Origin of the sequence: Leifsonia sp. NPDC102414, from assembly GCF_044765685.1 — a bacterium.
Taxonomy (GTDB): domain Bacteria; phylum Actinomycetota; class Actinomycetes; order Actinomycetales; family Microbacteriaceae; genus Leifsonia.
Genome location: NZ_JBIWKN010000001.1, coordinates 349792 through 405841 on the forward strand (window position 1 = coordinate 349792; position 56050 = coordinate 405841).

Sequence of the window (56050 nt, forward strand, 5' to 3'; positions counted from 1 at the left end):
AGAATCTGGCTGCGGCGCGTGGTTCCAGGTTGAGCGATGCTCCCGAGATGCGTGCGGGATCAGGACTGCCTTGACCAGCTTCGTACGCCCAGTTGATGAGGAGATCGTCAAGGAAAAGCTCTCGTGTCTCCATGCTCGAGTTGCCACCCGACACCGCGGCGTGGAATGTCGTTCCCGAGAATGAGTGTCCCTTCAACGACCTGGGGAGGAGCGGCCGCTGAAGGTCAGGCGGAAGCTGGATCGTCGGTCCTGATGGGTGCAGGCGAAGCAACGCCGCCTCGTCGATGTCGTGAACCACGACATTCAGACCTCGCTCGATCTCTGGTCGCATTCGACCGAGTGTACTGACGATTCACGCTGTCGGGCTCACCAGCCTCCGCCGCCTCCCCCGCCGCCTCCGCCTCCGGAGAACCCTCCGCCGCTCGCGCCGCCGGCGAAGCTGCTGCCGTCCGATCCCGAGTACGACGAGACGGGCGGGGAGGTCGCGAACGGCGCACCCTGGTAGAACGTGCTGAACGCGGCGATCTGGAGCGGGAGCAGTGCGGGGTTCGTCGCCCCCGGCATCCACTCCGGCTGCGTCGCCGTGACCTCGTAGGAGTGGGCGAGTTCGCGCATCCACTCCTTCTCGACGCCCCACACGATCGCGTACGGCAGCAGCTTCTCGTTGAGTTTGACCACCGCTGACCCGTCGCGCGCATCCACGCGTTCGGCGCCTTCCGGACTCTGCAGAACGCGGAAGCGGTCGGCTTCGGCCAGAGCGAGATAGTCGCGGAGGCCGAGCAGGTAGTCCCGTGCCTCGACGCCCTTCTCCGTGAGCAGGTCGGGCACTCTGGCGAGGATGAAGACGGCGACGGTGGCGACGATGACGCCGGCGAAACCCCAGCCGAGGACGGCGGTGGTGGCGTTCTCGTTGCTGGCCCAGGCGAAGAGCGCGATCCATCCGGCGAGGATCAGCAGCATGAGCGTGCGGGCGACGAACGGCAGCCTGCTCGCCGGGCGGGCGCGCAGCCCGCGCTCGTGGACCACGCGGTCGAGTGCGCCGCCGAGCCCGGCCAGCCGGTCGCCGAGCACCTGGTTCGCCGGGTCGAGCACTTCCTCGTCGCCTGGCTCTGCTGCTCCGACGACGCGCGTGAGAACGTCGCGTTCCGCATCGTCTCCCACTGTTGACGGGTCGACGAGCAGGCGCAGGCCGAACGGCTTGTGCTGCGTCGCATCCGAATGGTCGACGATCGCGGCGACCTTGGCGACGGCGAACCCGACGAGCTGCGCGGGTAGCGCGCGATCTTCGCGCTTCAGGAAGGCGGCGGCCAGGGCGGGGAACATCCCGGGCGGAGGGGTGTACTGGGGCACGATGATGCCGCGTCCGCGCGGTGTGCGCCAGAGGACGACCCGAGCGACCACGATGCCCGCGAGGATCAGCGCGGAGAGCGCCAGGAGGATCCACGGGAGCACGGCGAAGGGGAAGGCGTCCCTGGCGTCCGGAGGGGTGGCGAAGGTTCCAGACGCGAAGCCGACGGCCATCGTGACGTTCTGGTGCGGCGCGAGGGAGCTCTGGCTCGCCGAGATGACCGACCCGTCCGCCGCAGGGGTGGATGAGATGTCGCACGGAGTGGTGCTGCCCTCTTCGCCGGCGTAGCAGGAGGCATCGCCGGTGAGTGCGCTGGTCAGCTCGCTGTCGAGGTGGAGGCGTGCCGAGACGCGGCCGAACGGCTGAGCCCACGCCGTTCCGTTCACGTCCCAGTAGAACTCGTCGTCGTGCGTGTCGGCGAACGGCCGTACGACGTAGCGCTGCGTGTATGTGATCACGTAGGTCTGGCGGCCGTGCACGTAGCTGTCGGCCGAGCCGATCTTGAGTTGCGCGAAGCCGCCTTCGTCGTCGCGCTCGAACGGGATGCTCCCGCCGTCGGCGTTCGTCACCGACACGACGGAGAGCCGCAGGTCGGTGTGCTGGTAGGTCAGCGGGATGGCGCGGACGATGCCGTGGTTCTGGTCGAAGGACGGGAAGTCCGCGACGAGCGTCTCGACCGTGCGGAGCGCTGAGTCCTTGTTCGCGTCGCGCGTGAGGGTGTAATCGGCGTCGAACGACTCGAACGCGAAGTCGCTCGTGTCGGTGCGCACCGACCCGGCGGCTGCGGGTGGCGCGGCGGGTGCGGCTGGTGCGGCTGCGGCGCCGCTGAGACCGGCCGCGAGGACGACGGCGACAACGGATGCTCGAACTCGACGCCAGGACACGAGTCCGAGGCTACCGGAGTGTGCGACGGCCCACCCGTGCGGAGTCGCCAGGGTGTCTGGCAGTATCGGGGGGACGTGGATGCGAGGGGGATCGTGATGCGGGCGACGAAGACGACGCGCGGGGCGGGGACGGCGAAGGCGGACACGGGAGAGTTGTCGCAACTCCCTGCCGGGCCGATTCTGCTGCGCCTGCGCCGGTTGCTGATCACGACCGGCCTTTCCGCCGTCGTCTACGCCGTGCTCGCGACGGGGAGCAAGGGGCGGTGTTCCGGCGCGGGCGGGCCGGGAGCGGCGCAGGGCACCCAGACCTGTGTGAATCTCACCATGCACCCGAGTTGGGTGATCTTCGCGGCCTTCGCGGTGATCGTGTTCGTCGCCATCGGACGGGTCGCCCGCCGAGCGTCGACTCTGGATGAGGCCGGCCGCATCTTCGACACGGCAGCGATCGTCGTCATGGTGGTCGCAGCGGTCGCCGTCGTGGTGGGACTGCTGTGGATCACTTTCCTGCCGTACGACTCGCTGACCGAAAACGCGACCGTCATCTACCCGTTCCCGTTCAATTCTCCGCAGCTCAGCGTCACCACCACCCCGTGAGTGCGGTCGTGGACCACAATGGCGCCATGACATCTCAGCGCGCATCCCTGAGCTCACCCCTCCGCGAAACGCTCAGGGCCGTCCCATCGGTGGTCGGCGTCGCGCCGCCGTGGGAGCCGTCGTCCGCGCCGGACGACCCGCGTGACCTGTTCGTGACCTGGCTGACCGACGCCATCGACGCCGCTCTGCCCGAGCCGCACGCTGCGACCCTGTCGACGGTCGACGAGGATGGACTGCCGGACGCCAGGGTGCTCGTGCTGAAAGATGTCACGGACGACGGCGGATTCTCGATCGCCACGGCCGCCGAATCGGCGAAAGGCGCCCAGCTCACCCAGAATCCGGGTTGTGCCCTGAGCTTCTACTGGGGTCCGCTCGCGCGCGCGGTGCGCATTCGTGGCGTCGCCCGGCTTGCGCCCGCCTCCGTGTCGGCCGCGGACTTCCTCGCCAGACATCCCGCCGCTCGCGCGCAGGTGCTGGCCGGACGCCAGAGCAGTGTCCTGACCGACCGCGCCGAACGCGACAGGCTCCTCGCAGACGCGCGGGCCGCCGTCGACGCCGATCCGGGTCTCGTCGCCCCTCAGTGGACGGCCTGGACGATCGAACCGTCGTCGATCGAATTCTGGCAGGGCTCGCCCGACCGTGACCACCAGCGACTCCAGTACCTGCGCACCGCATCCACGTGGGATCGGCGCTCCCTCTGGCCGTAGCACCCGCCTCTGCTGGGGCTACGTAGGCGGGGAAAGATCGCCGGGGGAAAGAACTCCGAGGCAAAGAACAAGGCCCGGATTTCCGTGGAAATCCGGGCCTATCTGGTTGCGGGGGCAGGATTTGAACCTACGACCTCTGGGTTATGAGCCCAGCGAGCTACCGAGCTGCTCCACCCCGCGTCACAAGAATTTACTTTAGCACCGGCTGCTGTTCAGCAAAAATCGAGGCCGAATCCCGGGCGTGCCGCGCGCGCATCCCGTGTTTGGTAGAACGATCTGTCGATGCCCCGTGTTTCGGGGCGGGCCTGTTCCGGTGGCCGCCGGTAGAGTCGGTGGCAGGGAGGGCGTCCATGCCGAGTTCGCTTCAGAAGTACCGGGTCTGCGTGATCGAGGACGATCCCGACGTCGCCTTCTACATGAAGACCGTGCTGGAGAAGCGGGCGGATGCGGTGGTCGTCGCGATCACGGACCCGTCCAAAGCGCTCGCCGCCATCGCCGACTTCGAGCCGGACCTCGTGCTCACCGACATCGAGATGCCGGGGATCTCCGGGCTCGACCTGTTGAAGGTGCTGCGCAGCCAGTACCCGGGGATGCCGGTCGTCGTCATGACAGCGCACGTCTCCGTCGACTACGCCGTCTCCGCCCTGCGCGCGCAGGCGGACGAGTTCCTGACCAAGCCCGTCTCCTCCGTCGACCTGGTCTCGATCGTGACCAGGCTCGCGGAGCAGGGACGGACCAAGAAGGCGGCGCAGCGTCCGCAGGTGGTCCTCGCCATCGGCGCGCATCCAGACGATGTCGAGATCGGCGTCGGCGGCATCCTGTCTGCCCATCGGGAGGCGGGCAACACCGTCGTCATCCTCACCATGTCGCGGGGCGCCAGGGGAGGGGATGCGGACGACAGGCAGCACGAGTCGCTGTCGTCGGCGGAGCTGCTGGGCGCCAGGCTCTTCATGGAAGACCTGGAGGACACCCAGATCTCCGCGGCGGACCCGACCGTCGGCATCATCGAGCGCGTCGTCGCCGAGGTGCAGCCGGACATCGTTTACACGCACTCCGCCCACGACCGCCACCAGGACCACCGCGCCGTGCACTCAGCGACGCTCGTCGCGACGCGGTCGGTGCGCACGGTGTGCTGCTACCAGAGCCCGTCGGCGACGATCGACTACCGGCCGACCAGGTTCGTGCCGATAGATGGTTTCACAGACGCGAAACTGCGCCTGATCGACTGCTTCCGGTCGCAGACCGAGCTCCGCTCATACCTCGAACCCGACTTCGTGCTCGCCACGGCGCGCTACTGGTCGCGGTTCGGAGGCGGCCAGAGCTGTGAGCCGCTCGAAGTGATCAAAGACACCGCAGACATCTCGGTGCCCGCATCGTCCCTGACGGCGGACGCCCGAACCAGAGGAACAGAGAAGTGACCCGAGTTCTCGTGACAGGCGCCGGCGGCCCTGCCGGCGTCGCCGTCATCCGCTCCCTGCTGGCCCGCGACGACGTGCAGGTGCTCGCCGCCGACATGGACGGCTGGGCGAGCGGCCTGTACCTCGTGGCCGCCGCCGACCGGCGCATCGTCCCTGCCGGTAAGTCCGCCGGGTTCGTCGACGAGCTGATCCGGATGTGCGAGGCAGACGGCGTGGATGTTCTGTTCTCCACGGTCGACGTCGAGCTGCCCGGCCTCGCTGCACGGCGCGACGACCTGCTCGCGGTCGGGACGGCGCTCGCCGCCCCGAGCATCGAGACGCTGACGGTCTGCCTCGACAAGTACCTCCTCGCGGAGCGCTGCGCCGGGCGGCTCGCGGTCCCGGAGACCCGGCTGCTGAACGCGGACGGCGTCGCGCACGACTGGACGTTCCCTGTCATCATCAAGCCGCGCAGCGGGGCGGGGTCCCGCGGCGTGCGCCTGATCCAGGACCGCGACACGCTGGAGGCGCTCGGCACGGACGAGAGCATCCTGATCCAGGAGAACCTGCCGGGGGACGAGTTCTCCGTCGATGTGCTCGCGGCGCCCGACGGCAGCGTGATCGCCGCCGTTCCCCGCTCGCGCGAACGGGTGGACTCTGGCGTCTCGATCGCCGGCCGAACGGTCAAGCGCGACGAGCTCTCGCAGACCGCCGCCGACGTCGCTCGCGCCATCGGGCTCACTGGCGTCGCCAACGTCCAGCTCCGCTACAGCACCGCGGGCGTCCCCGCGCTGCTGGAGGTGAACCCGCGTTTCCCCGGCGCGATGCCGCTGACGATCGCGGCGGGCGTCGACATGCCGTCGCTCCTGCTCGACCTGGTGACCGGCGTCGATGTGCCGAGGACCGTGGACTTCGTGGAGCTGGCGAACGTCCGGTTCCTCGAAGACGTCTTCCTCGACCCGGCCGACGTGCTCGTCTCCGAGAACGCAGCCCACACCGAAGGCCCGGGCGAGGAGTGACCGCTTCCGGCCGCGAGCTGCTGCTGGGCGACTACCACGTCCATTCGACGTTCTCCGACGACGCGGTCAGCACGCTCGCGGAGAACCTGGCGGTGGCCGGCGCTGCAGGGCTGCGCGAACTGCGCCTGATCGACCATGTGCGCGCGTCGACCACCTGGGTGCCCGAGTTCGTCCGCGCCGTCGCGGCAGAACGCATCCCTGACGGCCTGGCGGTGTTCACCGGGGTGGAGACGAAACTGCTGGATGCGTCCGGCGCCATCGACACGCCGCCGGACCTCATCGTCGGCACAGGCGGGGTGGGAGCGATCGTGATCGGGGACCACCAGTTCCCCGGCACGGACGGGCCGTGGTCTCCGCGCGAGACGACGGAGCGTCTGGCAGCGGGGCTCTCCGCGGACGACGCGCTCGACCTGCTGATCACGGCGAGCATCCGCGCGATGAAGCGAACACCGAACGCGCAGCTCGCGCACTGGTTCTCGATCCTGCCGAAGGTGGGACTGTCCGAGGACCAGCTCGGGAGGGACAGGCTCGCCGCCTGGGCGGCCGCAGCGGCGAGCACGGGCACGATCGTCGAGGTCAATGAGAAGTGGGCGTGTCCTGGGCCGGACGCGGTCGCCGCCCTGATCGCGGCGGGCGCACGCATCGTCGCATCCACCGACAGCCACGTCGCGACGGACGTCGGCCGCTACGAGCGTGTGGCGCGCATACTGGAGGACGCCTATGGTCGTTCCCAAGCGAGCGCGGAACAATCGGCGCACACAGCGTCATCAACCAGCGCGGATTCGACCAACGCAGAGTCATTCAACGCAGGGGAGGAGGACCGATGAGCCCCATCGACATGAACAGCGAGCAGTACGACGAGATCCAGCGCGAGATCGACGCCAACAAGCGCTGGGAGTACCGCCTGCTCCCGTATGCGGGGATCGCCCTGGTCGTGCTGGCCGCGATCGTCGTCGTGCGCACGGTGTTCCTCTCATGAGCGAGGCAGGCGCGCCCCGCGTCGTCATCGCCGACGATGACGACGACATCCGCGGGCTCATGCTCATCGCCGCCACCCGTGCGGGCGTCGAGGTCGTTGCTGCCGTCGACAACGGTCCTGCAGCGCTCGAAGCTGTTCGTGCCGGCGGCATCGACCTCGTGGTCCTCGACATCTCGATGCCGGGTATGAACGGCGTCGAGGTCGCTGAGGCAGTCAGGGCCGACCCTGTCGCGAGCGCGACGCTCATCCTGATGGTGTCGGCATCCGTGCAGCTCCTCACCGACCACGGCGTCGTCGCCGAACGCTCGGACAGCTTCATCATCAAGCCGTTCAGCCCCAAAGTCCTGACCGCACGCATCAGGGACATGCTCGGGATGGAGGCGACGGTATGACCATCGACCGCTGGCTCGGCCGCATCTCGATCGACTCTCCCAGCCCGTTCGTCAAGCAGATTCCGACGATCGTCGGCTTCCTGATCGCCATCGGCGTCATGCTGCTGCCGCTCAGCCCCGGCCCGACGAACACCCTGTTCTTCTATCTCGGCGTCGCGCTCGCGGTAGTGGCGACGGTGGTCTCGTTCGCGTTCCCGTGGCGCAGGCTGCGCGCGGAGTGGTCGATCCTCATCCCCGTGCTGTCGCTGATCGCGGTCGGCCTGTTCCGGCTCGGCACGGGCGGTTCGAACTCGCCGTACGGCGCACTCCTGCTGCTCCCGTTCGTGTGGATCGCGACGGAGGAGGGCAGGATCAACGCCGTGATCGCGGCGCTCGGCACCTTCCTCGTGCTGCTCGGGCCTCTGGTGGCATCCACCGTGCCGACGACCGTCGGCGACCTGGTGCGCGCGATCTTCTCCCCGCTGATCTACATGATCGTCGCGGTCGTCATCAACGAGATCGCGCACAGGGTGCGTGTGCAACTCGCCGCCGCCAACGAGGCGGCGAAGCAGCGCAAGGAACTGCTCGAACAGGCCGTGCGCTCGCAGGACGAGCTGGTGCTGAACGAGTCCAGGCTCAAGACAGCGAACCGCCTGATCCAGAGCATCTGGAACGCCGTGACGGAGCAGTCGGTGATCGGCACCGACCTCGACGGGCTCATCGACGTCTGGAACCCCGGCGCAGAGAAGATGCTCGGCCTCACCGAGAAGCAGGCGCTCGAAGGCCACAGGCACATCATCGAGTTCCACCTCGCCTCCGAGCTGGAGGAACGGCTCCGCGACATGGATGCGCGTGTGCAGACCGTGTCGAGCGCCGAAGACTTCTCCGCCCTCGTGGATGCTGTCCGCTCCGGGTACGCCGACGTGCGCGACTGGACCTATGTGCGGGCGGACGGCAAGCTGGTGCCGGTCCAGGTGGCCGCGACGCCGCGCCTCGACGAGAACGGTCACAGGGTCGGCTTCATCTTCGTGGCGACGGACATGACGCAGGCGCGCGAGTTCGCCAGGCTGAAGGACGAGTTCGTCGGCCTCATCTCGCACGAGCTGCGCACGCCGCTGAGTTCCATCCTCGGCTACCTCGAACTGATGCGCGACGACGAGGACGACCCGCTGTCGCAGGAGCAGTTGCAGTACCTGGGCGTGGCGGAGCGCAACGCTCACCGTCTGCTGCGGCTCGTCGGCGACCTGCTGTTCACCGCGCAGGTGGAGTCCGGCCGCTTCCCGCTGGAGCAGAAGGACCTGGAGCTGGGACCGCTGGTCACCGCGTCCGTCGAGTCCGCCCGGCCGGTCGCCACGAACGCAGGGGTCGCGCTCACGGCCGAGCTGCCGGAGGAGTCCGTCACGATCTTCGGCGACCCGCTGCGCATCGGCCAGTCCATCGACAACCTGGTCTCCAACGCCATCAAGTTCACGCCGTCCGGCGGACGCGTCACCGTCGCCCTGTCCCGTGACGGCGGGGATGCGGTGATCGCCGTCACAGACACCGGTATCGGAATCCCAGCGGTCGAGCTCGGGCAGCTCTCCAACCGGTTCTTCCGCGCCTCCACGGCCACCCGCAACGCCGTGCCGGGCGTCGGGCTCGGGCTCACGATCACCAAGGCCATCGTCACCGCGCACGGCGGGAGCATCGACATCGCCAGCGAGGAGGGCGTCGGCACCACGATCAGCCTGCGCCTCCCTCTCGAAGTGGCTGCGACGGCGGCACTGGACGGTGGTCGCTGATGGACGAGGCCCAACGCGGCAGTGCAGAAGGCATCGCCGTCGCGGTCGTGCAGTTCGCGCCGACCGACGACACTGTGCACAACAGGGACTCCGTCGCGGCGTTCGTCGCCGTCGCCGCCGGGCGCGGGGCGAAGCTGGTCGTGTTCCCCGAGTATTCGTCGTACTTCGTGCATCCCCTCGGCGATGGGTTCGTGCGGAACGCGGAACCGATGGACGGCCCGTTCGTGGGCGCACTGGTCGCTGCCGCCCGCGAGCATGGCGTGTTCGCGGTCGCCGGGCTCGTCGAGAGAACCGACGACAAGCACCGGTTCTCGAACACCATCGTCGCGGTCGCTCCGACGGGCGATGTCGTCGCGACGTACCGCAAGCAGCACCTGTACGACGCATTCGGGGCCCAGGAGTCCGAGTGGGTGGTGCCGGGCGCCATCGACGCACCCCAGACCTTCGAGGCGCACGGCATCACGGTGGGGATGCAGACCTGCTACGACCTGCGATTCCCCGAGGTGACCAGGCTGCTGGCCGACGCGGGAGCAGAGCTCGTTCTCGTACCGGCCGAGTGGGTGCGCGGACCGCTCAAAGAGCAGCACTGGCGCACCCTGATCGCGGCGCGCGCCATCGAGAACACCCTCTACGTCGCCGCCGCGGACCACACGCCGCCGATCGGCGTCGGATCGAGCACGATCGTCGACCCGATGGGCGTCGCGCTGGCCACGATCGGCGAGACGACGGGGGTGGCCGTCGCCGAGGTCACCGCGGAGCGGGTGCGCGCCGTGCGCGAGGTCAATCCGGCGCTCGCGCTCCGGCGCTACCGGGTGGAGCCGATCGACTGACGGCGGGGGGCGACGGAAAGCCGGCCTCAGCGCCGCAGCTCCGCCAGCTGAGCGGTCGCCCGCTCCAGCACCTCGGTGCGCTTGCAGAACGCGAACCGCACCAGGGATGCGGTCCCCGCGGAGTACTCGTCCGTGCAGAACGCGGACAGCGGCACGGCGACTACGCCGGCGAGGTCGGGAAGCTCGCGGCAGAACGCCACAGCGTTCGGGAAGCCCAGGGGAGCGGCGTCGGCGACGACGAAGTACGTCCCGTCGGAGTCCGCGACCCCGAAGCCGGCAGCGCGCAGCCCGTCCGACAGCAGGTCCTTCTTCCGCCGGAGGTTCGACGCGATGCCGGTGAAGTAGTCGTCGCCCAGGCGGAGCCCCGCCGCGATGGCGGGCTGGAACGGCGCGCCGTTCACATAGGTGAGGAACTGCTTCACCGCGAGGATGGCGGTCACGAGCTCCGCAGGGGCGGTGAGCCAGCCGACCTTCCACCCCGTGGTGTTGAACGTCTTGCCGCCGGAGGAGATGCTCACGGTGCGCTCCCGCGCCCCCGGCAGTGTCGCGATCGGCACGTTCGGCACGCCGAAGGTCAGGTGCTCGTACACCTCGTCGGTGACGATGATGGCGTCGTGCTCGTGAGCCAGTTCGACGATCGTCTGCAGCACCTCTGTGCTCAGCACGGTGCCCGTCGGGTTGTGCGGGGAGTTCACGAGGATGATCCTGGTGCGGTCGGTGACCGCATCCCGCAGCTCGTCGAGGTCGGGCTGGAAGCCGGGAAGGCGGAGCGGGACCGTGCGGTGCCTGGCGTCCGCCAGGCCGATCAGCGCGCCGTACGCGTCGTAGAACGGCTCGAACGTCACGACCTCGTCCCCCGGCTGGAGCAGGGCCAGCAGGGTGGCGGCGATGGCCTCGGTGGCTCCCGCGGTGACCAGCACCTCCCTCTCCGGGTCCACGGTGAGTCCGTAGAAGCGCTGCTGGTGCTCCGCGATGGCGTGCCGGAGGTCGGGGATGCCGATGCCGGGCGGGTACTGGTTCTCTCCTGAGCGGATGGCGGCGACCGCGGCGTCGAGCACCTCGGCAGGACCGTCCTCGTCAGGGAAGCCCTGCCCGAGGTTGATCGCGCCCGTCCGCACGGCCAGCGCGCTCATCTCGGCGAAGATCGTCGCAGCGATCGCTCCGTCTGCGCCGAGCAGGCCTGCGCCGCTCGCCGCACGCTTCCACGCGCCTGATACCGTCATGGGCACATCCTCTCCGCGTCGTGCTGTTCCAACCTACGGGGTGTCGGTCGTCGCACGCATTCGGTACGTTGTGCAGAGTCATTGACAGGCAGTAGCTCGTCCACAGGGGCCGCAAATAGAACACCCAGGTTCGCATCCCAAGCTGTCAGTGCTTGGAAGGAGCAACACACCATGACTGACACCCCGATCACTCCGGAGCCCGCGAAGGCCCAGCACGACGCCGACACCGAGTCGGTCGCGGGTGCTGCAGCCGAGACCCCCACGAACGCCGAGGGGCAGACCGCGGCGGAGGCGACTCCGCCCGCCGAGGCCGCACCCGCCGCTGAGGCTGCTCCCGCAGCCGACGCTGCTCCGGCCGCACCGGCTGCACCGACCGCACCGGCCTGGGAAGCCCCGGCCGCCGCGCCGGCCGCTGCCCAGACGGATGCGCAGCCCACCCTCCCGCAGCCAGGAGCGCCCGTCGCACCGGCCGCCAGCCAGACCCAGCCGACGCAGCCGGTGCCGCCGCAGCCGTACGGCCAGCAGCCGACAGCGCAGCAGCCGACAGCGCAGCAGCCCAACTACGGGAACGGCTCGTTCGGGCAGCCCGCATTCCAGGGCGCACCGCAGCAGCCGTACGCCCCGCACGCCCAGCACGGCCCGTACGCCACCGCCCCTGGCGTCGCGACCGCCGCCAAGCCGGCCAAGAAGCGCAACACCGGCATGATCATCGCGACGCTCGCGATCGGCGCCCTCATCGGCGGCGTCGCCGGAGCGGGAGCGGGCGTCGGCATCTACGCGGCGACCAGCTCGAACAACGCGACCATCAAGACGGTCTCCGGTCCGCAGAACATCACGGTCAACGACGCCAACAACGCCACGACGGTCACCGCCGTCGCCGCGAAGGCGTCGCCGAGCGTCGTCACCATCTCGGTGACAGGCTCGAGCGAGGGAGGCACGGGCTCCGGCATCGTCCTCACCTCGGACGGCTACGTCCTCACCAACACGCACGTCGTCACCCTCGACGGCCAGGCGTCGAACGTGACCGTCAGCGTCCAGGACAACGACGGCAAGATCTATTCGGCGAAGATCGTCGGCACCGACCCGACCACCGACCTCGCCGTGATCAAGCTGGACGGCGCATCAGGGATGACCCCGATGAAGTTCGCCGACTCGAGCAAGCTGAACGTCGGCGACACCGCCGTGGCGATCGGCGCACCGCTCGGTCTCTCCGGCACGGTCACCGACGGCATCGTCAGCGCCCTCAACCGCAGCATCAGCATCGCGTCGTCCGCCGCCCCGAAGTCGGGAGACGACTCGTCCGGCGGCAGCGGGGGAGACACCAACGGCAACCCGTGGAACTTCGACTTCCCCGGTCAGGGCGGCTCCGGCTCCGGCTCGCAGCAGTCCACCACGACGGCGACGATCTCTCTCCCGGTCATCCAGACCGACGCCGCGATCAACCCCGGCAACTCCGGCGGGGCGCTGCTCAACAGCAAGGGTGAGCTGATCGGCGTCAACGTGGCCATCGCGAGCGCGAGCGGTTCGTCGTCGAGCGGCACCCAGTCGGGCAGCATCGGCGTCGGCTTCGCCATCCCGGCGAACCTCGCCGAGCGCGTTTCGCAGGAGATCATCAAGAACGGGTCCGCAACGCACGGCCTGCTCGGCGCCTCCGTCACCGACTCGTCCTCTGACGCCAAGGCGACCAACGTCGGCGCGATCATCAAGGACGTCACCTCCGGAGGGGCAGCGGCCGGCGCGGGCCTGAAGGCGGGCGACGAGGTCGTCAACTTCAACGGCCTGCCGATCACGAGCGCGACCGACCTGACCGCTCAGGTCCGCGCCCTCGCGGCCGGAGCCAAGGCGGACGTCACGTACATCCGCGACGGCCAGACCAAGACAACGACCGTCACGCTCGGTTCGCTCCCCGCGAGCTGATCGCCGACACCACCATCACGAGGCCGTCCCGCAGCAGCGGGGCGGCCTCGCGGCGTTCGGGGGCGGGCTCCCAGGCGCGCCTGGACGCGGCTGATAAGCTCGAACGACCCGAAAACGACGAATGGAACCGATGCCGGACAACACTGTGCACACCCTTCCCGGTGTCTCGTACGTGATGCCCGTTCTGAACGAAGTCACTCACGTGCGGGCTGCCGTCGACAGCCTGCTCGCCCAGGACTACGCAGGACCGTTCGAGGTGACCGTCGCGCTCGGCCCGAGCATGGACGGCACCACGGAGCTCGTCGAAGAGCTCGCGGCCGTCGACAACCGCATCCACATCGTCGAGAACGTCGTCGGATCGACGCCGGCCGGGCTCAACCTGGCCATCCGCCAGTCGCACTATCCGGTGGTCATCCGAGTGGATGCGCACTCCGTCCTGCCCACCGACTACGCCCGCATCGCGGTCGAGACGATCCTGGAGACCGGGGCGGACAACGTCGGCGGGCTGATGGATGCGCAAGGCACCACCGCATTCGAGCGCGCCGTGGCGCGCGCATACGGCAGCCGCATCGGTCTCGGCGGCACCAAGCTCCACGTCGGAGGCGAAGCAGGGCCGGCGGAGACGGTGTACCTCGGCGTCTTCCAGCGGGACAGGCTGATCGAGGTCGGCATGTTCGACGAGGACATCAAGCGAGGTCAGGACTGGGAGCTCAACCGCCGGCTGCGCTCGACCGGCGGCACCGTGTGGTTCACCCCGCGCCTCAAGGTCACGTACCGCCCTCGCCCCAACCTCTACCGCCTGGCCAGGCAGTTCGTGTCGACCGGCGTGTGGCGCGGAGAGCTGGCCCGTCGTTTTCCCGCCGCCAACGGCGTGCGCTACTTCGCGCCCCCGCTGATGGTGCTCGGCGTCGCGGTCGGCCTGATCCTGGGGATCGCCGGTATCGTCCAGGCCATCCTCGGCGCCGCCCCCTGGCTGCTCATCGGCTTCGCCATCCCCGCCTTCTACGTGCTGATCGTCGTCGCCTCGGCCATCGTGTGGGGGCGCAAGGACGGCTTTCGTTCGTTCCTCTGGTTTCTCGTAGTCTTGCCGTGCATCCATTTCTGCTGGGGGAGCGGCTTCATCCTCGGATACCTCTCGCTCACCCGCAACATCACGGCCCACACGGGAAGGTAGCCATGTCAGCCCCAGGCACCGGCGCGCACGGAGCGCGCCCGACCTCGATCGCCGAGCTGCGCGCGGTCGCGCAGCCGCCCGAGGTGCGCGGGCGTCGCAACGCCGAGCACTGGACGGCGTCGCTGTACCTGCGCAACCTGTCGCCGTACCTCACCTGGTTCCTGCTCAAGACCTCGATCTCGGCCAACGGCGTCACCGGCCTGATGATCCTCACGGGATGGGCGACGGCCGCGAGCCTCCTCATCCCCGGCATCGGAGGCGCCGCGCTCGCGCTCATCCTCGGCCAGCTGCAGATGCTGGTCGACTGCTGCGACGGCGAGGTGGCGCGCTGGCGCAGGACATCGTCGCCGGCGGGGATCTTCCTCGACAATGTCGGGCACTACTCCACCGAGACGCTGATCGCGATCGCGCTCGGCATCCGCGCAGCGGGCTACCCGTTCGAGGCGCCCGCCGACTACCTGTGGACGAACCTCGGCACGCTGCTGGCCCTCATCATCGTGCTCAACAAGGCGCTGAACGACATGGTGCGCGTCGCCAGGGCGAACGCGGGTCTCGGCAAGCTGGCCGACACCCAGGCGGCGTACGCGCCGACCCACGGCGTCATCGCCCGGCTGCGTCGCGCCGCACGTTTCGTGCCGTTCCACCGGCTCTACCACTCCGTCGAGCTGACGATCATGATCTTCGTCTTCTCGATCATCGGGCTCTTCATCGGAGATCAGCTCGCCAACCGCATCCTGCTCGCCGTTCTCGTGCCGCTGGCGCTGCTGGCGCTGATCGGGCACTTCGTGGCGATCATGTCGTCGAAGAGGGTTCGTGGCTGACCGGCAGGTCGCCGTCGTCGTGCTCACGCAGGGTACGCGACCGGCCGAACTGCGCCGCGGGATCGACTCCGTGCTCGCGCAGACCGGCGTCTCGACCGACGTGGTGGTCGTCGGCAACGGCTGGGACCCCGCCACGTCCGACCCTGCACTGCCTGACGGCGTCCGCACGCTGCACCTGCCGGAGAACGTGGGCATCCCCGCCGGACGGAACGCGGGCGTCCCTCTGGTCTCCGGCGACATCCTGCTGTTCCTGGACGACGACGCGTGCATCCCGTCGCAGACCTTCCTCACCGACGCCATCGGACAACTGGATGCCGACCCCGGCATCGGGATGATCCAGCCGCGCATCGTGGACCCCTCCGGAACGATGTCCCCTCGCCGCTGGATCCCGCGCATCCGGAAGGGCGACCCCGCACACCCGAGCAACGTGTTCTCGGTGTGCGAGGCGGTCATCGTGCTCCCACGGCGCGTCTTCGACGCCGCCGGCGGCTGGGCCGCCCCGTTCTTCTACGCCCACGAGGGAATCGACCTGGCCTGGAAGGTGTGGGATCAGGGGCTGCGCACCTGGTACGCGGGCGACCTGATCGCCAACCACCCTGCCGTCTCCCCGACGAGGCACTCGTACTACTACCGTCTCAACGCCCGTAACCGGGTGTGGCTGGCGCGGCGGAACCTGCCCGCTGTTCTCGTGCCGCTCTATGTCGGATCGTGGACGGGCATCCAGTTGCTCAGGTGGTTCAGGAAGCCGGCGGTGCTGAAGGCGTGGTTCGGCGGCTGGAGGGAGGGCTGGCGCACCCATCCGGGGGAGCGGAGGCCACTGCGCTGGCGCACGGTGTGGCGCATGACCCTCGCTGGACGCCCGCCGATCGTCTGAGACGCTGTCAGTCGTCCGCGCGTTCGTCGGCGTCCTGGTCCTGCTCAGCACGTTCCGGCTCGCCCGTGGTCAGTTCGCCCTGCCGTGCTGACCGCCGGCGAGGAACGGCCCCTTTGAGGACGGTGCCTGCTCGCATCGCCGCGGTCCCTGCGCTCGCTCCCATCCGCCGGACGCCGTCGCTCGTCGCTGCGATGGACCGTCCTGCGATGCCCGGCTTCTTCTCCCCGGCCGTGACGGCACGGACGACGGGGGCGGTGGCGGCGGGGAACACGGCGGGTGCACCGCCGAACGCCAGCCGTGAGTTCTGCACGACGCGCCGGCCCAGGATGTTGTTGCCCGCTCCGCCGATGACGGCGCCGATCCCGAACGGGATCGCCCTGCCGATCACGCTGGCGCCGCCGCGCACGGCGAACTGGCGGATGAACGCGCTCTTCAACCGGTCGACCAGCGGCCCGACCATCATCGACGGAAGGCTCGAGGTGACGAGCTCTCCCCAGTACGCTGTGCGCCCTGCGCCGCCTCCGGCGACCTGACCAGCCAGCTGGCGAACCAGGTCGGAGCCCTCCCTGCCCAGCATCATGGTGAGGACGAGAGCGCGAGCGCGCTCCGGGTCGTCGACGGCGATGCCGTGCAGCTCACTGAGCGACTGGGCGTACAGAGCAGTCGCTTCGAGGAATCCGGCCGTCTCCAGCCCGGAGAGCGCGATGGTGATGCCCGTGCCGATCGCGGGAATGACGGCGGTCACGCCGACAGCCGCGCCTCCGGTGGTCACGGCGGCGAGATAGCGGCGCTCTAGGATCGCGGCGATCTGTGCGGGGGACGCCGCCGGGTTCCTGCGACGGATGCCGCGCAGGTGGGCGAGGACGGCGGGCCGGTGGATCGCGAGCAGCCGATCGAGCGTGGTGTTGACCACGCGAGGCGTCTCGGCCCCCGTCTGCTGCCCGCCGGTGACCGATACGAGCGGTTTCTGCTGTTTAGCCATCGACCCCGAGTGTATGCGCACAATCTGCGAGGAACACAGGGATTGATTTTCCCCGTGTTCCTCGCAGTGCGTGTCTCGTGTCGGTGCTGGTGTGGAGAGCGGAGCTGCTCGGTCAGGGACCGAGCAGGCTGTTCCCGTGCCGCGACCGCAGGTACTCGGCGGCGGGCAGCACGCTGTATGCAGCGGGGAGGTGGTCCCCGTTCAGCCCTGCGGTGAGGGCTGCGACGTCCACACCGAAGACGCTCGCGATCCGCAGAATGGTCACGAGGCTCGGGTTGGCGACGCCGCGTTCGATCTTTCCGTAGTTGGTGACGTGCATCTGTGCGAGGTCGGCGACGTTCTCCTGGCTGAGGCCGAGCTCGACGCGGACGTTGCGCACGCGTGCACCGAAGATCACGGCGGCTGGGGACAAAGGCTCTGGTGACATAAACAATGAATACGACGATGCTGCGTCGGTCGCCAGAGCCGAGATGCCTCGGACACACTCACTGCGTGCATAAAGGATGTAAAATACATACCTCTCGCCCGGCTCAGAAGCTGACGTTCCAGAGGTATTCCGTGCCATCCGGCCGGAACCAGCGCACGACGAGGATGGTGTCTGCTGCGATGTCGGGGCCGATGACGGTCGCGTCGATGGCAGCGCCCGGCACGACGGCGGATGGAGCGCTCACGCTCAGGCGGGAGCGGCCGGCGATGCTGACGGTGACCCCGTGCAGGATCTCCTCGCTGGTGTTGACCAGGCGGTACAGGGGAGGCGCGCTGCGGTCGACCTCCCATGGCACGCGATGGGCGACGGCGGTTGTCTGGGTGGCGGACGATGGACTGCGTAATTCACGGCGACGGCGGATCATGGGAACAATCTAAAATTCGCGTCCGACGCTGGGGCTCTCAGATGGGGCGTCTAGGCCCTTTCTGTGGAGAACTCCTCGAATTCTTTTTTGTGGAGGGATTGGTGCACCCCAAAGAATTCGGTCTGATCAGGGTTTTCGATCAGCTTCCGTAATCGCGGTTGTAGAGGTCCAGCACCTCGTCGATGGAGCTGTCGAGCACCAGCGACCCCTTGTCGAGATACAGTCCCCTGTCGCAGAAGCGGCGGAGATCCTTCTCGTTGTGCGAGACGAAGAAGAGCGTCCTCCCGCCCTCGAGCAGTTCCTCGATGCGCCGGTAACATTTCTCGCGGAACCCGCGGTCGCCGACGGCGAGCACCTCGTCGACGAGGATGATCGGCTCCTCGAGCTGCGAGATGACGGAGAACGCGATGCGCACCTTCATCCCGCTCGACAGGTGCTTGTACGGGGTGTCGACGAAGTCGCGGATCTCTGCGAAGTCGATGATGCTGTCGAACCTCTCGTCGATCTGCGACCGTGACATGCCGTGCAGTCCGGCTGTCAGATAGACGTTGTCGCGTACCGTCAGGTCGTCGACGAAGCCGCCGGTGATCTCGATGAGCGGCGCGACGCCGTCGTCGACCTTCACGGCGCCCTCGTCGGGGAGCATGACGCCGGCGACGAGCTTCAGCAGGGTCGACTTGCCCTGACCGTTCCTGCCGACGACACCGATCGACTCGCCCTCGTTCACGGCGAAGGTGACGTTGCGGAGCGCCCAGAAATCGTCGGGACGCGTCCTTCGCTGACGGGAGCTGAACAGGTCCTTGAACGAGCGCCGGCCTCCTCGGTTGCGCCGGAACCTGACGCCAAGCCCGGAGACGTCGATGATGGGTGCCTGCATCAGATCTCCTTCAGGACGGCGCGCTCGCTGCGGCGGAAAACCAGGATGCCGATCGCGAGGAGGACGAGAGAGACCAGCGCGCTCGTCAACACCAGATACCAATCGAGCTCCTTGGCGAAGAAGGCAGCGCGATACAGGCTGAACAGCCCGGTGAGCGGATTGAACGCCGCCAGGTCTTTCAGGATGTGGATGTGCTCCAGGTCGCGCGCGCTGTAGATGATCGGGGACGCGTAGAAGAGGAAGCGCAGGAACAGCTTGATCGCACGCTCCAAGTCGCGGAAGAACACCACGAGCGGTGCGACGATCAGGCCGACGCCCATGGTCAGGATGACCTGGATCACGATCGCGAGTGGGAACAGCAGGATGTCGATGTTCACCCTCGCGCCGCCGACGATCGCGAAGAACGCAAGGACGGGGAGGGAGAGCAGGAACTCGATGCCCTTGGATGCGACGATCCTGTTGACCCAGATCGAGCGGGGGATCATCGTGGACCTGATGAGCTTCGACTCGCGCAGGAATGCTCGCGTGCTGTCCGAGACCGCGCCGTTGAACCACATCCACGGAAGCAGGGCGGCGAGCAGGAAGACGATGTACGGTTCCTCACCGACATCGCGGTGGAAGATCTGCGTGAAGACCAGCCAGTAGATGCCGCTCATCACCAGCGGGTCGAGGATCGACCACAGGTAGCCGAGCGCGCTCGTAGAGTACCGGACGCGCAGGTCTCGCTTCGTCAGCAACCAGAGGGAGTGCCGATAGCGGGCGAACTTCGTTCGCTGCGCAGGGCGCACTGCAGTGAATGTACTGGTCACGGAACCCATCGTATTGATCGAAGCTGCGTGCTCGTCACGCAGCGGATTCGACTATACGAAAAAACCCTGCACTAAACGAAAAGGTTCGCCCGCTCGAGGTCTTCCTGGAAGTCGACCTCGACCGCGTACAGGTCTGAAATGTCGACGGGCTCGACGAGCAGGGCGTCCTGCTCGATCGCGAGCTCGATGCCGCGCTCGAAGTAGTCCTGGTCGCCGACGCGCTGCAGCTGACGGAGCAGGGCGGCCTTGTCGGTGCTCGACACGTAGTTGATGCCGACGGCCTCGCCGAGACCGTTCTTGACGGTCTTGGAAAGCTCCTGGATGTATCCCTCGGCGCCGGTGGTGTACTTGACCTCCTCGTCGGCGACCGACGAGGTGTTGACGGTGACGAAGGTCTGGTCGCGGTTGACCGTCGCGGCGGCGCGAACGAGGACGGCGGGGTCGAAGACGACGTCTCCGTTCATCCAGAGCACTCCGCCGTTGCCCGACGCCTGCAGGGCGCGCATGAGGCTCTTGGAGGTGTTGGTCTGGTCGTACTGCTCGTTGTAGACGAAGGATGCGTCCGGGAACGCTTCGATGATGTGCTCGAGCTTGTAGCCGACGACGATGGTGACCTTGGCGTCCTTGCCGAAGGCAGCGTGGATGTTGTCGAACTGCTGCTGCATGATGGTGCGGCCGTCGCTGAGCTCGGTGAGCGGCTTCGGAAGGCTTCGTCCGAGGCGGCTGCCCATGCCGGCTGCCAGAATCACTACCTGGGTCGTCACAATTGTCTCCTTGGGTTCCGTGCGGACTGGAGATGATGACCTGCTGGACACCACTTAACCGAAGTCTGGTAGAGGGTTCGCCCAGGGTTCAGCCGCACTTACGCGTATCGACACCCCTTCATGCCTCGACCAGAATACCGGCGCACCCTTTCGAGGGGCAGGGGTTGACCGATGTCGTTGTTGGGTCGTTATGTTCCTCACAGGACTTTCCTAGGCTGCGGGACCCCGGCAGTTGGCGGGGTGGGGCTCACAACCCGCGGGCGGCTTGGTACGTTAGCTGGGTGAGTTCCGAGCAAGCGCGACCAGACAGCACCGAGCCGGTCACGGCGCGCACGCCGGCGGCTCCACGACGGAAGACGACAGACACGGCACCAAGCGCTGGGGAGCGGACGGGGGACGAGATGGCCGCGAATGCGACAGAGGGGGACGGCGTGACCTCGCCCCCGAAGAAAGCGGCCACGAAGCCGCAGGCGAAGCGCACGCCGGCCGTGAAGACGGCCGCTGCAGCGGCAGGATCGAGTACGCGCAGCGCATCGCCGCGCGCCCCGCGGACGACCAAGCCGCGCGCGACGAAGGCGGCTCTGCCCGTCGAGACCACCGCCACGATCGAGGTGGCTGCGCCCGCCGAGGTGGCCGCACCTGCCGTCGCCGATGCGCCGGCCCAGCCTGCGGCATCCACCGTCGCAGCGACGCGTTCGACCCCGTCCTCCTCCGCCAGCGTGCTCAGCGTCACCGGCCTGTACAAGCGGTTCGGCGAGACCGTCGCTGTAGACGGCGTGTCGCTGGACGTGAAAGAGGGCTCCTTCTACGGCATCGTCGGCCCGAACGGCGCGGGCAAGACCACGACGCTCTCGATGGTCACCGGCCTGTTGCGGCCGGACGCCGGGCAGGTGCTCGTGCACGGCATCGACGCCTGGTCCGACCCTGTGCGCGCAAAGCGCGCGATCGGCGTGCTCCCCGACAAGCTCCGCCTGTTCGACAGGCTGACCGGCGCCCAGCTGCTTCACTACTCGGGCACGCTCAGGGGCCTGAGCGCCAAGACCGTGCGCCTGCGCAGCGCCGACCTCGCGTCCGCGTTCGGCATCGAAGACGCCCTCGACCGCCTCGTCGCCGACTACTCCGCGGGAATGACCAAGAAGATCGCCCTCGCCGCTGCGATGATCCACTCGCCTCGACTCCTGGTGCTCGACGAGCCGTTCGAGTCCGTCGACCCCGTGTCGGCGGCCAACGTGATCGAGATCCTGCAACGGTATGCGGCCGCCGGCGGAACGGTCGTGCTGTCCAGCCACGGCATGGACCTCATCCAGCGGGTGTGCGACAGCGTCGCGATCATCGTGCAGGGCAAGGTCCTCGCGGCGGGCACCATCGACGAGGTGCGCGGAGAGCAGACCCTCGAAGAGCGCTTCGTCGACCTGGCAGGCGGACGCAAGGCAGCGGAGGGCATGGAGTGGTTGCACAGTTTCTCGGACTGAAGCTGCGCCTCATGGGCAACGCCTTCCGGCGGAGCCCGTGGCAGGTCGTCGGCCTGTCGGTCGGGCTGGTGTACGGCTTCCTCATCACGTTCGTCGTGGTGGGCAGCCTCATCGCCGCACGGTTCGTGCCGGACGTCGCCCAGGTGCATCACGTGCTGGTGGTCGTCGGCTCGATCGTCGTGGCCGGTTTCTTCCTGCTGCCGCTGGTCTTCGGCGTCGACGACACCCTGGACCCCCGGGCGTTCTCGCTGTTCGGCATCCCGAACCGCCAGCTCTCGACAGGACTGCTGCTCGCGGCGCTGATCGGCATCCCGTCCATCGTGCTGAGCATCTGCGCTGTCGCGACGGTCGTCACCTGGTCGCGGGATGTCGGCACGACGCTCATCGCGATCGTGTCGGCCGTACTGCTGGTGCTGACCTGCATCCTGGCCAGCCGCGTCTCGACCTCCGTTGCGTCGTTCCTGCTCGCCACGCGCAGGTCGCGGGAGTTCGGCGGCGTCATCGGAATCCTCATCATCGTGCTGATCGCGCCGGTCATCATCCTGCTGATCACGATCGACTGGGGCCGTGACGGTCTCGGCGTGCTGTCCGGATTCGCCGCCTTGCTCGGCTGGACGCCGCTCGGCGCGGTGTGGTCGGTGCCAGGCGAGGCGGCGGAAGGTGCGTGGGGCATCGCGGTGCTGAAACTGGTCGTCGCCGCCGCGACGGTCGGGCTGCTGTGGCTGGCCTGGACGTCGCTGGTCGCGAAGATGCTCGTCACGCCGCAGCGGGAGGCGCACGCCAAGGCGTACCACGGCCTCGGCTGGTTCGGCAGGCTCAAGGGCGGCCCGACCGCGGCGATCGCCGCCAGGTCGATGACGTACTGGGGCCGCGATCCGCGCTACTGGATCTCCCTGGTGATGATCCCCGTCGTTCCTGTCTTCGTCATTGTGGCGCTGACGCTGGCCGGGATCCCAGGGCACTATGTGTCGCTCGTGCCCCTGCCGCTGGTGTGCCTGTTCCTCGGCTGGACGATCCACAACGACGTCGCATACGACAGCACGGCCATCTGGCTGCACATCGTCTCCGGCACGCGCGGCATCGCGGACAGGGTCGGCAGGATGTTCCCTCCGGTGCTCATCGGCATCCCGGTCGTGGTGGTCGGTTCGATCATCACGGCCGCTGTCTACGGCGACTGGGCTGTGCTCCCCGCGGTCGGTGCGCTGAGCGGGGCGATCCTCCTGATCGGACTCGGTCTGTCGAGCCTGTTCTCTGCGCTGTTCCCGTATCCGGCGACCAAGCCAGGCGACAGTGCGTTCGCCCAGCCGCAGACCTCCGGCGCATCCGCAGCGCTGGTGCAGGCCTTGAGCTTCTTCGCGATCCTCCTTCTCGCGTCGCCGATCATCGTGTTCCTGGTGCTCGGCCTGACGCTCAGCCCGTTCTGGTTGGGGATCGCCCCCGTCGCCGCCATCGTGCTCGGCTTCGGCTCCCTCTTCGGCGGCCTCTACCTCGGCGCGAAGGCGTTCGACCACCGGGGGCCCGAGCTGATGGCCTTCGCCAACCGCAACGACTGAGCAGGCCACGAGCATCCGGGCAGCATCGAACGTAGACTGGATGCATGTACGAGGACAGCATTTCGGAACCTGGTGGCCTGCCGGACGGCGGAGGAACGGCGACGCTCGACCGCGAGCTCGAAGAGCTTCTGCAGAACGAGGCCATCGAGCCGGGTGACCACGAGCGCTTCTCGCACTACGTCAAGAAGGAGCAGATCCTCGAGTCGGCCATGACGGGCAAGCCGGTCAAGGCGCTCTGCGGCAAGATGTGGACGCCTGGCCGTGACCCGCAGAAGTTCCCGGTCTGCCCGAGCTGCAAAGAGATCTACGAGAAGCTCCGCGACGAGTAGTCGAGCCTCAGAGTCTCAGACGTAGAGCGTCGGAAGCACGGGGTCGCCCCTGCTCACCCGGAGCGCCTGGTCGGGCAGCTCTGCCAAAGCCATCGCGCGGTGTTCCCGCGCCGCGACGGTTCCCGCCTGTCCGAGGTGTTCGCGGTGCACGACCCCGTCCGTGATGAGCGGCACGAGCAGGTCGCGTCCGCGATCCTCCACGGATGCGCCGCGCTCGATCACGTGGATGGCCTCCGCAACAGCGGTGCCGTTCTCGTCCAGCCGCCGCACGGGATGCTTGCGGCCGCCGACCGTTGCCTTGCCGTCCGACTTCTTGGCCACGGAGATCCACTCGCCCGTGCCGTCCTCACTGCGGTGCGCGACCAGCTTGTAGACCATGCCGGACGCCGGATGGCCGGAGCCGGTGACCACAGAGGTGCCGACGCCGTACGAGTCGACGGGGGAGGCGGCGAGCCCGGCGATGGTGAACTCGTCGAGGTCGTTGGTGACGGTGATCTTGGTGTTCACGGCGCCGAGGGCGTCGAGCTGGGCGCGCACGCGACGCACGAGGTTCGGCAGGTCGCCTGAGTCGAGCCTGACCGCGCCGAGCTCCGGGCCGGCGACCCGCACGGCGGTGTCGATCGCCGTCTCGACGTCGAAGGTGTCGACCAGCAGCGTCGTGCCTGGACCGAGTGCATCCACCTGGGCGCGGAAGGCGTCCTCCTCGCTGTCGTGCAGGAGGGTGAAGGCGTGCGCGGCGGTCCCCATCGTCGGGACGCCCCAGTGCCGTCCCGCCTCCAGGTTGGAGGTGGCGCTGAAACCGGCGATGAACGCCGCCCGCGCCGCGGCGACCGCTGCCCGCTCGTTGGCGCGGCGCGACCCCATCTCGGCGACGGGGCGGCCACCGGCGGCCGTGACCATCCTGGCGGCGGCGCTCGCGACGGCGGAGTCGTAGTTGAACACGCTGAGGATGAGCGTCTCGAGGATGACCCCCTCCGCGAACGGCGCGTCGACGACGAGGAACGGGGAACCGGGGAAGAACACCTCGCCCTCGCGGTAGCCTGCGATGGTGCCGCTGAACCGGTAGTTCGCGAGCCAGTCGATGGTCGCATCCCTGACCACGCGGTTGTCGCGCAGGTATTCGAGCTCCGAGTCGCCGAAGCGGAACTGCTCGATGAGCTCGAGCAGGCGACCCGTCCCCGCCAGGATGCCGTAGCGGCGCCCGGCCGGCAGACGGCGGGTGAACGCCTCGAAGACGCACTCCCTGTCGTGCGTGCCCTTGAGCAGCGCGGCGTCGAGCATCGTGAGTTCGTAGCGGTCGGTCAGCAACGCGGAGGAGGCCATCACCCGCCCAGCCTAGCGAAGGCGGCGCTCTGCCCGTCGCTGATCCCGTCGTCGCCGGTCGGCGGCGGTGGTCTCCTGCCCATCGTTGTATGGTGGCTTCTTGTGACCGATGCACCGATTGGGATTTTCGACTCGGGTGTCGGCGGACTCACCGTCGCACGCGCGGTCCGCGATCAGCTCCCGAACGAGTCCATCCTCTATGTGGGCGACACTCTGCACTCGCCGTACGGCCCGAAGCCGATCGCCGAGGTGCGCCGGTTCTCGCTCGACGTGCTCGACTTCCTGGTGGACCAGGGCGTGAAGATGCTCGTCATCGCCTGCAACACCGCGTCCTCCGCAATGCTGCGGGATGCGCGTGAGCGCTACTCAGTGCCGGTCATCGAAGTCATCCAGCCCGCCGTGCGCCGCGCGGTCGCAGCGACCCGCAGCAACAGGGTCGGCGTGATCGGCACGGTCGGCACGATCAACTCGCGCGCATACGAAGACGCCTTCGCCGCCGCACCGTCGCTGGAACTGTTCACCAGGGCGTGCCCGCGCTTCGTGGAGTTTGTCGAGGCCGGGGTCACCAGCGGGGACGAGGTGCTGCAAGTGACGGCCGAGTATCTGCAGCCGCTGCGCGACGCCGACGTCGACACGCTCGTGCTCGGCTGTACGCACTACCCGTTCCTCAAGGGCGCCATCTCCTACGTGATGGGGGAGGGCGTCTCGCTCGTCTCCAGCGACACGGAGACGGCGAAGGACGTCTACCGCACCATCGTCGGCGGCGGACTGGAGCGCACCTCGCCGCTGCCCCCGACCATCCACTACGAGGCCACAGGCGCGGACACCGAGACGTTCCTGCGGCTCGCCCACCGCTTCATCGGCCCGCAGGTGGCATCGGTCGACCTCGTGCAGACGGGCACGATCGACCTGCCGCGCCCCTGACCATCATTCCCACCGCATCCAGCACCATCGAGGAGACACCGTGACCGACATCATCCGCGCAGACGGGCGCACCGCCGACCAGCTCAGGCCGGTCACGATCGAGCGTGGCTGGAGCAAGCAGGCCGAGGGCTCAGCGCTCATCTCGTTCGGCAACACCCGCGTGCTGTGCACCGCCTCGTTCACCAACGGCGTTCCCCGCTGGATGGCCGGCAAGGGCAAGGGCTGGGTGACGGCGGAGTACTCGATGCTGCCGCGTTCGACCAACAGCCGCATGGACCGCGAGTCGGTCAAGGGCAAGATCGGCGGACGCACCCACGAGATCAGCCGCCTGATCGGCCGCAGCCTGCGCGCCGTCGTCGACATGAAGGCGCTCGGCGAGAACACGATCGTGCTCGACTGCGACGTGCTCCAGGCGGACGGCGGCACCCGCACCGCGGCCATCACCGGGGCGTATGTTGCACTCGCGGACGCCCTCGAGTGGGGCCGCGAGCACCGCTTCATCGGCCAGAAGGCCACCCCGCTGATCGACTCCGTCTCCGCGGTCTCCGTCGGCATCATCGACGGTGAGCCGATGCTCGACCTCGCTTACGTGGAGGATGTGCGCGCCGAGACCGACATGAACGTCGTCGTCACCGGGCGCGGCCTGTTCGTCGAGGTGCAGGGCACGGCGGAGGGCGCACCGTTCGACCGCAGGGAGCTGGACGCGCTGCTCGACCTCGCCGTCGGAGGCGCAGAGACGCTGTCCGGCATCCAGGCCACGGCACTCGCTGCGGCGCTCGGTGGGGCGGAGGGCTGATGGTCCGCGTCGTCCTCGCCACCCACAACCAGCACAAGGCGGCCGAGTTCCAGCAGATCCTCGGGGATGCGGTCCCCGGCCTCGAGATCGTGGCGTACGACGGCCCGGAGCCGGTCGAGGACGGCGTCACCTTCGAGCAGAACGCGCTGATCAAAGCACGGGTCGCCACCCAGCACACCGGCCTGCCTGCGCTGGCGGACGACTCCGGCATCTGCGTGGATGCGATGGGCGGCGCCCCCGGGATCTTCTCCGCGCGCTGGGCTGGCTCGCACGGCGACGCGGAGGCGAACCTCCGGCTGCTGCTCGACCAGCTCTCCGACCTGCCGGTCGGCACGCGCGGCGCGCACTTCACCGCGACGCTCGCCCTCGTCACGCCGGAGGGGGAGGAGACGGTCGTGCAGGGCATCTGGCCAGGCCGCATCGCGCGGACGGCGCGCGGCAGCCACGGTCACGGCTACGACCCGATCTTCGTTCCGGAAGGGCACGAGAGCACGGCGGCAGAGCTCGGGCCGGCCGTGAAGAACGCCGAGAGCCACCGTGCGCGCGCGTTCGCGGCGATCGCCCCGGCGCTCAACACGCTGGTCGCGCGCTCCCGCTGATCGGTTCGCACCTCCGATCGGTTCACGCCGTTCCGTGCCCGCTGTTCCGGCCCAAGGACGCGCTGCGTGGTGAGAATGAGAACGGCACTCATTCCTATCTAGGCCGGGCATCTGGCGGGTCGCGCATCCACTGCATACCGTTGGTGGTGATGAGTCACAACCACGGGCATTCCGCCAACCGCAACCGACTGCTGATCGCGATCGGTATCGTCGCGACCGTGCTGGTCGTCGAGGTGGTCGGCGCCTGGCTGAGCGGTTCCCTCTCCCTGCTGGCGGACGCCGGGCACATGCTCAGCGACCTGACCGGGCTGATCGTGGCGCTGCTGGCGACCATCGTCGCAGCGCGGCCGGCGAGCGACAGGCAGACCTTCGGCTATCGCAGGGCGGAGGTGTTCGGCGCGCTCATCAACGGGCTGATCCTGCTGGTCGTCGCCGTCGTCGTGACCATCGGCGCCATCGGCCGGCTCGTCTCGGGCGAGTCGGAGGTGCAGAGCGTCCCGATGCTGATCGTCGCGGCGATCGGCCTGGTCGCCAATCTCGGGGCGCTGCTGCTCCTGCGACCGGCCGCAGGGCACTCGATCAACATGCGCGGGGCATACCTGGAGGTGTTCGGCGACCTGGTGGGGTCCGTGACGGTCATCGTCGCGGCCGTCATCATCCTCACGACGGGCTTCGTCCCTGCCGACGCGATCGCCTCGCTGCTGATCGCGGCGTTCATCGTGCCACGCGCCTACCTGCTGCTGCGGGATGTGATGCGGGTGCTCAGCGAAGCGGCGCCCGCGGACACGGACGTGGCGGAGATCAGGGACCACATCCGGAAGACATCGGGGGTGGTGGCCGTCCACGATGTTCACGTCTGGGCGATCACCTCGGGGGCGCCGGTGTTCACGGCGCACGTCGTGGTGGAGCCGTCCGTGTTCCAGTCGGGCAAGACAGGGGAGCTGCTCGACGAGCTGTCCGGCTGCCTGGCGAAGCACTTCGACGTCGAGCACTCGACGTTCCAGCTCGAACCAGCCGAGCACGCCGCGCACGAGGACGAGTTCCACGCCTGAGCGGCCGACGGCCGCCTGACCGCCAGCGATGGAGGTTCGGCCGTCAGACCGACGGTGTCACGACTCCGGCGTCGGGCGGGGTTCAGCCGCGGGTGCCGGTGCTTCCTGCGCTGCCGCAGCCTCAGCCGCCGCCGCCTTCTTCTTCGCCTTGTGCAGCGACTGGAAGTAGTGGATGAGGGTGGGCACCAGGGTGATCAGCACGGCGCCGATCAGGATGATGTCGATGTAGCTGGAGACGAAGTTGGCGACCGGCGGGATGTAGCCGATGAGGAAGCCGAAGTAGGTGAGACCCGCACCCCAGATGAGCGCGCCGATGGCGTTGTACAGCGAGTACTTCTTGTAGTTCATGTGGCCGACGCCCGCGGCGACGGGGGCGAAGGTGCGCACGATCGGCACGAATCGGGCGACGATGACGGCGAGGGCGCCGAAGCGGTCGAAGAAGGAGTTCGTGCGGCGCACGTTCTCCATGCTGAACAGACCGCTCTCCTTTCGCTCGAACACTTTCGGCCCGAGTTTGTGCCCGATCAGATAGCCGACTTCACCGCCGAGGAACGCGGCGAACGCGATCACCAGACAGACCCACCAGATGTCGATGCCGAAGACCAGCGCTGTGTGGGTGAGCAGCCCGGAGATCACCAGGAGGGTGTCGCCTGGAAGCAGGAATCCGACCAGCAGACCGGTCTCCGCGAACACGATCGCGCCGACGACGACGAGCGCCCACGGGCCGGCGGCGTCGATGATGGTGTGCGGGTCGAGCCACGGAATGAGTCCAGCGTGATGGATCAAGGTTCTCCCAGGAGAGGAAACGACGGGTGCTGCCGAGTTTACTGGCCTGAGGCTGCAGAGAACATGCGAATGTGCACGCGCTGAGCAAAGATCGTCCTATGGTCTGACTTTGCGCTTGCTGTGAGTGCGGGAGAAGGGACTTGAACCCTCACGCTCGAAAGCACAGGAACCTAAATCCTGCGTGTCTGCCAATTTCACCACTCCCGCGGTCGCGCTATGCGCGGCTACGACAATAGCTCATGCACGCGCGGGGCGACCTCTGTTCCATACAGCTCGATGGCCTTCATCAGGTGGTCGTGGCCAAGGGTCCCGTTGCTGATCTTGAGGTCGAAGCGCTCGATGCCGAGACCGTTCGCGGTGTACGCGATCTTCTTCGCGACCGTTTCGGGCGAGCCGACGAACAGCGCGCCGTCCTCGCCTGCCTCGTGCTCGAAGCGCGCGCGGGTCGCCGGCGGCCAGCCGCGCTCTCGGCCGATCCGGTTGGTCATCGCCTCGTAGTGCGGCCACAGCGTCTCCTTGGCCTCCTCGTCGGTGGCGGCGATGAAGCCGGGGGAGTGAACGCCGATCGGAAGGGACGCATCCTGGCCGAACTGCTCGAGCGCGTTGCGGTAGAGCTCGGCGAGCGGCTTGAACCGCATCGGTCCTCCTCCGATGATCGCGAGCATGAGCGGCAGGCCGTAGTGGGCGGCGCGCACGACCGACTCCGGGCTGCCTCCGACACCGATCCAGGTCTTCAGCAGGCCGTTCTCCAGGTGGGGGTACACCGACTGGCCGTCGAGGGATGCGCGGAGCGCGCCCGTCCACGACACCGGCTCCTGCTTGCGCACCTCGGTGAAGAGGTTCAGCTTCTCCTCGAACAGCTCCTCGTACTGGCCGAGGTCGTAGCCGAACAGCGGGAACGACTCGATGAACGAGCCGCGGCCGAGGATGACCTCCGCCCGGCCGCCGGAGACGCCGTCGAGCGTTGCGAAGCGCTGGAACACGCGCACGGGGTCGTCCGAGCTGAGCACCGTGACCGCGGAGCCCAGGTGGATGCGCTCGGTCTGGCCTGCGATGGCTGCCAGCACCACCTCGGGGGCGGAGACGGCGAAGTCCTTGCGGTGGTGCTCGCCGACGCCGATGAAGTCGAGGCCGACCTGGTCGGCGAGAACGCCTTCCGCGACGACATTGCGCAGCACCTGCGCCTGGGGGAGCGGCTGTCCGTCCGCGTCGTTGGTGACGTCGCCGAACGTGTCGATTCCGAGTTCGAGCTTCGTGCTCATCGTGTCCTCATCCCGTGCTGTGTTTACATGCGTTTGCATGTACTTCTAACACTGCTGCACAGAGACTATTCCGCGGTGGCTCTCCGCGGCGGCTAGCGCGTGCAACTACTCCGCGGGGCGGACGCGAGGGCGACGCGGCACGTAGCGCGGGATGTACCGCGCGAGCATCCCGGCGCCGACGAAGCCGAGCGCGCCGATGGCGCCCGCTGCGAAAGCGAGGGAGGCGACGGCGGTGAGCAGCGACACCAGCAGCGGAGCCGCGGCCTGGCCTGCGTCTCCGGCGAAGCGCCACGCGCCGAGGAACGGCGCGGGCTGATCCTTCGGCGCCAGGTCGGCGCCCAGGGTCATGATGATGCCGGAGCCGATGCCGTTTGCGACGGACAGGAAGAGGGAGACGCCGATGTACCAGGCGACCCGCGCATCCAGATCGTGGGTGAAGGCGAGCGTGAGGAAGCCGATCGAGAGTCCGAGCATCGACGGCAGGGCGCTCCACATCCGGCCGAAGCGGTCCATGATCTGGCCGCTCGCGTAGAACAGGGCGAAGTCGACGGCGCCTGCGATGCCGATGATGAGCGCCGTGTTCGCCTCGCTGAGCCCGATGCTGATCGCCCAGAGCGGCATGAGCACCGTGCGCGCGGAGCGGATGGCGCCGATCAGCGCGACGCCCGTGCCCATCCTGGCGAGCACGGCGCGGAACGACCAGATGGTGCGGAACAGGCCGTGCGTGCGCTCCTCCGCCTCCTCCTCGCCAGCGGTGAGCACCTCGCCGCCCTCGACCGCTGCTGCGGCGCTCTGGCCGAACATCTTCTCCGGGTCCGGAAGCACGATCAGCACGATGACGGAGCCGAGGCAGCTCACGATGAAGATCCAGAACACCGACTGCGTCGACCCGGTGACGCTGATGACCAGCGACGCGATCAACGGCCCGATGAACCAGCCGCCGCGGAAGATACCGCCGAGCGTCGACAGCGCCCTCGCCCGGTACTTCTGTGGAACGTACGAGGTCATGAACGCGTGCCTGGCGAGCGCGAACACCGCCGTCGCGAGGCCGACCACGAAGATCCCGGCCATGAGCACCCAGTAGTTGGGTGCGATCAGGCACACGCCGACTCCGAGGATCGCCACGACCGCCGCGTAGATCATCGACGCGCGCTCTCCGATGCGCGACACCACCCAGCCGCTGGGGATGTCGCCTGCCAGTTCGCCGAGCATCACCATCGAGGAGATGAACCCGGCGATGGCGAGGCTCGCGCCGAGGTTGCCGGCCGCGATCGGGATGATCGGGATGATCGCGCCCTCTCCGATGGAGAAGAGCAGCGTGGGGAGGAATGCGGCGAGAGCCACCGACTTGAAAGTGAATGGTCGCTCGTCGGTAGTCATTTCGTTAACACACTACAACTGGATGCGCGGGGCTCCGGCAGCCTGACCTCGCCCGGTAGTCTGGAAGGCGACATGATTGAAATCGATCTTTCCCAGCAGATCGCCGAACTGCGCTCGACGTTCGCCGACATCCGCTCCGTGGTCAACGTGGACGCTCTCACCGCCGAGATCGCCGCCCTCAGCGAGCAGGCGGGCGCTCCCGATCTCTGGGACGACACCGAGAACGCCCAGAAGGTCACCAGCGCGCTCAGCCACCGCCAGTCGGAGCTCGCCCGCATCACCACGATCGAGCGTCGCCTCGACGACCTCGAAGTGCTCGTGGAGATGGCCAACGACGGCGAAGGAGACGAAGCGACAGCGGCGGAGGCGAAGGCCGAGCTGGAGTCGCTGCAGAAGAGCCTCGGCGAGCTCGAGGTGCAGACCCTGCTGAACGGCGAGTACGACCCGCGTCCTGCCGTCGTGACGATCCGCGCCGGTGCCGGTGGCGTCGACGCCGCCGACTTCGCCGAGATGCTGCTGCGCATGTACCTCCGCTGGGCAGAGCAGCACAAGTACCCGGTCAAGGTCATGGACACCAGCTACGCGGAAGAGGCAGGGATCAAGTCGGCGACCATCGAGGTCGACGCCCCGTACGCGTTCGGAACGCTCTCCGTCGAGGCAGGCACCCACCGCCTGGTACGGATGAGCCCGTTCAACTCCGCAGGCAAGCGCCAGACGTCGTTCGCCGCCGTCGAGGTCATCCCGCTGATCGAGGAGACCGAGTCGATCGACATCCCGGACAACGACATCCGCGTCGACGTCTTCCGCTCCTCCGGCCCCGGTGGCCAGTCGGTCAACACCACGGACTCCGCCGTGCGCATCACCCACCTCCCGACGGGAACCGTGGTGTCGATGCAGAACGAGAAGAGCCAGATCCAGAACCGCGCGGCCGCCATGCGCGTGCTGCAGAGCCGGTTGCTCCTCCTGCAACGCGAGGCGGAGGCCGCTGCGAAGAAGGAGCTCGCCGGAAACATCACGGCGAGCTGGGGCGACCAGATGCGCAGCTACGTGCTCGCGCCGTACCAGATGGTCAAAGACCTGAGGACGGACTACGAGGTCAACAACCCCACCAACGTGTTCGACGGCGACCTGGACGGCTTCATCGCCGCCGGCATCCGCTGGCGGGCAGGCGCCAAGGCGGACGCGTGAGCGCGCAGCCGTCCGCGGTGGTCGAGGTCGCAGCAGCGGTCGACGACGAGCTGGTGGATGCGGTCGTCGGCTTGCTCCCGCAGCTCTCGTCCAGCGCGACCTTCGACAGGGCGCTCCTGGAGCGGGTCGTCGCGAGCGAGGCGGCGACGCTGTTCGTGGCGCGGCTCGACGGCGCGATCGTCGGCATGGCCACCCTCGTGACATACGCGATCCCGACCGGCGTTCGCGGACACATCGACGACGTGGTGGTCGATGAGAGCACCCGAGGCCGCGGCGTGGCCCGCAGTCTGCTTGAGGCGATGATCGCCCGCTCGGCCGAGCTCGGCATCCGCACTCTCGACCTCACCTCGCGTCCGTCGAGGGTGGCGGCGATCCGGCTGTACGAGTCCGTCGGCTTCGTGCGCCGCGACACGAACACGTTCCGATTCGCCGGATAGCGCGCTGACGGCTGGCGTTCGGGCCGCGTCCAGGCTTGCCGCGTATTGGTATGTCGCTACTGCGGATCGGCGCAGGGTTGCTTAGTCTCTAGAAGTCATGATCCGGTTCGAACACGTCTCCAAGCAGTACTCGGGCACCTCGCGCCCGGCACTCAACGCCATCAACCTCGAAGTGCTGCGCGGGGAGTTCGTCTTCCTCGTCGGTGCGTCCGGCTCGGGCAAGTCGAGCTGCCTGCGGCTCATCCTCAAAGAGGAGAAGCCCACCACGGGGAAGATCCATGTGCTCGGGCAGGACCTGGGCACCATCTCGTCGCGCAAGGTCCCGTACTTCCGCCGCAACATCGGCGTGGTGTTCCAGGACTTCCGGCTCCTGCCCAACAAGACCGTCTTCGAGAACGTGGCGTTCACGCTGCAGGTGATCGGCAAGTCGCGCGGCTTCATCCAGGAGGCCGTCCCCGACGTGCTGAAGATGGTCGGCCTCGACGGCAAGGCGCAGCGCCTTCCGCACGAGCTGTCCGGTGGTGAGCAGCAGCGCGTCGCCATCGCCCGTGCCGTGGTGAACAAGCCGCAGGTGCTGCTGGCGGACGAGCCGACGGGAAATCTCGACCCGGCGACCAGCGCCGGCATCATGGCGGTGCTCGACCGCATCAACGCCGGGGGCACCACGGTGCTCATGGCCACGCACGAAGCGGCGATCGTCGACCAGATGAAGCGCCGCGTGATCGAGCTCGTCAACGGGCAGATCATCCGCGACGAGCGCCACGGAGGGTACGGCGTCACCGCCGCCGTCCCGACACTGCAGGCAGCGCCGGCCCCGGTGGATGCGCAGCAGGCTTCTGCCCCGGCGCAGCAGCCGGTCTACGCGCAGCAGCAACAGCCCGCATACGCGCCGCAGCAGGCGGCGTACGAGCAGCAGCAGCCGATGACCAGGCCGCAGGTTCCGACCTCCGATCCGGCTGGACCGGTGAGTGTTCCTGTGCCCGTTCAGGCCGCGCCGCAGCAGACGCGACCTGCCCCTGGTGAGTCGCAGCAGCCGGCGCCGGTGCAGCAGCCCGGCCCAGCGCATCCGGAGTCGGTGCAGCAGCAGCCTGCTCCACCGGCCGCAGCGCCCGCCGCCTCGGCACCCGAGCCTGCACAGCAGCCGTCGCACTACCCGGCGCCCGTGCAGTTCGCGACAGCCGCGCAACCGGTGACGCAGGCGCCCCCGCCTCCGCCGCCCGCGAGCGAGGACCTGCCCGACCACCTCAACTTCACCGCGAACCTCGACCTCCGGGGTCTGCGAGACGACAGCGACCGCGACGGAGAGCAGAACGTGGGGCCGACCAAATGAGATTCGGCCTGATCTGGTCCGAGGCAGCCAACGGGCTGCGCCGCAACGTGTCGATGGTGGTTTCCGTCATCCTCGTCACCTTCATCTCGCTGACGTTCGTCGGCACCGCCGTGCTGCTGCAGATGCAGATCAACCAGATGAAGACGTACTGGTACGACCGCGCGCAGGTAGCCGTGTACATGTGCACGGAGACCGACAACTGTGTCGGAGGCGCGGCGAACGACCAGACCATCGCCGCGGTGAAGAAGCAGCTGGAGTCGCCGGAGCTCTCGCCGTACATCCAGAAGTTCTACTTCCAGGATCAGAAGCAGGGCTACGAGCAGTTCAAGCAGCAGTTCAAGGGCAACTCGATCGCCGACTTCGTCACGCCGGAGATGATCCCGCAGACGTTCTGGGTCAACCTCAAAGACCCGAGCAACTCGGCAGTGCTGACCGAGACGCTGTCCGGTGCTGCCGGCGTGCAGAGCGTCGTCGACCAGCGCAGCTACCTCGACCAGATCTTCTCGATCCTCCGCGCTGCCAGTTTCACCGCCATCGGGATCGCGGCCCTGATGCTCGTCGCGGCGGCGCTGCTGATCGCGACGACCATCCGCTTGTCGGCGTTCTCGCGAAGACGGGAGCTCGGCATCATGCGGCTGGTGGGCGCATCCAACCGGTTCATCCAGACCCCGTTCATCCTGGAGGGCGTGTTCGCGGCACTGATCGGCTCGATCATGGCGGCGGGGGCGGTGTATGCGATCGTGCACTTCTTCGTGCGCGGCTACCTCTCGGATCGCATCCAATCGATCAACTTCGTCGGGGACACGGATGCGCTCGTCGTCGCGCCCCTGCTGCTGCTGATCGGCGTCGTCCTGGCGGCCGCTTCGGCCAACTTCGCTATCAGTCGCTATCTGAAGGTCTAGTTCGCTATACACTGGATGGCTGCCCTGCGTTCGCGGGGCGGCATCCGATCGAACGCGTCAGGAGTGAGCTGTGCCCAGGGAACGTGGCCAGAAGGTGGTGGCCACCAATCGCAAAGCCCGCCACGACTACACCATCGAAGACACCTACGAGGCCGGACTGGTCTTGACGGGAACCGAGGTGAAGTCGTTGAGGGCTGGTCGCGCATCCCTCGTCGACGGCTACGCGTTCGTCGACGGCGGGGAGGCGTGGCTCGACGCCGTGCACATCCCGGAGTACGCGGACGGCACCTGGAACAACCACGCCCCGCGGCGCAAGCGCAAGCTGCTGCTGCACAAGGCGCAGATCCTCAAGATCCACAACAAGGTCAAAGAGGGCGGGTACACGATCGTCCCGCTGCAGATCTACTTCAGCGACGGACGCGCGAAGGTCGAGATCGCCGTCGCGAAGGGCAAGCGCGAGTACGACAAGCGCCAGGCGCTGCGCGAGCGTCAGGACAAGCGCGAGGCGGACAGGGCGATGTCGAGCAGGAAGCACCTCGGGGAGTAGCGGCACTGCTGCCGTGCCGGCGGCGCGTGGCAGGATGAACGCATGAGTTCGATCGAGCAGCGCATCCCGGTCAATGGCACGTACAACTTCCGCGATGTCGGCGGATACCGGGCGGACGGCGGCACCATCCGCTCCGGCAAGCTCTTCCGGTCGGACGGCCTGCACTCGCTGGGCGAGCCCGGCAAGAACGAACTGCGCGAACTCGGGGTGCGGATCATCATCGACCTGCGCGACGACTTCGAGAAGCGTGCGCTGCCGGACGACCTGGACGGTCTCGACGTCGAAGTGCTTGCCCTTCCGGTGTTCGAGGGCTCCGGCGCCTCCCAGTCGACGATCGGCGCCACCCTCGCCGACCTGTACGCCAAGATCGTGCTGCAGCACAGGGATGTGGTGATCACCGCCCTGCGCGAGATCGCCGACACGGGCGATGAGGGCGTCGTCGTGCACTGCACGGCGGGCAAGGATCGCACGGGTATCGTGATCGCCCTCGCGCTGCTCGCCGTCGGCGTCGACCGGCAGACTGTGGTCGACGACTACGCGCGCACGCAGGCGAACCTGGCCGGGCCGTGGCTCGAGGGGATGCTGAAGCTGGTGCAGAGCCACGGCGTCGAGGTGACGCCCGATCTGCGCGTGATCATGGGCGGCAGCCCGCCGGAGGCGCTGGAGTCGGCGCTCGACCTGATCGACCGTGAGCGTGGCGGCGTCCATGCGTACCTGCGGGACGGTGGCTTCGACGACCTGGAGCTCGCCAAGCTGCGGTCTGTGCTGGTCGACGCTGGCTGATACGGCGAGGGCGCACGGCGGGCTCGACCGGCGCGCTCGGCTCAGGATGCGGCGAAGCGCGCGTGCACCTGGACGGCGATGGTGATGTCCTCCGGCTTCAGCGCCAGCGTTCCTCCCGCGTGGTCGTTCGACGCCGCTCTGGCGAACATCGGTTGTTGCGTCTGCGGCGATGAGGTGTGGTCGCCGAGCATCCCGGGGTCGCTGAGCGCGAGCGGCTTGACGGAGCCGAGCCCGAGGCTGGTGGCGTAGACGGTCGCCTTCGCGACGGCGTTCTCGACCGCCCTGCGACGCGCCTCCTGCACCAGCGACTGCTTGCGCGCCTCTGTCAGCGCCCAGGTGACGCCCGATACCGTGACGCCGTCGAGCAGAGAGACCACGCCGACCCAGTCCGACAGCGCGCCGAGGTCGCTGAACTTCGCCTCGATGCCCACCTGCGCGTGGTAGACGATCGGCAACTGCTTGCCGTCCTGATTCCACGGTCGTTCGCCCCACACGCGCAGCTGGTCGGACGCCCACCAGGTGACAGGCCCCGACTGCGGGTTGTGGATGTCGCGCAGCTCGCTGGTGAGGGAGACGTGACGCTGCGTGGTGCGGGCGAGGACTTCATCCCTGCCCTTGCCGTCGTATGCGACGGTGAGGCGGACGGTGCCGCGCTCCGCCGGCTGGTGCAGTTCGTACTCGCCCTGGACGGTGATGATCGTGTCGGCCATCCTCCGATCGTGGCATAGAACGAGGGTTTCGGATGTTGTAAGATGAGAAGCTCGCCGCAAGCGGTGAGAACAGTATCTGGACAACTCAACAGCGCGTGACAGCGACCCAGCCTCACCGGCTGCGCACGGGGATGATCGGTTTCGACATTGTCTGCGAGAGTGTGAGAAGCGGGTCGAGGATGCATGCTTATCTCGTAAACGATGCATGCAAACAATAAGTGCCAATTCAAAGAGCACTGTCTCTGCCAAGGCAGACTTCGCCCTCGCGGCGTAAGTTCTTCTAAAGCAACTTATGAGACCGTCAAGCCGGGAATAGCTCTCTACCCGGATTCTGGCGTCATTTAGAGAGCTTGCTTCCACGTTGAGTATCAGGGCGCGGAGGGACTCACACTGATGCTGGGCTCGTCGGTTTAGGTGCCAGTGGCGAATTCCGGAGCCGAGTAGAACGACATCACTGGCTACACCCGTAGAAGGCACATGACCACAGCAGTGGACGGGGGTTCAATTCCCCCCATCTCCACCATTGGTCGCTGTCACGCGTTGTTCGAGTCGAAAAGGCCGCCAGGAATGGGCGGCCTTTTCTCGTTCCTGTGACCACAATGGTGGAACGATGAGCTCTTACTTCGAACGCCTCGACGCCACCCGTTTCCGCCCGCTGCACGATGCAGGGGGAGCGTGGAACGACGCGGAGATCCATTTCAGCCCGCTCGGCGGCCTCGTCGCGCACGCGATGGACCTGCACCGCGCGGCGCGTGGCGACGATCCGTCGATGTCGCTCGCGCGGCTCAGCTTCGACATTCTCGGGTTACTCGCCGCCGAGGTGTGCGAGGTCGAGGTGGAGACGGTGCGCCCAGGCCGCACGATCGAGCTGGTGCAGGCGACCGTCGTCATCGCGGGCAGGCCGGTCGTGCTCGCCCGCGGCTGGTACACGATCGACAGCGACACCAGGGCGATCGCCGGAGGGGAGACGGCGACGCTCGCCGTCCCGGATGAGCGTCACCGGTTCTCGATCGCGGACACCTGGCCGGGCGGCTACGTCGCGTCGCTCGAGATGCGAGCGCTCGAAGCGCCCCGCCCAGGGCGCGCGACGGCGTGGCTGCGCACGGAGCTCGACATCGTCGGCGGCGAGCAAGCCAGCCACCACGCGTCCTTCATCGCCCTGGTCGACACGGCCAACGGGGTCGCCGTGCGGCAGTCGCCGAACGAGTGGATGTTCCCCAACCTCGACCTCACCATCCACCTGCACTCCCAACCCACCGGCCGCTGGGTCGGGCTCGATACGACCGTGACCTTCGGGCCGACCGGCCAGGGCCTCACCAGCACCGAGCTCCACGACGAACGCGGGCCGGTAGGGCGGGCGGAGCAGACGCTGACGGTGCGGCCGATCCGCTGACACCGGCGGCGACGCCGCTGCGCACCGACGCCGCTGCGCACCGGCGCGCCCTCCCGTTAAGCACCCAGCCACCTCCCGGCCGCCTGCCCGCCATATCCTCCTGGGGTGGTGCAGCAGCAGCAGGTTCCCGGCCCCGTCGCGCGATCGCAGGATCTCGCCGTCGACCTGCGGCGGCGCATCCACTCAGGAGAGTTCGTGGCGGGGATGCGGTTGCCGAGCGAGGCGGCGCTGGCGGAGGAGTACCGCGTGACCCGCAGCCTGGTGCGCGGGGCGATGGCGAAGCTGGCCAGGCTGTCGCTCGTGCACTCGCGTCCGAGGGACGGGTGGGTCGTTCACGCGCGGCATCACGCGCAGGAGTTCGACCGGATGCTGTCGTTCGCGCAGTGGGCGGAGGCGGGTGGTCGCGCCGCAGGGGGAATGATCTCGTCCAGGGAGCGCCGGGCGGCGGGCGTGGCGGAGGCGCAGGGGCTCGGGGTGCGGCCGGGGGAGCGCATCCTGAGCTTCACGCGGGTGCGAACGCTGGACGGGCTGGTGGTCATGGTCGAGCGGTCGGCGTGGGCGCCGTGGGTCGCGGACGTGGTCGATGGGATGCCGGACGACGTGGCATCGACCACGGCGGCGCTCGCCGCGGAGGGGATCACGGTGACCTCTGGCCGTCACAGGATCGAGGCGGTCGCAGCGTCGACCCAGGATGCCGGGCTCCTCGGCGTGCGCAGGTCCAGTCCGCTGCTGCAGGTGACCAGGTCGACGGCGACGAGGGACGGCCGGGTGGTCGAGCTCGGGGTCGACCGCTACCGGGCGGGGACGATCGCGTTCGACGTGAACGCGGGGGAGAGCACCAGGGCCCTCACGCGCCCAGTGTGAACACTCGGCGCGCCGATTCCGCTGGAGAACCGCATCCCGCGTGATTGGTCGTCCTGCGTTCACCGCGGGTTTCCTTCGGTTTGGTCGGCTGTCCGCGGCTGTGAACGAACCAACACGAGGAGACCAATGTCCAGCGAGCCGGAAGACTTCATCCCGGACCCTTACCAGCGCGCGGAGACCGTTCCGCCGGAGATCCTGCGGTCCGGGCTGTCCAGGCGTGGGATGCTCAAAGCGCTCGGCCTGCTCGGAGGGGCAGCCGTGCTCGGCGGGACGACGGGGGCGGCCTTCGCCGGTCAGGCCGCATCAGGGAGCCAGCGCGAGACGGCAGCACGGTATGTGCTCCCCGAGGGGTTCGCCGGTGACATCAGCGACCTGAAGCACGTCGTGGTGCTCATCCAGGAGAACCGCGCGTTCGACCACTACTACGGGGCGCTTCCCGGGGTGCGTGGCTTCAGCGACAAGCAGGCCCTGCGGTTCCAGAACGGCACGGACGTGTTCTCGCAGCCGAACGGCTCGTCGTTCGTCAAGCCGAGCAGGGTGACCACCGTCGCCGGCACCACGACGGGACTCGATCACTCGTACTCCGGTGGCCTCGGCGCCTGGTCGAACGGCCGCTACAACAACTGGATCGGCGCGAAGGGACCGGCGACGATGCAGTACGTCACCGGCGAGGAGATTCCGTGGCAGTGGTCGCTCGCCAGCGCGTACACGATCTGCGACGCCTGGCACTGCTCCGTCATGGGCCCGACCACCCCGAACCGGCTCTACCACTGGACGGGCACCTCCAACGGGGTCACGGACAACGGCGCGGAGTCGAACGGCACGCGCGCCTGGCAGACCTACCCGGAGGCGCTGCAGAAGGCGGGCGTCTCCTGGCGCATCTACGTCGACAACAGCAACAACGGCAGCAGCTGGGTCGGCGACTACACCGACAACCCGATCCGCGGCTTCGCGACGTTCACCACCTCAGGCTCGACCGCCACCGACGCAGCCAACCGGGTGGATGCGGTCAAGAACGCACAGGGGACCGGGCTGGTCTGGCGGGCGGGCTCGGCCCCGTACGCGCCGACCGGCGCCCCGAACAACGACAGCGACGCCAACCTCAACGCCGTGCTCGGCGACTTCATCGCCGCCTGCCAGCCTGGCGCGGCGCATCCCCTGCCGCAGGTGTCGTGGATCGTCGCACCGTACGGCTGGACAGAGCATCCGTCGGCCAACCCCGAGCACGGCGCGCACTTCAGCAACCGGGTGCTGCAGACGCTGCAGAGCAACCCAGAGCTGTGGAAGAGCACGCTGCTGATCATGACGTTCGACGAGAACGACGGGTACTACGACCACGTCCTGCCGCCGTACGCCGAACCAGGCACCCCCGGCGAGTACTCGGGCAGCACGCCCATCGGCTACGGCGCTCGCGTGCCGGCCATCCTGGTGTCGCCGTGGACCAGAGGCGGCTGGGTGAACAGCGAGACCTTCGACCACACCTCGATCCTGCAGTTCCTCGAGACCTGGACGACAGCGCTCGGCACCCCGGCGCTCAGCACGACCATCACGGACTGGCGGCGCGGCATCAGCGGCGACCTGACGAGCGCGCTGGACTTCGCGCATCCGGTGGTGGACATCCCCTCGCTGCCCGACACGGAAGCACTGGTGCAGATCGCCCGCGCCGGAGGCATCATCAGCACGCAGGTTCTGCCAGCAGACAAGTGGGAAGGCGGAACGCTCCGTCCCCGCCCGCTCTCGTTCCACCCGCACGGCACGTTCGAGGAGGACAGGGAGACCGGTACGGTGACCGCGCGCCTCAGCCTCGCCGGAGGACCGGCGGGCAAGACGGTGAGCCTGCAGGCGTTCCCCGACAAGTACCTGCCGTTCACGAACACGCCGCACACCGTGTCCGCGACAGCGCCGGCGGCGTACAGCTGGGATGCGGCGGCGCACGACGGCCGCTACGCCTTCACGGTCTACGGCCCAGACGGCTTCGTGCGCTCGCACGCCGGCACGGTTCTGCCGGCCGGGCAGGACAACGCCGGCGTCCCTCGGGTGGACGTCGACCTGGTCACCGGCGGCGAGCCTGTGCTCGGCATCGCGCTGCACAACGACGGGCTGGAGGCCGTGCATTACGGCCTCGCCGCCAACGACTTCGCCGGAGGGACGCGCAGCGTGTGGGTGCACCCCGGAAAGGCCGAGAAGGTGACCTGGCCGACCACGGACGGCTACTACGACGTGATCATCACGGCCGACACCGGAAGCGGGTGGCAGCACCGCTACGCCGGACGGGTCGCCCAGCTCAGCGCCTGAGCGGCCTCGGGTCCCGTCAGCTCCGTTCCGATCAGCCGAGCACTCGTTCGCCCAGCCCCCGTTCGTCCAGACCCCGTTCGCCCAGACCCCGAAAGACACCCATGACCGTGCAGCGTCTCCTCCGTCGTCTCTCCCCGCGCACGCGAGCGCACCGCATCATCGCCGCCGCCGCCGCGCTGGCCGTGGCCGTGGTCGGCGCGGTCGCCGTGGTCGGCGCGTCGTACGCAGCGAGCGCGAGCCCGGCGTTCGACCCGCACGACGCCATCACGCCTGTCGCGTCGTACACCTTCGACGGCGACGCAGGAGCGACGGTCGCCGACTCGTCCGGCAACGGGAACGACGCCGCGTGGAAGGGGACACCGGCGTACGTCGGCGGTGTCTCCGGCAGCGCGGCCGTGGTCAGCGGCGGCGTCAACTACGTCAAGCTGCCGCTCGTCGCAGGCAAGACGGATGCGTCCTCCAGCTTCTCCTACGAGTTCTGGGTCTCCGAGCAGTCGCGGACCAGCTACGGCCCGATCGTCAGCAACCAGGACTTCGCGACATGCAACAACGCAGGACTGACCCTGTACAACCAGGCGACGGCCGGGGTGCTGGAGGCGTGCTGGGGGAAGACCGCGGGCGGCACCAAGGAGTATGTGCACGGCATCTCCAGCAGCATCCTGAACACCTGGCACCACGTCGCCGTCGTGGTCGACCGCGCGGCGAACACCGGGACGTTCTACGTCGACGGCGTGCAGAAGGCGACGGCGCCGGCCGGGTCGATCACGGCGGCGACGGCGTTCGCCAGCGGGCTCGCGTTCAACATCGGCGGTCTCAGCGGCAGCGAGGACGACACGGGGGACGGCTACATCAACGCCTCGATCGACGACTTCAACTTCTTCGCAGCGGCGATCCCCGGCAGCCAGGTGGCGGCGGACTACGCGGCCAGCAAGCCGACCGTCGTCGCGTACACGGTGGCGTTCGACGGCAACGGCGCAGGCGGAGGGGCGACGGCGTCGCAGACCCTGACCTCTGGTCAGGCGGCGGCGCTGACCGCGAACGGCTTCAGCAGAGCGGGCTACCAGTTCCGTGGCTGGGCGACCAGCGCATCCGGGGCCGTCGTGTACACCGACGGGCAGACGGTCAGCGATCTCGCGACCCAGGCCGGAGCGACCGTGACACTGTACGCGGTCTGGAACCGCTACCGCGCGCAGGGGGACACGGTCGCCCCGATCGTCTCGTACGACTTCGACGGGGACACGGGGAGCGCAGTGTCGGACAGCTCTGGCAGCGGCAACGCAGGCGCGTGGTCCGGCACGCCGTCGTATGCGGCAGGAATCGCGGGGAAGGCCGCGTACGTCAACTCGCCTGCAGGGAGTCAGCAGGGGGTCAACTTCTTCTCTCTGCCGCTGATCGCGGGCAGGACGGACGCCTCGTCCAGCTTCTCCTACGTCTTCTGGATGAACGAGTCGGAGACCAGCTCCGACTCGCCCATCGTGTCCAATCAGGACTTCACGCACTGCTACAACAAGGGCACGACGCTGTACAACACGGCCGGACAGCCAGGAATCCTGCGCGCCTGCTTCGGCAGGAACGGCACGTCGACCACGCAGAACTACCTCGCGAACGTCAGCGGCAGCTCTGTGATCGGCGCCTGGCACCAGGTCGCCGTGGTGGCGGACAGGACCGCCGGCACCATGACCACCTACCTGGACGGGCAGGAGACGGCGCGGAGCACGGGGCTGACCAGCGCGTTCTCCCTGGTCAGCGGCAACCCGTTCCGGGTCGGTGCCGAGGGATCCGGCGCGGACACCGGCGACGGCTTCGTCAACGCCGCCATCGACGACTTCGACTTCTACGACGCGCCGATCAGCGCCGCGCAAGTGCTGAACGAGTACACCGCGACGCAGCCGAGCACCGAGCCGTCCGACACAGGAGCGACCATCGCCCGCGGGTTCGTGAGCGACACCTTCCGCGCGCCTCAGGTGCGGGTGGGCGGCGCGGTCGCGCAGCCGGTCGGCGGCCTCTGGAACGGCGACGCCGTGACCGCGTACAGCAAGGTCTCCGGCGACGACTGGCTGAGCGTCGGAGCGGACGGCACGGTCACCGGCACGGCCCCGGCGACGGCGCCGGCCGACCCCGCGACCATCACCGTGCAGGCGACAGACGGCGCCACCACGTCGCGCATCGAGGTCGAGGTCCCTGTCCTCGCCGCCGACGAAGAACCGCAGCTCGCCGCGGCGACCTGGAACCTGTGGGATGCGGGCAGTCACGTGAACGACGCGACGTTCAAGGAGCTGGCGGTGATCGCATCCAACGGGCTGGACGTGATCGGCGTGCAGCAAGACGACGGGACGGCGGCGGCGAGGCTCGCCCGTGCGCTCGGCTGGCACTCCGTCGAAGGGGACGGAGGGGTGGGCATCGTCTCCGCATACCCTCTGGATGCCGGCGCAGGGCTGCGATCGACGGCGGCGGGCACCACTCTTCCGGCCGTCTGGGCGACGGCCGACGTGCTCGGGCGGGACGTGCGCCTGTGGAGCGCAGGGCTCGACAGCGACGCATACGGCCCGCACGCTGCCTGCCAGGGCGGCGTGACAGACCAGGCTGCGCTGATCGACGCGGAGAAGGAGACGGCGAGGTACGACCAGTCCGTGGCGCTCGCGACGGCGGTCGGCGCGGACGCGAAGCGCGCTGGCGCGACGCCGGTGATCCTCCTCGCCGACCTGGAGTCGCCATCGGGCGAGGACTGGACCACCGCGACCGCCGCTGCGCACTGCGGCGTCGGCTCCGTGACCTGGCCGGTGCCCGCCGCTCTGACGAAGGCCGGACTGACCGACAGCTACCGCGCCGCCCATCCAGACCCGACGACCGCCGCCGGCAACTCGTGGTCACCCCTGGTGGCGACCGACCCCGCGTCGGGGACGGCCGAGCCGCAGGACCGCATCGACTACGTCTACTCCGCCGGCGCCGACCTGACGGTGGTCGGCTCCAACACGCTGGTCGCGGGCTGGCCATCGGCGAGGAACGTCGCGGGCAACGCCTGGACGAGCAACCACCGCGCGGTCGTGACGACGTTCCGGCTCGCCCCGGTCGCGGTGACGACGCCGACACCGACGCCCACTCCGACCCAGACGCCGAATCCGACCCAGACGCCGAATCCGACCCAGACACCGAATCCGACCCAGACGCCGACGCCGACCCAGACACCGACGGAGACCCCGAACCCGACGCAGACGCCGGCACCCTCCGGGACGCCGTCTCCGACTGATCCGGTGATTCCGTCGGCGACGGGCTCGGCCGATCCCGGCGATGCCCAGGCAGGCACGACCCCGCCGCACGGGCCGGGCGGCGACGGCCTGGCCTGGACGGGCTCGACCGTGCCCGTCGCGCTGGTCATCGCGGCGATCGCGGCCATCCTGGTCGGCCTCTTCGTCCGCCGCTCGCGATACCGCGCGAACCCCGACCGGCGCTAGCCGGCCACGGGTCGTGCGAAAGGTGCGGGCCAGCAGGCGCTGCCGCGCCTTTCGCACGACGCGATCCGGCGGCCGTCACGCGGGGTCGCGCAGCCAGACCAGTGCGAGCGGCAGTGCGGCCAGCGCGGAGACGTGGCCGTCGCGCTGGCGCAGCAGCAGGTCGGCGTTCGGGATGCGATCCAGCAGGGCGTGTGCGTGCGCAACAGGCACGACGCGGTCGGCGCCGCCGTGCACGAGCAAGGTCGGCGCCGTGACGGCCGCGAGGTCGATGCCCCAGGGCGTGACGTACGCCACGTCGTCGTCCGACTCGCCCGCCGGCCCTGAGGCGGAGCCGGCCTGCGCGTCGGCGCCGAGCGGGCCCCAGGCGCCGGAGAGCGCCGCCCAGTCGCGGTCGGTGAAGGAGGACTCGTCGAACTCGGCGCGCTCGGCGTGGTGGAGGCGCGCATCCCTGCCCATGATGGCGGTGAGCAGCGCCTCGGGGGAGGCCATGCCGTCGAACCAGTCATCGGTGTCCCAGCGGGGCGCCAGCGAGGCGATCGTGGCGACGGCTGTGACCCTGTCCGGAGCGATGGCGGCGCAGGCGAGCGCGTGCGGGCCGCCGCCCGATGCCCCGGCGGTCACGAACGTGTCGATCCCGAGCGCATCCAGCACCAGGAGGGCGTCCGCGGCCGCGGAGGCGATGGTGCGACCCGGGTTCTCCGTAGAACCCGGATACCCAGGGCGCGCCACAGAGACGACGCGCAGCCCTGCGGCATCCGCCGCCGCCGCGATCGGTGGGATGATCGCGCCCGTCTGCGGTGTGCCGTGATGCCAGAGCACCGTGCCGCCCGTGGTGGGTGCGCCGGTGTCGAAGTACCGGACGGTGCGGCCGTCCGGGGTGGTGAGCTCCGCGCCACCTGTCGGACCCTGTTCGCCCGCGTCGGCCTCGTCGCCCGCGGTGCCTTCCTCCTGCATGGTCATAGCCGGATCGTACGCCTGGTCCCTCCCGGCGCCGATGGATCACCGTCGTCCGTGGTCGAGCGCGGTCAGTGGATGATCGCTTTGAGGATGATCATGGCGACCCCGAACAGTGCGGTGCAGACGGCGCCGAGGATCCTGATCGGCCAAGAATCGCCGCGGAGCGCAAAGACGGTGAAGCCGAGGACGGCCAGGATCGCCACCCCCAGCCAGAGCGCCACCCAGAGGGCGACCGTGTCGTCGACGATCCGGAGGGCGCCGAGCAGGAGGACGACGGACGGCGGGATCGCGGAGGTGAGGAAGCCCACCGAGCGGCGCAGCGACCGGTTGAGCGAAACGGACAGGGGGGCGCGTTTGCCCATGTCGACGCCGTGGCCCGCGATTGTCCCCGAATACACGTGCGCCGCCCAGAAGACGACGACGGTCGTGATCACGGACACGAAGACCGACATCGAACTGGCGCCGTGAGCGCCGGCGGCCACGATCATCCCGTTGACGAGCACGGTGCCGTAGACCGACTCCTCCGTGATGAAGTCGACCCTGGCCTGGCGGAGGGCATCGGTCGTCGTCATGTCGCCCCCGCCGCGCGCGGCTCACGGGGATGCGCGCCGGTCGCGTCCCTCGGCAGGAACAGGGCGGCGACCAGGCCGCCGAGCCCGAGGATCGCCAGCACGGTCATCGCCGACCCGTACGCTGCGGAGCCCGCAGCGACGTTGGCGATCAGGATGGTGCCTGCCACAGCGGTACCGAGCGTCGAGCCCAGGTTCGATACGCTGCGGGAGAGCCCGGAGATCTCGCCCTGCGCCTTCTCCGGGAAGGCCGACTGGACGACGTTGACCGACGGCGTCAGCATCAGGCCGAGGCCGGCGCCGATGAGGAACAGCCCTGGGACGAACGACCAGTCCGTGCTGCTGCCGGCGACGAGCCAGATCAGGAGCACGATCCCCGGTACGCACAGGACGAAGCCGGTCAGGATGAGTGCGCGCTGCGAGAACCGGGTGGCGAGCCGCCCGGCGATCAGCGAGGTCAGCAGCAGCCCGACCGTCGCGGCCGTGAAGATCACCCCTGTGGCGATGGCGCTGTGCCCGCGCACCACCTGCAGGTAGGCGGAGACGGTGAACGACGTGCCCATCAGCACGATCCACTGCACGTTCTGGGTGATGAGCGCGATGTTCGAGAGCCGGTTGCGGAACAGTGCGGTGGAGAGCAGCGCCTCCTTGCCTGCGTGCTCGCGGCGCCGCACCCACCAGAAGAACAGGACCAGGATCACGATCCCCGCCCCGATGAGCACGATCATGAGAGGCACGCTGTTGTCCGCGGCGAGGATGCCGAGCACGACGGCGAACAGGCCGAGCGCGGAGAGCACGGCTCCGACGACGTCGAACGGGCGGCGCGGATCGGCCGGGACCGGATCGGTGAGCCGCCTGCTCAGCAGCAGGATGACGACGATGATCAGCGCCTGGAACAGGAACGCGGCGCGCCAGCTGATCACGGTGGTGATCAGGCCGCCGATCAGCGGCCCCGCCGCCGCCCCCAGGCCGCCGAGCCCACTGATCACGCCGAACGCCCACGCGCGTGTCGGGATGTCGGAGAGGTAGAGCGTGGTGAGGATGTAGACGGGCGGGATGAGGAGCGCGGTGCCGACGCCCTCCAGCAGGCTGTTGCCGATGATGAGCGCCCAGAGTCCTGGTGCCACCGCGCTCACCAGCGCGCCGACGCCGTAGACGATGAGCCCGAGGGTGAAGCAGCGCTTGCGGCCGATCTTGTCGGTCAGTTTTCCCGCCGGGATCATCAGCGCGGCCATGGTCAGCAGGAACAGGGTGATGCTCACCTGCACTCCCTGCACGGTCGTGCCGAGATCGCGCGAGATGTCGTTGATCATCACGTTCATGTTCGAGCCGGCGAAGCTGCAGATGAATTGCGCGAGAGCGAGCGGAGCGATGAGCCGGCGGACCCCGGCGTGGGATGAGGCCGTGAAGGATGCGGTCATGACGACCTCCTGCCGGAAAGGTGGGCTTTCCGCTGGCACCGGATCATAGTCCCAGACGGCCGCGAGGATAACCCTTGTGCTGGCTGTCGGCGCACACGCGGGTCTATAGTGGGCGCCATCGTCCGAGGAGGGCTCCCATGATGGAGACACCGAGACAAGAATTCCCCGATATCGCAGAGCACGGGCTGATCGGCGACCTGCAATCCGTGGCACTCGTCTGCACGGACGGGACGATCGACTGGTTCTGCGCTCCGCGATTCGACTCGCCGGCGGTGTTCGCGTCGCTGCTGGACAGGGAGAAAGGCGGCTTCTTCCGCATCCACGCCCTGGGCGACGACGTGCGGGTCAAACAGATGTACTTCCCGCAGACGGCGGTGCTGATCACCCGGTTCATGAGTGCGTCCGGGGTGGGCGAGGTCATCGACTTCATGCCCGTCGCAGACGATCCGACCGTTGCGACGGAGGAGCGGCGCATCCTGCGCGGCGTGCGGCTGGTGCGGGGAGAGCTGACGTTCCGGCTGGAATGCCGCCCGCGGTTCGACTTCGGACGCCGCCCCCACACCGCATCGCGGGCAGGAGGATGGGTGCGCTTCGACGACGGGCTGTCCGGCGCCGCGCTGTCCGGCGTGCACGACGACGAGCAGGTGACGGAGCTCGACGACGGGGATGCAGTGCTGGACGTCACGATGTCGGCGGGAGACCTGCGGCTGTTCGCGTTCCACACCGCTCCGGAGGCGGAAGGCCACGGCCTCACCGTCGACCGCGGGCAGGAGCTGTTCCGGCAGACCGTCACGTTCTGGCGGGACTGGCTGAGCATCGGCACGTACACCGGCAGGTGGCGCGAGTCGGTCGAGCGGTCGGCGATGGTCCTGAAGCTGCTCCAGTACGCCCCGAGCGGCGGACTCGTCGCGGCTCCGACGGCCGCACTGCCGGAGCAGCTCGGCGGCGTGCGCAACTGGGACTACCGGTACACCTGGATCAGGGACGGCTCGTTCTCCGTGCACTCGCTGCTGGCGCTCGGATACACGGAGGAAGCCATCGCGTTCTCGCTGTGGGTCGCCGACCGCGTGGCCGAGCAGGCAGGCGAGGCGTCAGGCCCGCTGAAGATCATGTACCGGATCGACGGGTCGAGCGATCTGGAGGAGCTGGAACTCGACGGGTTCGAGGGCTACGCGGGGTCACGTCCCGTCAACGTCGGCAACGGTGCTGCCGATCAGCCCCAGCTCGACATCTACGGCGAAGCCCTGGACGCCCTGTTCGTGACGAACCAGTACCGCAGGATCGGGCATCCGGGCTGGAGCAAGCTGCGCGCCGTCCTGGACTGGCTGGTCGAGAACTGGGATCAGCCGGACGAGGGTGTCTGGGAGACCAGGGGAGGGCGCAAGGACTTCACCTACGGGCGGATCATGTGCTGGGTCGCCTTCGACAGGGCGATCACCATCGCGAGAGAGCGCGGCCTCCCCGCGCCGCTCGACGTCTGGATCCAGGCTCGCGACGCCATCTACGAGCAGGTGTTCACGCGCTGCTGGAACGCGGACCGTCAGGCGTTCGTGCAATACCCTGGCACCGACGTCGTGGATGCGATCACCCTGTTGATGCCGCTGGTGGGGATGATCTCGCCGCACGACCCGATGTGGCTGTCCACGCTGGACGCGATCGGCGAGGAGCTGGTGACGGACAGTCTCGTGTACCGCTACAACCCCGCAGCATCGCCGGACGGCCTGCCGGGCGAGGAGGGGACCTTCTCGCTGTGCTCGTTCTTCTACGTGATCGCCCTGGCCGACGCCGACAGGGTCGAGGAGGCGCAGTACGCGTTCGAGAAGATGCTGACATACGGCAACCATGTCGGCCTGTTCGCCGAAGAGATCGATCCAGCCGGCCGCCAGCTCGGCAACTTCCCGCAGGCGTTCACGCACCTGGCGCTGATCCGCGCCGCCATCGTGCTGGACGCTGCCCTCACCCGGCAGGAGTCGCGGGGCCGGTAGGAGTTGTCGCGGGAGCAGGGGTCGCGGGAGCAGGGGTCGCAGCGCCGCTGACCCGCAGATACACGATCAGCCAGCTGAACACGACGACGCCAGCGACCAGCTCCGTCGCCGTGAGCACGTAGTAGCCGACAACGTAGAACAGCAGCATCACCACGATGGTGGCGAAGAACACGTAGCCGAGGATGAAGAACGACGCCGGAGCCTGCGGGAGCGCCGCACGCACCCAGAACACGACGAGGGAGAAGGTCAGCACCATCCCGACGGCAGAGACGTTGTGCAGCACAGCGGAGACGTTGAGCGGGAAGACCCCAACGCCGGCGAGGAGCACCCCGATCAGGATGAGGGCCACCCGCACCCGGAGGAGCGCCCAGCGTCTCCGGCGGGCTCCGTCCTGACCAGTCGCTGTGCCGGTTGATTCCGGCGCGAGGCGGCGCACATCCGTCGCGTAGCGTGCGAGCGCCGTGACGATCACCCCGGCGACGATCAGGGTCAGGTTGAACGACAGCGACGACACGCTGCTGGACATGCCGAGGGCGCTGAGGTGGAGCATCCACCAGTGCGGGTCCGGCGCGCTGAGCATCGACGTGAGGATGCCGACGATGACGAACGCGGCGAGCACCGTCGACAGGCGCATGAGGTCCATCTGCACGGACGACAGGAACACGACGTACGCCGTGACAGCGCAGGCGACGGCGGCGAGGGCGGCAGCGGACAGGAAGTAGACCGTCGCGTCCTGGAATCCGTTCGCGAGCACGGCGCCGAGCGCGAGCCAGCCGAGAAGCGCGACCACCCCGTGCGCGACCGCGATGGCGATGGTATCGAACACGTCGACGGGGGAGACGTGCTGTGCGCGGCCATCCGTTCCCGCCGCTGTCCGGAACGGTCGGAAACCGTCTCGCGGCCACAGCCGACCAGCGATGTAGACCAGCACGCCGATGACCCCTGCCGCGATGGCCACGAACTGGCCGAGCGAGCCTGGACCGGCGATGGGCAGGCTGGCGCCCCAGAACACCGGGAGCGCGATGACGACCACCAGCACGAACGTGCCGCCGCCCGCGACGATGGCCGCGCCCTCGGCACTGAGTAAGGGCGTGCCGCGCACGGGAGCGCGGGGCTGTGCAGCGCCGGGCAGAGGGGTGCGTCCTACGGTCGGCCTGGTGCGCGCCATCGTCATCACCCCCGGGGATGCAACGCGCTCACTGTATCGCTGTGGCGTCAGCCGCGCCAGGCATCGACCTCCGAGAGCAGCTCCTTCTTTCGGGCGTCGGAGGCGAACGACGCCTCGATGGAGGTGCGCGCGAAACGTTCCGCCTGCTCGGCCGTGACGCCGAGCGCATCCCGGACGGCGGTGAAGTTGTCGCCGACATAGCCGCCGAAGTATGCGGGGTCGTCCGAGTTGATCGTCACGCGCACGCCCGCCGCGTCCAGTCGGAGCAGCGGATGGTCGTCAAGCGTGTCGATCGTGCGGAGCCGCAGGTTGGAGAGCGGGCACATCGTCAGGGCGATGCGCTCCTCGGCGAGGCGGACGACGAGTTCGGGGTCTTCGACGGCGCGGATGCCGTGGTCGATGCGCTCGGCGCCGAGCAGGTCCAGCGCCTCGCGGATGTACGACGCAGGCCCCTCCTCGCCCGCGTGCGCGACGACGTGCAGGCCCTCGTCCCGTGCCTTGGCGAAGACGTCCTGGAACAGCGACGGCGGATAGCCGACCTCCGCCGAGTCCAGGCCGACGCCGAGCAGGAGCTCGCGGCGGCTGAGCCCGGCGTTCAGAATCGTGTCCGCCGCCTCCACCGGTTCGTCGCGGAGGAAGCTCAGGATGATGCCGCCCGTGATGCCGAGGTCGCGCTCCGCCTGCTCCAGCGCGGTGGAGATGCCGTCGATGACCGTCTCGATCCTGATGCCGCGGGCGGTGTGCGCCTGCGGGTCGAAGAACAGCTCGACGTGGCGGAGACCCTGGCTCGCCGCCGTGGTCAGGTAGCGGCGGGTGAGCTCGGCGAAGTCGCTCTCGGTGCGGAGCACATCCATCGTCGCGTAGTAGAGGGTGAGGAACGACTGCAGATCGGCGAAGTCGTACTGCGCCGCCAGCTCCTCCACCGAGGAATACGGCAGCGAGACGCCGTTCTTGCCCGCCAGCTCGAAGACGAGGTCGGGCTCGAGCGTTCCCTCGATGTGGAGGTGCAGCTCGGCCTTGGGCAGAGAGAACAGGGCAGAGTCGGAAGGTGCGGTCATCCTCCGATTTTCTCATCCGCGCGAAGGACGCGGCGACCGGATGCGCGCGCCTAGCCTCAGAGGATGACCAGACTCGGCCGCCGTGCCCGCCTCGGAATCGCCGCCGCGTGCGTGCTGCTCGCCGGGCTGGCGGTGCACGCGTTCGCGGACGGCCCCGTCGGCGGCTTCGCGGGGGATGCGCTGTACGCGGCGCTCATCGCGGTGCTGTTCGCATGGCTGGCGCCGCATGCCGCCGGCTGGGTGGCGCCGGTGGTCGCGCTCGCGTTCTGCTGGGCGATCGAGTTCCTGCAGCTCACGTCGGTCCCGCAGGCGATCGAGACGCGCATCCCCGGCAGCTCCTTCGTGCTCGGGTCGACGTTCCAGTGGATCGACCTGGCGGCGTACGCGGTGGGCGTCACTGTGGTCGCGCTGGTCAGCCGACCTGCAGCAGGATCTTCCCCAGGTGAGCCGACGACTCCATCCGGCGATGCGCCTGCGGTGCGTCCTCGAGAGGGAACACCGCGTCGATGACCGGGCGCACCCGTCCCGCGGCGATCTGCGGCCAGACGTGCTCGCGCACCCCGGCCACGATGGCGACCCGTTCGGCCAGCGGCCGCGCCCGCAGCGTCGTGCCCCAGATCCTGGCGCGCTTGCTCATCAGCAGGCCCGTGTCGATGGATGCAGGAGTGCGGTCGCGGGTGGCGATCGACATGATGCGGCCGCCCGTCGCGAGCGCATCCAGGTCGCGGGCGATGTACGCGCCCCCGACGATGTCGAGCACCACGTCGACCCCGCGGCCGTCCGTGACGTCGCGCACCACCTCGACGAAGTCGCTCTCCCGGTAGTCGATGGCCGCCTCGGCGCCCAGGGTGCGGCAGAACTCCACCTTCACCTGGCTGCCCGCCGTCGCGATCACGTGCGCGCCGAACACCCGGCCGAGCTGGATCGCCATCGAGCCGATGCCGCTCGATCCTCCATGCACGAGCAGCGTCTCGCCCTCTGCGAGCTCTGCGAGCTGGAACACGTTCGACCAGACCGTCGCCGTGACCTCCGGCAGGCCGGCGGCCTCCACGAGGTCGACGCCGGGCGGGACGGGGAGCACGAGGCCCGCATCCACGGTGACGTACTCGGCGTATCCTCCGCCTGGCAGCAGAGCGCATACCTGGTCGCCGGCCGACCAGCCTGACACCGAAGCGCCCACCTGGTCGATCGTGCCGGAGACCTCGAGCCCCGGCCACTCCGGCGCACCGGGGGGCGGAGGGTAGAAGCCGCGGCGCTGCGACAGGTCCGCGCCGTTCAGCCCGGCCGCCGCCACCCGGATGCGCACCTCGCGGTCCGCGGCGACGGGCTCCGGGACGTCGGCGACGGTCAGCACGTCCGCGTCCCCTGGAGTGGAGACAACGACGGCGCGCATCAGGAACGTGCCCCGGCCGTGTTCGAGCGCCTGGTCAGCACATCCCGGATCTTGACCTTGTTGGTGTACTCGATCGAACCGTAGCGGAACAGGCGCACCGCGATGCGGAGCACCACGGCAGACAGCACGAACAGCTCGACGATGATCACGATGGCCTGCCACAGCGGCAGCGTGCCGAACGCGTTCAGGATCAGCGCCGTGATCGGGGCCGTGTACGGGAAGAACGCGAGCACCTGCACGATCGGCGACTGCGGGGAGCTGATCGCGAAACCGGATGCGTAGAGCGGGATCACGATCGAGAAGATGACGATCGAGAACAGCGGAGCCGCATCCTTCGCCGTCGGCATCACAGCGCCCACCGCGACGAGCGTGCCGGTGAACAGCGCGAACCCGCCGATCAGGATGAGCGCGCCGACGATCATCTTCTCCGGCTCGAACACCAGCCCGGACAGGTCGAGGCTCGGAATGGAGAGCTGTTCCCGGAAGAACAGGTACCCGAACACGACAGGCAGGGCGAACACCGCCATCTGGATGATGCCGATCATGAACAGGGAGATGACCTTGCCGATGAGCAGACTCGTCGGGTTGATCGTGGTCAGGATCATCTCGGTGACCCTGTTCTCCTTCTCCTCGAGGGTGGAGTTCAGCATCTGGTTGCCGAGGAACACGATCACGATGAAGAACGCCACCAGGAAGATCAGGGCGGGGATGATCGCCTCGAAGCCGGGGGCGACGGCGCCGTTCTTGAACGTGGTGGTCGACGTCTGGATCTCGCCGCGCAGCACGGCGACGTCGGTGGGGGAGCCGATGCGCTTCTCGACGCTCGCCGAGAGCACGGACTCCGCCGCCGAGGAGTACTTGGCGTTCTGCAGCAGCCCGGCGTCCGCCCCGTAGACCTTCACCGTCTCCTTCGCCGGGTCGGCGGGGTAGTCGAAGAACGCCTCGGACGAACCGGCCTTGACGGCGTCCACACCGGAGGCGCTGCTGTCGGCCGGGGTGCCGCCGAGCTGCCTGGCGACGGCGGGATCGACCAGCCCGGACGCATCCACGTACTGGAACTCGAAGCGCGCGTTCTTCTGCGCATCGGCGGTCTGCGCCGTGGAGACGTTGGAGGCGACGATCAGGCTGATCAGCGCGATGGCGAAGATCGGCACGACGAGAGTGATCGCCCAGAACCGGCGCTTCGACACCGTACGGAGGAACTCGAACGAGACGACCGTCCCGAGGTTGTGCTGGGCCATCAGTCAGCCTCCCTGCTGTCTGCTCCGTACACTTCGACGAAGATGTCGTCGAGCGATTTCCTGGTCGGCGCGAACCGGGTGACGTCGAGGCCCGCATCCACGAGGGAGCGGAGGATGGCGGCGGTGTCTGCGTCGTTGGCGACGTCGAGCTCTGCGTGACCGTCCGCATCCCGTGCGATGTCATATGCCGAGGAGGAGGGGATCGTGCCGTCGTGATCGACGTGGATCACAGTGCCGCCGAACTGCTCCTGCACCTCGGAGACCGTGCCGTATGCGCGTGAGCCGCCGTCTTTCAAGAGGATGACCCTGTCGCAGAGACGTTCGACCTCCTCCATCTGGTGGGTGACCATCATGACCGTCGACCCCGCGCGCCTCTGGTCGTCGATGATGTCCATCAGCAGGCGGCGGTTGACGGGGTCGAAGCCCTTGGTCGGCTCGTCCAGGATCAGCAGCTCAGGGTCGTTCATGATGGTGACGCCGAGTTGCACCTTCTGCTGCTGGCCGCCCGAGAGCTTGTCCAGCCGCACCTTCTCCTTGTCGCCGATGCCGACCCGCTCGAGATAGTTGCGCGACCAGGTGCGCGCCTGCTCCTTGCCGAGACCCTTGAGCTTGCCGAAGTAGACCATCACGTCGATGACGGACTCCTTCTTGTAGAGCCCGCGCTCCTCCGGCAGGTAGC

54 protein-coding genes, 2 tRNA genes and 1 other RNA gene (2 of these 57 running past the window's edge) are annotated in these 56050 nt (G+C 68.5%); 33 read left to right on the top strand and 24 right to left on the bottom strand.

What is annotated here, in order from left to right:
* Positions 1 to 331, bottom strand: the 5' end (the start) of a protein-coding gene (locus tag ACIRCZ_RS01585) for a hypothetical protein (RefSeq protein ID WP_402848911.1). 986 nt of this gene lie to the left of the window's left edge; the window shows 331 of its 1317 coding nt (coding positions 1–331); its start codon is at positions 329 to 331; the stop codon falls past the left edge of the window.
* 35 nt (positions 332 to 366) lie between these two features.
* The gene (locus ACIRCZ_RS01590; protein WP_402848914.1) at positions 367 to 2232 is read right to left on the bottom strand and encodes a DUF2207 domain-containing protein; all 1866 of its coding nucleotides are present in this window, start codon (positions 2230 to 2232) and stop codon (positions 367 to 369) included.
* Positions 2233 to 2307: 75 nt separating this feature from the next.
* Between ACIRCZ_RS01590 and ACIRCZ_RS01595 the strand changes: the two genes are divergently transcribed.
* Together ACIRCZ_RS01595 and ACIRCZ_RS01600 are read left to right on the top strand one after the other, a co-directional pair.
* Positions 2308 to 2826: a hypothetical protein gene (locus tag ACIRCZ_RS01595; protein WP_402848917.1), complete on the top strand. Its 519-nt coding sequence runs from the start codon at positions 2308 to 2310 to the stop codon at positions 2824 to 2826.
* Positions 2827 to 2852: 26 nt separating this feature from the next.
* A complete protein-coding gene (locus ACIRCZ_RS01600) occupies positions 2853 to 3533 on the top strand; it encodes a pyridoxal 5'-phosphate synthase (protein WP_402848920.1) in 681 nt (226 codons plus the stop codon).
* Positions 3534 to 3636: 103 nt separating this feature from the next.
* Here ACIRCZ_RS01600 and ACIRCZ_RS01605 read toward each other — a convergent pair.
* Positions 3637 to 3713: transfer RNA gene (locus ACIRCZ_RS01605), tRNA-Met, on the bottom strand.
* Positions 3714 to 3883: 170 nt separating this feature from the next.
* Here ACIRCZ_RS01605 and ACIRCZ_RS01610 point away from each other — a divergent pair.
* Genes ACIRCZ_RS01610 through ACIRCZ_RS01640 form a run of 7 tightly spaced genes read left to right on the top strand, consistent with a single transcriptional unit; the run spans position 3884 to position 9910 of the window.
* A complete protein-coding gene (locus ACIRCZ_RS01610; protein ID WP_055892562.1) occupies positions 3884 to 4951 on the top strand; it encodes a response regulator in 1068 nt (355 codons plus the stop codon).
* Entirely contained in the window at positions 4948 to 5949 is a 1002-nt protein-coding gene (locus ACIRCZ_RS01615) for an ATP-grasp domain-containing protein (RefSeq protein ID WP_402848924.1), read from the top strand. The genes ACIRCZ_RS01610 and ACIRCZ_RS01615 overlap by 4 nt, the downstream gene beginning before the upstream one ends.
* Positions 5946 to 6776: a histidinol-phosphatase gene (locus ACIRCZ_RS01620; protein WP_402848927.1), complete on the top strand. Its 831-nt coding sequence runs from the start codon at positions 5946 to 5948 to the stop codon at positions 6774 to 6776. The genes ACIRCZ_RS01615 and ACIRCZ_RS01620 overlap by 4 nt, the downstream gene beginning before the upstream one ends.
* Positions 6773 to 6928: a hypothetical protein gene (locus ACIRCZ_RS01625; RefSeq protein WP_157480177.1), complete on the top strand. Its 156-nt coding sequence runs from the start codon at positions 6773 to 6775 to the stop codon at positions 6926 to 6928. The genes ACIRCZ_RS01620 and ACIRCZ_RS01625 overlap by 4 nt, the downstream gene beginning before the upstream one ends.
* Positions 6925 to 7320: a two-component system response regulator gene (locus ACIRCZ_RS01630; RefSeq protein WP_055892567.1), complete on the top strand. Its 396-nt coding sequence runs from the start codon at positions 6925 to 6927 to the stop codon at positions 7318 to 7320. Before ACIRCZ_RS01625 ends, ACIRCZ_RS01630 begins: the two co-directional genes overlap by 4 nt.
* On the top strand, positions 7317 to 9080 hold the full coding sequence (locus ACIRCZ_RS01635; RefSeq protein ID WP_402848932.1) for a sensor histidine kinase: 1764 nt from the start codon (positions 7317 to 7319) through the stop codon (positions 9078 to 9080). The genes ACIRCZ_RS01630 and ACIRCZ_RS01635 overlap by 4 nt, the downstream gene beginning before the upstream one ends.
* Positions 9080 to 9910 carry a carbon-nitrogen hydrolase family protein gene (locus ACIRCZ_RS01640; RefSeq protein WP_402848935.1) on the top strand — a complete coding sequence of 277 codons (831 nt, stop codon included), beginning with the start codon at positions 9080 to 9082 and terminating at the stop codon, positions 9908 to 9910. The genes ACIRCZ_RS01635 and ACIRCZ_RS01640 overlap by 1 nt, the downstream gene beginning before the upstream one ends.
* 26 nt (positions 9911 to 9936) lie before the next feature.
* On the opposite strand, the gene ACIRCZ_RS01645 is transcribed toward ACIRCZ_RS01640, so the two are convergent.
* The gene (locus ACIRCZ_RS01645) at positions 9937 to 11133 is read right to left on the bottom strand and encodes a pyridoxal phosphate-dependent aminotransferase (protein WP_402848938.1); all 1197 of its coding nucleotides are present in this window, start codon (positions 11131 to 11133) and stop codon (positions 9937 to 9939) included.
* A 171-nt stretch (positions 11134 to 11304) separates the two neighbouring features.
* Here ACIRCZ_RS01645 and ACIRCZ_RS01650 point away from each other — a divergent pair, with 171 nt between their 5' ends.
* The 4 genes from ACIRCZ_RS01650 (at position 11305) to ACIRCZ_RS01665 (ending at position 15919) form a co-directional block, all read left to right on the top strand.
* Positions 11305 to 13050 carry a S1C family serine protease gene (locus ACIRCZ_RS01650; protein WP_402848941.1) on the top strand — a complete coding sequence of 582 codons (1746 nt, stop codon included), beginning with the start codon at positions 11305 to 11307 and terminating at the stop codon, positions 13048 to 13050.
* Positions 13051 to 13180: 130 nt separating this feature from the next.
* Positions 13181 to 14224 carry a glycosyltransferase family 2 protein gene (locus tag ACIRCZ_RS01655; protein WP_055894350.1) on the top strand — a complete coding sequence of 348 codons (1044 nt, stop codon included), beginning with the start codon at positions 13181 to 13183 and terminating at the stop codon, positions 14222 to 14224.
* 2 nt (positions 14225 to 14226) lie between these two features.
* Positions 14227 to 15045 carry a CDP-alcohol phosphatidyltransferase family protein gene (locus ACIRCZ_RS01660; RefSeq protein WP_055892583.1) on the top strand — a complete coding sequence of 273 codons (819 nt, stop codon included), beginning with the start codon at positions 14227 to 14229 and terminating at the stop codon, positions 15043 to 15045.
* Entirely contained in the window at positions 15038 to 15919 is an 882-nt protein-coding gene (locus ACIRCZ_RS01665) for a glycosyltransferase family 2 protein (protein ID WP_055892586.1), read from the top strand. Before ACIRCZ_RS01660 ends, ACIRCZ_RS01665 begins: the two co-directional genes overlap by 8 nt.
* Before the next feature lie 7 nt (positions 15920 to 15926).
* Here ACIRCZ_RS01665 and ACIRCZ_RS01670 read toward each other — a convergent pair whose 3' ends face one another.
* The 6 genes from ACIRCZ_RS01670 to ACIRCZ_RS01695 form a co-directional block, all read right to left on the bottom strand.
* Positions 15927 to 16901 carry a hypothetical protein gene (locus tag ACIRCZ_RS01670; protein ID WP_402848948.1) on the bottom strand — a complete coding sequence of 325 codons (975 nt, stop codon included), beginning with the start codon at positions 16899 to 16901 and terminating at the stop codon, positions 15927 to 15929.
* Between the two features lie 112 nt (positions 16902 to 17013).
* Positions 17014 to 17298: a helix-turn-helix domain-containing protein gene (locus ACIRCZ_RS01675; protein ID WP_235500396.1), complete on the bottom strand. Its 285-nt coding sequence runs from the start codon at positions 17296 to 17298 to the stop codon at positions 17014 to 17016.
* A 133-nt stretch (positions 17299 to 17431) separates the two neighbouring features.
* A complete protein-coding gene (locus ACIRCZ_RS01680) occupies positions 17432 to 17752 on the bottom strand; it encodes a hypothetical protein (RefSeq protein ID WP_235500397.1) in 321 nt (106 codons plus the stop codon).
* 139 nt (positions 17753 to 17891) lie between these two features.
* Entirely contained in the window at positions 17892 to 18629 is a 738-nt protein-coding gene (locus tag ACIRCZ_RS01685) for an ABC transporter ATP-binding protein (RefSeq protein WP_055892593.1), read from the bottom strand.
* Positions 18629 to 19438 carry an ABC transporter permease gene (locus tag ACIRCZ_RS01690; RefSeq protein ID WP_402848953.1) on the bottom strand — a complete coding sequence of 270 codons (810 nt, stop codon included), beginning with the start codon at positions 19436 to 19438 and terminating at the stop codon, positions 18629 to 18631. The genes ACIRCZ_RS01685 and ACIRCZ_RS01690 overlap by 1 nt, the downstream gene beginning before the upstream one ends.
* A gap of 71 nt (positions 19439 to 19509) precedes the next feature.
* Positions 19510 to 20202: an NTP transferase domain-containing protein gene (locus ACIRCZ_RS01695; RefSeq protein ID WP_055892599.1), complete on the bottom strand. Its 693-nt coding sequence runs from the start codon at positions 20200 to 20202 to the stop codon at positions 19510 to 19512.
* Between the two features lie 281 nt (positions 20203 to 20483).
* Between ACIRCZ_RS01695 and ACIRCZ_RS01700 the strand changes: the two genes are divergently transcribed.
* Genes ACIRCZ_RS01700 through ACIRCZ_RS01710 form a run of 3 tightly spaced genes read left to right on the top strand, consistent with a single transcriptional unit; the run spans position 20484 to position 23556 of the window.
* The gene (locus ACIRCZ_RS01700; RefSeq protein WP_402848958.1) at positions 20484 to 21674 is read left to right on the top strand and encodes an ABC transporter ATP-binding protein; all 1191 of its coding nucleotides are present in this window, start codon (positions 20484 to 20486) and stop codon (positions 21672 to 21674) included.
* Entirely contained in the window at positions 21650 to 23227 is a 1578-nt protein-coding gene (locus ACIRCZ_RS01705) for a hypothetical protein (RefSeq protein ID WP_402848961.1), read from the top strand. The genes ACIRCZ_RS01700 and ACIRCZ_RS01705 overlap by 25 nt, the downstream gene beginning before the upstream one ends.
* A gap of 44 nt (positions 23228 to 23271) precedes the next feature.
* Positions 23272 to 23556, top strand: coding sequence for a DUF3039 domain-containing protein (locus tag ACIRCZ_RS01710; RefSeq protein WP_055892605.1), 285 nt, complete (start codon positions 23272 to 23274; stop codon positions 23554 to 23556).
* A 15-nt stretch (positions 23557 to 23571) separates the two neighbouring features.
* Here the strand turns inward: ACIRCZ_RS01710 and ACIRCZ_RS01715 are convergent, their stop codons facing one another.
* Positions 23572 to 24879 (bottom strand): nicotinate phosphoribosyltransferase, encoded by a 1308-nt coding sequence (locus ACIRCZ_RS01715; RefSeq protein ID WP_055892609.1) that lies wholly within the window; start codon positions 24877 to 24879, stop codon positions 23572 to 23574.
* A 102-nt stretch (positions 24880 to 24981) separates the two neighbouring features.
* On the opposite strand from ACIRCZ_RS01715, the gene murI reads away from it, so the two are divergent.
* The 4 genes from murI to ACIRCZ_RS01735 all read left to right on the top strand — a co-directional run bounded on the left by murI (position 24982) and on the right by ACIRCZ_RS01735 (position 28250).
* Positions 24982 to 25803: a glutamate racemase gene (gene murI / locus ACIRCZ_RS01720; RefSeq protein ID WP_055892613.1), complete on the top strand. Its 822-nt coding sequence runs from the start codon at positions 24982 to 24984 to the stop codon at positions 25801 to 25803.
* A 40-nt stretch (positions 25804 to 25843) separates the two neighbouring features.
* Positions 25844 to 26599, top strand: coding sequence for a ribonuclease PH (gene rph, locus ACIRCZ_RS01725; RefSeq protein WP_402848965.1), 756 nt, complete (start codon positions 25844 to 25846; stop codon positions 26597 to 26599).
* Positions 26599 to 27198, top strand: a complete 600-nt coding sequence (rdgB, locus tag ACIRCZ_RS01730) for an RdgB/HAM1 family non-canonical purine NTP pyrophosphatase (RefSeq protein ID WP_402848968.1) — start codon at positions 26599 to 26601, stop codon at positions 27196 to 27198. Before rph ends, rdgB begins: the two co-directional genes overlap by 1 nt.
* Positions 27199 to 27347: 149 nt before the next feature.
* Complete coding sequence (locus ACIRCZ_RS01735) at positions 27348 to 28250, top strand: cation diffusion facilitator family transporter (protein WP_402848971.1); 903 nt, start codon at positions 27348 to 27350, stop codon at positions 28248 to 28250.
* A 57-nt stretch (positions 28251 to 28307) separates the two neighbouring features.
* On the opposite strand, the gene ACIRCZ_RS01740 is transcribed toward ACIRCZ_RS01735, so the two are convergent.
* The 4 genes from ACIRCZ_RS01740 to ACIRCZ_RS01755 form a co-directional block, all read right to left on the bottom strand.
* The gene (locus ACIRCZ_RS01740; RefSeq protein ID WP_402848974.1) at positions 28308 to 29036 is read right to left on the bottom strand and encodes a DedA family protein; all 729 of its coding nucleotides are present in this window, start codon (positions 29034 to 29036) and stop codon (positions 28308 to 28310) included.
* A 125-nt stretch (positions 29037 to 29161) separates the two neighbouring features.
* Positions 29162 to 29243: transfer RNA gene (locus tag ACIRCZ_RS01745), tRNA-Leu, on the bottom strand.
* Positions 29244 to 29260: 17 nt separating this feature from the next.
* Positions 29261 to 30298: an LLM class flavin-dependent oxidoreductase gene (locus ACIRCZ_RS01750; protein ID WP_402848977.1), complete on the bottom strand. Its 1038-nt coding sequence runs from the start codon at positions 30296 to 30298 to the stop codon at positions 29261 to 29263.
* A 105-nt stretch (positions 30299 to 30403) separates the two neighbouring features.
* Positions 30404 to 31678: an MFS transporter gene (locus ACIRCZ_RS01755; RefSeq protein ID WP_402848980.1), complete on the bottom strand. Its 1275-nt coding sequence runs from the start codon at positions 31676 to 31678 to the stop codon at positions 30404 to 30406.
* A gap of 72 nt (positions 31679 to 31750) precedes the next feature.
* Here ACIRCZ_RS01755 and prfB point away from each other — a divergent pair, with 72 nt between their 5' ends.
* The 6 genes from prfB to ACIRCZ_RS01785 all read left to right on the top strand — a co-directional run bounded on the left by prfB (position 31751) and on the right by ACIRCZ_RS01785 (position 36865).
* Positions 31751 to 32866 carry a peptide chain release factor 2 gene (prfB, locus tag ACIRCZ_RS01760; protein ID WP_055892633.1) on the top strand — a complete coding sequence of 372 codons (1116 nt, stop codon included), beginning with the start codon at positions 31751 to 31753 and terminating at the stop codon, positions 32864 to 32866.
* On the top strand, positions 32863 to 33303 hold the full coding sequence (locus ACIRCZ_RS01765) for a GNAT family N-acetyltransferase (RefSeq protein ID WP_402848985.1): 441 nt from the start codon (positions 32863 to 32865) through the stop codon (positions 33301 to 33303). Before prfB ends, ACIRCZ_RS01765 begins: the two co-directional genes overlap by 4 nt.
* 97 nt (positions 33304 to 33400) lie before the next feature.
* On the top strand, positions 33401 to 34633 hold the full coding sequence (ftsE, locus tag ACIRCZ_RS01770; RefSeq protein ID WP_402848988.1) for a cell division ATP-binding protein FtsE: 1233 nt from the start codon (positions 33401 to 33403) through the stop codon (positions 34631 to 34633).
* The gene (gene ftsX, locus ACIRCZ_RS01775; RefSeq protein ID WP_055892641.1) at positions 34630 to 35535 is read left to right on the top strand and encodes a permease-like cell division protein FtsX; all 906 of its coding nucleotides are present in this window, start codon (positions 34630 to 34632) and stop codon (positions 35533 to 35535) included. Before ftsE ends, ftsX begins: the two co-directional genes overlap by 4 nt.
* 70 nt (positions 35536 to 35605) lie before the next feature.
* The gene (smpB, locus tag ACIRCZ_RS01780) at positions 35606 to 36082 is read left to right on the top strand and encodes an SsrA-binding protein SmpB (RefSeq protein ID WP_055892644.1); all 477 of its coding nucleotides are present in this window, start codon (positions 35606 to 35608) and stop codon (positions 36080 to 36082) included.
* Between the two features lie 42 nt (positions 36083 to 36124).
* Positions 36125 to 36865, top strand: a complete 741-nt coding sequence (locus tag ACIRCZ_RS01785) for a tyrosine-protein phosphatase (RefSeq protein WP_055892647.1) — start codon at positions 36125 to 36127, stop codon at positions 36863 to 36865.
* Between the two features lie 41 nt (positions 36866 to 36906).
* On the opposite strand, the gene ACIRCZ_RS01790 is transcribed toward ACIRCZ_RS01785, so the two are convergent.
* Entirely contained in the window at positions 36907 to 37575 is a 669-nt protein-coding gene (locus ACIRCZ_RS01790; RefSeq protein ID WP_402848994.1) for an SIMPL domain-containing protein, read from the bottom strand.
* A gap of 127 nt (positions 37576 to 37702) precedes the next feature.
* Between ACIRCZ_RS01790 and ssrA the strand changes: the two genes are divergently transcribed.
* The 5 genes from ssrA (at position 37703) to ACIRCZ_RS01815 (ending at position 45579) form a co-directional block, all read left to right on the top strand.
* Positions 37703 to 38098: a transfer-messenger RNA gene (gene ssrA / locus ACIRCZ_RS01795) on the top strand.
* An 87-nt stretch (positions 38099 to 38185) separates the two neighbouring features.
* Positions 38186 to 38968, top strand: coding sequence for a thioesterase family protein (locus ACIRCZ_RS01800; RefSeq protein ID WP_402848997.1), 783 nt, complete (start codon positions 38186 to 38188; stop codon positions 38966 to 38968).
* A 105-nt stretch (positions 38969 to 39073) separates the two neighbouring features.
* Entirely contained in the window at positions 39074 to 39832 is a 759-nt protein-coding gene (locus ACIRCZ_RS01805; RefSeq protein ID WP_402849000.1) for a GntR family transcriptional regulator, read from the top strand.
* A 126-nt stretch (positions 39833 to 39958) separates the two neighbouring features.
* A complete protein-coding gene (locus tag ACIRCZ_RS01810) occupies positions 39959 to 42127 on the top strand; it encodes an alkaline phosphatase family protein (RefSeq protein WP_402849003.1) in 2169 nt (722 codons plus the stop codon).
* A 101-nt stretch (positions 42128 to 42228) separates the two neighbouring features.
* Positions 42229 to 45579 carry a LamG-like jellyroll fold domain-containing protein gene (locus ACIRCZ_RS01815; RefSeq protein WP_402849006.1) on the top strand — a complete coding sequence of 1117 codons (3351 nt, stop codon included), beginning with the start codon at positions 42229 to 42231 and terminating at the stop codon, positions 45577 to 45579.
* A gap of 75 nt (positions 45580 to 45654) precedes the next feature.
* On the opposite strand, the gene ACIRCZ_RS01820 is transcribed toward ACIRCZ_RS01815, so the two are convergent.
* The 3 genes from ACIRCZ_RS01820 to ACIRCZ_RS01830 all read right to left on the bottom strand — a co-directional run bounded on the left by ACIRCZ_RS01820 (position 45655) and on the right by ACIRCZ_RS01830 (position 48526).
* Complete coding sequence (locus tag ACIRCZ_RS01820) at positions 45655 to 46539, bottom strand: alpha/beta fold hydrolase (RefSeq protein ID WP_235500401.1); 885 nt, start codon at positions 46537 to 46539, stop codon at positions 45655 to 45657.
* Between the two features lie 65 nt (positions 46540 to 46604).
* A complete protein-coding gene (locus tag ACIRCZ_RS01825) occupies positions 46605 to 47108 on the bottom strand; it encodes a hypothetical protein (RefSeq protein ID WP_402849010.1) in 504 nt (167 codons plus the stop codon).
* The gene (locus ACIRCZ_RS01830; RefSeq protein WP_055892662.1) at positions 47105 to 48526 is read right to left on the bottom strand and encodes an MFS transporter; all 1422 of its coding nucleotides are present in this window, start codon (positions 48524 to 48526) and stop codon (positions 47105 to 47107) included. The genes ACIRCZ_RS01825 and ACIRCZ_RS01830 overlap by 4 nt, the downstream gene beginning before the upstream one ends.
* A 137-nt stretch (positions 48527 to 48663) precedes the next feature.
* Here ACIRCZ_RS01830 and ACIRCZ_RS01835 point away from each other — a divergent pair, with 137 nt between their 5' ends.
* On the top strand, positions 48664 to 50511 hold the full coding sequence (locus ACIRCZ_RS01835; protein WP_402849014.1) for a glycoside hydrolase family 15 protein: 1848 nt from the start codon (positions 48664 to 48666) through the stop codon (positions 50509 to 50511).
* Here the strand turns inward: ACIRCZ_RS01835 and ACIRCZ_RS01840 are convergent.
* The gene (locus tag ACIRCZ_RS01840) at positions 50483 to 51679 is read right to left on the bottom strand and encodes a hypothetical protein (protein WP_402849017.1); all 1197 of its coding nucleotides are present in this window, start codon (positions 51677 to 51679) and stop codon (positions 50483 to 50485) included. The genes ACIRCZ_RS01835 and ACIRCZ_RS01840 overlap by 29 nt on opposite strands.
* A 47-nt stretch (positions 51680 to 51726) precedes the next feature.
* Positions 51727 to 52737 (bottom strand): adenosine deaminase, encoded by a 1011-nt coding sequence (locus tag ACIRCZ_RS01845; RefSeq protein ID WP_402849020.1) that lies wholly within the window; start codon positions 52735 to 52737, stop codon positions 51727 to 51729.
* A gap of 63 nt (positions 52738 to 52800) precedes the next feature.
* Here ACIRCZ_RS01845 and ACIRCZ_RS01850 point away from each other — a divergent pair, with 63 nt between their 5' ends.
* Entirely contained in the window at positions 52801 to 53247 is a 447-nt protein-coding gene (locus tag ACIRCZ_RS01850; protein ID WP_402849023.1) for a DUF2809 domain-containing protein, read from the top strand.
* Here ACIRCZ_RS01850 and ACIRCZ_RS01855 read toward each other — a convergent pair.
* The 3 genes in view from ACIRCZ_RS01855 to ACIRCZ_RS01865 are tightly spaced (each overlapping or abutting the next) and all read right to left on the bottom strand, a layout consistent with a single transcriptional unit that may run on beyond the window.
* On the bottom strand, positions 53150 to 54130 hold the full coding sequence (locus tag ACIRCZ_RS01855) for an NAD(P)H-quinone oxidoreductase (RefSeq protein ID WP_402849026.1): 981 nt from the start codon (positions 54128 to 54130) through the stop codon (positions 53150 to 53152). The genes ACIRCZ_RS01850 and ACIRCZ_RS01855 overlap by 98 nt on opposite strands.
* Positions 54130 to 55371 carry an ABC transporter permease gene (locus tag ACIRCZ_RS01860; protein WP_402849029.1) on the bottom strand — a complete coding sequence of 414 codons (1242 nt, stop codon included), beginning with the start codon at positions 55369 to 55371 and terminating at the stop codon, positions 54130 to 54132. Before ACIRCZ_RS01860 ends, ACIRCZ_RS01855 begins: the two co-directional genes overlap by 1 nt.
* On the bottom strand, positions 55371 to 56050 hold the 3' portion of the coding sequence (locus tag ACIRCZ_RS01865) for an ABC transporter ATP-binding protein (protein WP_402851605.1). It continues 196 nt past the right edge of the window; the window shows 680 of its 876 coding nt (coding positions 197–876); its start codon lies beyond the right edge, outside the window — the gene reads right to left on this strand; its stop codon occupies positions 55371 to 55373. Before ACIRCZ_RS01865 ends, ACIRCZ_RS01860 begins: the two co-directional genes overlap by 1 nt.

Coding starts and splice junctions, on each gene's coding strand:
- ACIRCZ_RS01850 (WP_402849023.1), top strand. CDS start 52,801: ATGACCAGACTCGGCCGCCGTGCCCGCCTCGGAATCGCCGCCGCGTGC.
- ACIRCZ_RS01625 (WP_157480177.1), top strand. CDS start 6,773: ATGAGCCCCATCGACATGAACAGCGAGCAGTACGACGAGATCCAGCGC.
- ACIRCZ_RS01840 (WP_402849017.1), bottom strand. CDS start 51,679: ATGGCGCGCACCAGGCCGACCGTAGGACGCACCCCTCTGCCCGGCGCT.
- ftsE (WP_402848988.1), top strand. CDS start 33,401: ATGATCCGGTTCGAACACGTCTCCAAGCAGTACTCGGGCACCTCGCGC.
- ACIRCZ_RS01635 (WP_402848932.1), top strand. CDS start 7,317: ATGACCATCGACCGCTGGCTCGGCCGCATCTCGATCGACTCTCCCAGC.
- ACIRCZ_RS01845 (WP_402849020.1), bottom strand. CDS start 52,737: ATGACCGCACCTTCCGACTCTGCCCTGTTCTCTCTGCCCAAGGCCGAG.
- ACIRCZ_RS01655 (WP_055894350.1), top strand. CDS start 13,181: ATGCCGGACAACACTGTGCACACCCTTCCCGGTGTCTCGTACGTGATG.
- ACIRCZ_RS01750 (WP_402848977.1), bottom strand. CDS start 30,298: ATGAGCACGAAGCTCGAACTCGGAATCGACACGTTCGGCGACGTCACC.
- ACIRCZ_RS01735 (WP_402848971.1), top strand. CDS start 27,348: ATGAGTCACAACCACGGGCATTCCGCCAACCGCAACCGACTGCTGATC.
- ACIRCZ_RS01825 (WP_402849010.1), bottom strand. CDS start 47,108: ATGACGACGACCGATGCCCTCCGCCAGGCCAGGGTCGACTTCATCACG.
- rdgB (WP_402848968.1), top strand. CDS start 26,599: ATGGTCCGCGTCGTCCTCGCCACCCACAACCAGCACAAGGCGGCCGAG.
- ACIRCZ_RS01715 (WP_055892609.1), bottom strand. CDS start 24,879: ATGGCCTCCTCCGCGTTGCTGACCGACCGCTACGAACTCACGATGCTC.
- ACIRCZ_RS01670 (WP_402848948.1), bottom strand. CDS start 16,901: ATGGCTAAACAGCAGAAACCGCTCGTATCGGTCACCGGCGGGCAGCAG.
- ACIRCZ_RS01800 (WP_402848997.1), top strand. CDS start 38,186: ATGAGCTCTTACTTCGAACGCCTCGACGCCACCCGTTTCCGCCCGCTG.
- ACIRCZ_RS01790 (WP_402848994.1), bottom strand. CDS start 37,575: ATGGCCGACACGATCATCACCGTCCAGGGCGAGTACGAACTGCACCAG.
- ACIRCZ_RS01830 (WP_055892662.1), bottom strand. CDS start 48,526: ATGACCGCATCCTTCACGGCCTCATCCCACGCCGGGGTCCGCCGGCTC.
- ACIRCZ_RS01610 (WP_055892562.1), top strand. CDS start 3,884: ATGCCGAGTTCGCTTCAGAAGTACCGGGTCTGCGTGATCGAGGACGAT.
- ACIRCZ_RS01660 (WP_055892583.1), top strand. CDS start 14,227: ATGTCAGCCCCAGGCACCGGCGCGCACGGAGCGCGCCCGACCTCGATC.
- ACIRCZ_RS01810 (WP_402849003.1), top strand. CDS start 39,959: ATGTCCAGCGAGCCGGAAGACTTCATCCCGGACCCTTACCAGCGCGCG.
- ACIRCZ_RS01685 (WP_055892593.1), bottom strand. CDS start 18,629: ATGCAGGCACCCATCATCGACGTCTCCGGGCTTGGCGTCAGGTTCCGG.
- ftsX (WP_055892641.1), top strand. CDS start 34,630: ATGAGATTCGGCCTGATCTGGTCCGAGGCAGCCAACGGGCTGCGCCGC.
- ACIRCZ_RS01860 (WP_402849029.1), bottom strand. CDS start 55,371: ATGGCCCAGCACAACCTCGGGACGGTCGTCTCGTTCGAGTTCCTCCGT.
- ACIRCZ_RS01835 (WP_402849014.1), top strand. CDS start 48,664: ATGATGGAGACACCGAGACAAGAATTCCCCGATATCGCAGAGCACGGG.
- ACIRCZ_RS01710 (WP_055892605.1), top strand. CDS start 23,272: ATGTACGAGGACAGCATTTCGGAACCTGGTGGCCTGCCGGACGGCGGA.
- ACIRCZ_RS01855 (WP_402849026.1), bottom strand. CDS start 54,130: ATGCGCGCCGTCGTTGTCTCCACTCCAGGGGACGCGGACGTGCTGACC.
- ACIRCZ_RS01640 (WP_402848935.1), top strand. CDS start 9,080: ATGGACGAGGCCCAACGCGGCAGTGCAGAAGGCATCGCCGTCGCGGTC.
- prfB (WP_055892633.1), top strand. CDS start 31,751: ATGATTGAAATCGATCTTTCCCAGCAGATCGCCGAACTGCGCTCGACG.
- ACIRCZ_RS01785 (WP_055892647.1), top strand. CDS start 36,125: ATGAGTTCGATCGAGCAGCGCATCCCGGTCAATGGCACGTACAACTTC.
- ACIRCZ_RS01645 (WP_402848938.1), bottom strand. CDS start 11,133: ATGACGGTATCAGGCGCGTGGAAGCGTGCGGCGAGCGGCGCAGGCCTG.
- ACIRCZ_RS01600 (WP_402848920.1), top strand. CDS start 2,853: ATGACATCTCAGCGCGCATCCCTGAGCTCACCCCTCCGCGAAACGCTC.
- ACIRCZ_RS01820 (WP_235500401.1), bottom strand. CDS start 46,539: ATGACCATGCAGGAGGAAGGCACCGCGGGCGACGAGGCCGACGCGGGC.
- ACIRCZ_RS01815 (WP_402849006.1), top strand. CDS start 42,229: ATGACCGTGCAGCGTCTCCTCCGTCGTCTCTCCCCGCGCACGCGAGCG.
- ACIRCZ_RS01680 (WP_235500397.1), bottom strand. CDS start 17,752: ATGATCCGCCGTCGCCGTGAATTACGCAGTCCATCGTCCGCCACCCAG.
- ACIRCZ_RS01755 (WP_402848980.1), bottom strand. CDS start 31,678: ATGACTACCGACGAGCGACCATTCACTTTCAAGTCGGTGGCTCTCGCC.
- ACIRCZ_RS01630 (WP_055892567.1), top strand. CDS start 6,925: ATGAGCGAGGCAGGCGCGCCCCGCGTCGTCATCGCCGACGATGACGAC.
- ACIRCZ_RS01650 (WP_402848941.1), top strand. CDS start 11,305: ATGACTGACACCCCGATCACTCCGGAGCCCGCGAAGGCCCAGCACGAC.